Source organism: Bacillus sp. FSL M8-0166, assembly GCF_038008825.1.
GTDB lineage: Bacteria > Bacillota > Bacilli > Bacillales > Bacillaceae > Bacillus > Bacillus safensis.
Genome location: NZ_JBBOZZ010000001.1, coordinates 3,451,342 through 3,509,012, shown reverse-complemented (window position 1 = coordinate 3,509,012; position 57,671 = coordinate 3,451,342). Strand labels below are relative to the sequence as shown.

The 57,671-nt window shown below is 41.9% G+C and carries 58 protein-coding genes and 1 riboswitch (2 of these 59 only partly in view); of the genes, 19 read left to right on the top strand and 39 right to left on the bottom strand.

Features of this window, described 5'->3' with window-relative positions:
• Together NSS92_RS18035 and NSS92_RS18030 are read right to left on the bottom strand one after the other, a co-directional pair.
• Positions 1 to 840, bottom strand: the 5' portion of a protein-coding gene (locus NSS92_RS18035; protein ID WP_034280848.1) for an acetyl-CoA C-acetyltransferase. The gene continues 336 nt to the left of window position 1, outside the view; only the first 840 of its 1,176 coding nucleotides appear in the window; it begins with the start codon at positions 838 to 840; the stop codon falls past the left edge of the window.
• 12 nt (positions 841 to 852) lie between these two features.
• A complete protein-coding gene (locus NSS92_RS18030) occupies positions 853 to 3,240 on the bottom strand; it encodes a 3-hydroxyacyl-CoA dehydrogenase NAD-binding domain-containing protein (RefSeq protein WP_340869745.1) in 2,388 nt (795 codons plus the stop codon).
• A gap of 199 nt (positions 3,241 to 3,439) precedes the next feature.
• Between NSS92_RS18030 and NSS92_RS18025 the strand changes: the two genes are divergently transcribed.
• The 3 genes from NSS92_RS18025 to NSS92_RS18015 are packed head-to-tail and all read left to right on the top strand — an operon-like array spanning position 3,440 to position 4,214.
• The gene (locus NSS92_RS18025; protein WP_003212904.1) at positions 3,440 to 3,577 is read left to right on the top strand and encodes a YuzL family protein; all 138 of its coding nucleotides are present in this window, start codon (positions 3,440 to 3,442) and stop codon (positions 3,575 to 3,577) included.
• Positions 3,578 to 3,621: 44 nt separating this feature from the next.
• The gene (locus tag NSS92_RS18020) at positions 3,622 to 3,855 is read left to right on the top strand and encodes a hypothetical protein (protein ID WP_224426662.1); all 234 of its coding nucleotides are present in this window, start codon (positions 3,622 to 3,624) and stop codon (positions 3,853 to 3,855) included.
• 11 nt (positions 3,856 to 3,866) lie between these two features.
• Entirely contained in the window at positions 3,867 to 4,214 is a 348-nt protein-coding gene (locus NSS92_RS18015; RefSeq protein WP_041088340.1) for a spore coat protein, read from the top strand.
• A gap of 33 nt (positions 4,215 to 4,247) precedes the next feature.
• Here NSS92_RS18015 and NSS92_RS18010 read toward each other — a convergent pair whose 3' ends face one another.
• The 3 genes from NSS92_RS18010 to NSS92_RS18000 form a co-directional block, all read right to left on the bottom strand.
• Positions 4,248 to 4,499: a YusU family protein gene (locus NSS92_RS18010; RefSeq protein ID WP_267586607.1), complete on the bottom strand. Its 252-nt coding sequence runs from the start codon at positions 4,497 to 4,499 to the stop codon at positions 4,248 to 4,250.
• Positions 4,500 to 4,570: 71 nt separating this feature from the next.
• Complete coding sequence (locus NSS92_RS18005) at positions 4,571 to 5,401, bottom strand: ABC transporter ATP-binding protein (RefSeq protein WP_008347057.1); 831 nt, start codon at positions 5,399 to 5,401, stop codon at positions 4,571 to 4,573.
• 146 nt (positions 5,402 to 5,547) lie between these two features.
• Positions 5,548 to 5,994 carry a YusW family protein gene (locus NSS92_RS18000; protein WP_340870079.1) on the bottom strand — a complete coding sequence of 149 codons (447 nt, stop codon included), beginning with the start codon at positions 5,992 to 5,994 and terminating at the stop codon, positions 5,548 to 5,550.
• 113 nt (positions 5,995 to 6,107) lie between these two features.
• On the opposite strand from NSS92_RS18000, the gene NSS92_RS17995 reads away from it, so the two are divergent.
• On the top strand, positions 6,108 to 6,950 hold the full coding sequence (locus tag NSS92_RS17995) for an oxidoreductase (protein ID WP_340870077.1): 843 nt from the start codon (positions 6,108 to 6,110) through the stop codon (positions 6,948 to 6,950).
• A gap of 46 nt (positions 6,951 to 6,996) precedes the next feature.
• Here NSS92_RS17995 and NSS92_RS17990 read toward each other — a convergent pair whose 3' ends face one another.
• Complete coding sequence (locus NSS92_RS17990) at positions 6,997 to 8,403, bottom strand: S1C family serine protease (protein ID WP_340869740.1); 1,407 nt, start codon at positions 8,401 to 8,403, stop codon at positions 6,997 to 6,999.
• Positions 8,404 to 8,729: 326 nt separating this feature from the next.
• Between NSS92_RS17990 and NSS92_RS17985 the strand changes: the two genes are divergently transcribed.
• Both NSS92_RS17985 and NSS92_RS17980 read left to right on the top strand, forming a co-directional pair.
• Positions 8,730 to 9,407 carry a response regulator transcription factor gene (locus NSS92_RS17985; protein WP_267586610.1) on the top strand — a complete coding sequence of 226 codons (678 nt, stop codon included), beginning with the start codon at positions 8,730 to 8,732 and terminating at the stop codon, positions 9,405 to 9,407.
• Complete coding sequence (locus tag NSS92_RS17980; protein ID WP_340869737.1) at positions 9,404 to 10,735, top strand: HAMP domain-containing sensor histidine kinase; 1,332 nt, start codon at positions 9,404 to 9,406, stop codon at positions 10,733 to 10,735. The genes NSS92_RS17985 and NSS92_RS17980 overlap by 4 nt, the downstream gene beginning before the upstream one ends.
• 20 nt (positions 10,736 to 10,755) lie before the next feature.
• Here the strand turns inward: NSS92_RS17980 and spxO are convergent, their stop codons facing one another.
• Positions 10,756 to 10,920, bottom strand: coding sequence for an anti-adapter protein SpxO (gene spxO / locus NSS92_RS17975; RefSeq protein WP_003212782.1), 165 nt, complete (start codon positions 10,918 to 10,920; stop codon positions 10,756 to 10,758).
• A 192-nt stretch (positions 10,921 to 11,112) separates the two neighbouring features.
• Between spxO and NSS92_RS17970 the strand changes: the two genes are divergently transcribed.
• Positions 11,113 to 11,991 carry a TetR/AcrR family transcriptional regulator gene (locus tag NSS92_RS17970; protein ID WP_267586612.1) on the top strand — a complete coding sequence of 293 codons (879 nt, stop codon included), beginning with the start codon at positions 11,113 to 11,115 and terminating at the stop codon, positions 11,989 to 11,991.
• Between the two features lie 48 nt (positions 11,992 to 12,039).
• Here NSS92_RS17970 and fumC read toward each other — a convergent pair whose 3' ends face one another.
• Together fumC and NSS92_RS17960 are read right to left on the bottom strand one after the other, a co-directional pair.
• Positions 12,040 to 13,434, bottom strand: a complete 1,395-nt coding sequence (gene fumC / locus NSS92_RS17965) for a class II fumarate hydratase (protein WP_024423418.1) — start codon at positions 13,432 to 13,434, stop codon at positions 12,040 to 12,042.
• 89 nt (positions 13,435 to 13,523) lie between these two features.
• Positions 13,524 to 13,691 carry a YvzF family protein gene (locus tag NSS92_RS17960; protein WP_003213147.1) on the bottom strand — a complete coding sequence of 56 codons (168 nt, stop codon included), beginning with the start codon at positions 13,689 to 13,691 and terminating at the stop codon, positions 13,524 to 13,526.
• 112 nt (positions 13,692 to 13,803) lie between these two features.
• Here NSS92_RS17960 and NSS92_RS17955 point away from each other — a divergent pair, with 112 nt between their 5' ends.
• The 4 genes from NSS92_RS17955 to NSS92_RS17940 are packed head-to-tail and all read left to right on the top strand — an operon-like array spanning position 13,804 to position 17,833.
• Complete coding sequence (locus NSS92_RS17955) at positions 13,804 to 15,228, top strand: spore germination protein (protein ID WP_267586613.1); 1,425 nt, start codon at positions 13,804 to 13,806, stop codon at positions 15,226 to 15,228.
• Complete coding sequence (locus NSS92_RS17950) at positions 15,215 to 16,309, top strand: GerAB/ArcD/ProY family transporter (protein WP_267586614.1); 1,095 nt, start codon at positions 15,215 to 15,217, stop codon at positions 16,307 to 16,309. The genes NSS92_RS17955 and NSS92_RS17950 overlap by 14 nt, the downstream gene beginning before the upstream one ends.
• Positions 16,306 to 17,427, top strand: a complete 1,122-nt coding sequence (locus tag NSS92_RS17945; protein ID WP_340869731.1) for a Ger(x)C family spore germination protein — start codon at positions 16,306 to 16,308, stop codon at positions 17,425 to 17,427. Before NSS92_RS17950 ends, NSS92_RS17945 begins: the two co-directional genes overlap by 4 nt.
• Positions 17,428 to 17,464: 37 nt before the next feature.
• A complete protein-coding gene (locus NSS92_RS17940) occupies positions 17,465 to 17,833 on the top strand; it encodes a hypothetical protein (RefSeq protein ID WP_340869730.1) in 369 nt (122 codons plus the stop codon).
• A gap of 42 nt (positions 17,834 to 17,875) precedes the next feature.
• On the opposite strand, the gene NSS92_RS17935 is transcribed toward NSS92_RS17940, so the two are convergent.
• The 7 genes from NSS92_RS17935 to NSS92_RS17905 form a co-directional block, all read right to left on the bottom strand.
• Entirely contained in the window at positions 17,876 to 18,511 is a 636-nt protein-coding gene (locus NSS92_RS17935) for a response regulator (protein ID WP_024423423.1), read from the bottom strand.
• Positions 18,508 to 19,572 (bottom strand): two-component system sensor histidine kinase LiaS, encoded by a 1,065-nt coding sequence (liaS, locus tag NSS92_RS17930; RefSeq protein WP_048237405.1) that lies wholly within the window; start codon positions 19,570 to 19,572, stop codon positions 18,508 to 18,510. Before liaS ends, NSS92_RS17935 begins: the two co-directional genes overlap by 4 nt.
• Entirely contained in the window at positions 19,569 to 20,360 is a 792-nt protein-coding gene (liaF, locus tag NSS92_RS17925) for a cell wall-active antibiotics response protein LiaF (protein ID WP_267586616.1), read from the bottom strand. The genes liaS and liaF overlap by 4 nt, the downstream gene beginning before the upstream one ends.
• Positions 20,361 to 20,363: 3 nt before the next feature.
• The gene (gene liaG, locus NSS92_RS17920) at positions 20,364 to 21,233 is read right to left on the bottom strand and encodes a LiaG family protein (protein ID WP_267586617.1); all 870 of its coding nucleotides are present in this window, start codon (positions 21,231 to 21,233) and stop codon (positions 20,364 to 20,366) included.
• 104 nt (positions 21,234 to 21,337) lie between these two features.
• Complete coding sequence (gene liaH, locus NSS92_RS17915; protein ID WP_142945164.1) at positions 21,338 to 22,006, bottom strand: stress responsive protein LiaH; 669 nt, start codon at positions 22,004 to 22,006, stop codon at positions 21,338 to 21,340.
• Positions 22,007 to 22,021: 15 nt separating this feature from the next.
• On the bottom strand, positions 22,022 to 22,414 hold the full coding sequence (locus tag NSS92_RS17910; RefSeq protein ID WP_267586618.1) for a hypothetical protein: 393 nt from the start codon (positions 22,412 to 22,414) through the stop codon (positions 22,022 to 22,024).
• A 165-nt stretch (positions 22,415 to 22,579) separates the two neighbouring features.
• On the bottom strand, positions 22,580 to 23,149 hold the full coding sequence (locus tag NSS92_RS17905; RefSeq protein ID WP_340869723.1) for a cob(I)yrinic acid a,c-diamide adenosyltransferase: 570 nt from the start codon (positions 23,147 to 23,149) through the stop codon (positions 22,580 to 22,582).
• Between the two features lie 259 nt (positions 23,150 to 23,408).
• On the opposite strand from NSS92_RS17905, the gene NSS92_RS17900 reads away from it, so the two are divergent.
• Entirely contained in the window at positions 23,409 to 23,723 is a 315-nt protein-coding gene (locus NSS92_RS17900; protein WP_340869721.1) for a putative quinol monooxygenase, read from the top strand.
• Positions 23,724 to 23,890: 167 nt separating this feature from the next.
• Here NSS92_RS17900 and NSS92_RS17895 read toward each other — a convergent pair whose 3' ends face one another.
• The 13 genes from NSS92_RS17895 to NSS92_RS17835 all read right to left on the bottom strand — a co-directional run bounded on the left by NSS92_RS17895 (position 23,891) and on the right by NSS92_RS17835 (position 39,945).
• Positions 23,891 to 25,177: a heme ABC transporter ATP-binding protein gene (locus tag NSS92_RS17895; protein WP_340869719.1), complete on the bottom strand. Its 1,287-nt coding sequence runs from the start codon at positions 25,175 to 25,177 to the stop codon at positions 23,891 to 23,893.
• On the bottom strand, positions 25,174 to 26,232 hold the full coding sequence (locus NSS92_RS17890; RefSeq protein ID WP_340869717.1) for a FecCD family ABC transporter permease: 1,059 nt from the start codon (positions 26,230 to 26,232) through the stop codon (positions 25,174 to 25,176). Before NSS92_RS17890 ends, NSS92_RS17895 begins: the two co-directional genes overlap by 4 nt.
• Complete coding sequence (locus NSS92_RS17885; RefSeq protein WP_340869715.1) at positions 26,198 to 27,148, bottom strand: ABC transporter substrate-binding protein; 951 nt, start codon at positions 27,146 to 27,148, stop codon at positions 26,198 to 26,200. The genes NSS92_RS17890 and NSS92_RS17885 overlap by 35 nt, the downstream gene beginning before the upstream one ends.
• A 175-nt stretch (positions 27,149 to 27,323) precedes the next feature.
• The gene (locus NSS92_RS17880; protein ID WP_340869713.1) at positions 27,324 to 28,712 is read right to left on the bottom strand and encodes a glycoside hydrolase family 28 protein; all 1,389 of its coding nucleotides are present in this window, start codon (positions 28,710 to 28,712) and stop codon (positions 27,324 to 27,326) included.
• Between the two features lie 20 nt (positions 28,713 to 28,732).
• Positions 28,733 to 30,226, bottom strand: a complete 1,494-nt coding sequence (locus tag NSS92_RS17875) for a UxaA family hydrolase (protein WP_340869711.1) — start codon at positions 30,224 to 30,226, stop codon at positions 28,733 to 28,735.
• Positions 30,223 to 31,680: a tagaturonate reductase gene (locus NSS92_RS17870; RefSeq protein WP_340869708.1), complete on the bottom strand. Its 1,458-nt coding sequence runs from the start codon at positions 31,678 to 31,680 to the stop codon at positions 30,223 to 30,225. Before NSS92_RS17870 ends, NSS92_RS17875 begins: the two co-directional genes overlap by 4 nt.
• A 57-nt stretch (positions 31,681 to 31,737) precedes the next feature.
• Positions 31,738 to 32,748 (bottom strand): LacI family DNA-binding transcriptional regulator, encoded by a 1,011-nt coding sequence (locus NSS92_RS17865; protein WP_324290828.1) that lies wholly within the window; start codon positions 32,746 to 32,748, stop codon positions 31,738 to 31,740.
• 57 nt (positions 32,749 to 32,805) lie between these two features.
• Complete coding sequence (uxaC, locus tag NSS92_RS17860) at positions 32,806 to 34,242, bottom strand: glucuronate isomerase (protein ID WP_340869705.1); 1,437 nt, start codon at positions 34,240 to 34,242, stop codon at positions 32,806 to 32,808.
• A gap of 135 nt (positions 34,243 to 34,377) precedes the next feature.
• A complete protein-coding gene (locus NSS92_RS17855) occupies positions 34,378 to 36,132 on the bottom strand; it encodes a HAMP domain-containing sensor histidine kinase (protein ID WP_340869703.1) in 1,755 nt (584 codons plus the stop codon).
• Between the two features lie 3 nt (positions 36,133 to 36,135).
• Positions 36,136 to 36,858 carry a response regulator transcription factor gene (locus NSS92_RS17850; RefSeq protein WP_095409550.1) on the bottom strand — a complete coding sequence of 241 codons (723 nt, stop codon included), beginning with the start codon at positions 36,856 to 36,858 and terminating at the stop codon, positions 36,136 to 36,138.
• 175 nt (positions 36,859 to 37,033) lie between these two features.
• On the bottom strand, positions 37,034 to 37,849 hold the full coding sequence (locus tag NSS92_RS17845; protein ID WP_267586630.1) for an ABC transporter ATP-binding protein: 816 nt from the start codon (positions 37,847 to 37,849) through the stop codon (positions 37,034 to 37,036).
• A gap of 20 nt (positions 37,850 to 37,869) precedes the next feature.
• Positions 37,870 to 38,892, bottom strand: coding sequence for a FecCD family ABC transporter permease (locus NSS92_RS17840; protein ID WP_267586631.1), 1,023 nt, complete (start codon positions 38,890 to 38,892; stop codon positions 37,870 to 37,872).
• Positions 38,893 to 39,945 carry a FecCD family ABC transporter permease gene (locus NSS92_RS17835; RefSeq protein ID WP_065215170.1) on the bottom strand — a complete coding sequence of 351 codons (1,053 nt, stop codon included), beginning with the start codon at positions 39,943 to 39,945 and terminating at the stop codon, positions 38,893 to 38,895.
• A gap of 259 nt (positions 39,946 to 40,204) precedes the next feature.
• On the opposite strand from NSS92_RS17835, the gene NSS92_RS17830 reads away from it, so the two are divergent.
• Positions 40,205 to 41,143 carry an iron-hydroxamate ABC transporter substrate-binding protein gene (locus NSS92_RS17830; protein WP_267586632.1) on the top strand — a complete coding sequence of 313 codons (939 nt, stop codon included), beginning with the start codon at positions 40,205 to 40,207 and terminating at the stop codon, positions 41,141 to 41,143.
• 41 nt (positions 41,144 to 41,184) lie between these two features.
• On the opposite strand, the gene NSS92_RS17825 is transcribed toward NSS92_RS17830, so the two are convergent.
• From NSS92_RS17825 to NSS92_RS17815, 3 genes are all read right to left on the bottom strand, one after another.
• Positions 41,185 to 42,591 (bottom strand): amino acid permease, encoded by a 1,407-nt coding sequence (locus NSS92_RS17825; protein ID WP_041107769.1) that lies wholly within the window; start codon positions 42,589 to 42,591, stop codon positions 41,185 to 41,187.
• Positions 42,592 to 42,782: 191 nt separating this feature from the next.
• Positions 42,783 to 42,961, bottom strand: a riboswitch (Lysine riboswitch).
• 121 nt (positions 42,962 to 43,082) lie between these two features.
• Positions 43,083 to 43,226 carry a small acid-soluble spore protein SspJ gene (gene sspJ / locus NSS92_RS17820; RefSeq protein ID WP_142945189.1) on the bottom strand — a complete coding sequence of 48 codons (144 nt, stop codon included), beginning with the start codon at positions 43,224 to 43,226 and terminating at the stop codon, positions 43,083 to 43,085.
• An 81-nt stretch (positions 43,227 to 43,307) separates the two neighbouring features.
• Positions 43,308 to 43,736, bottom strand: coding sequence for a MarR family winged helix-turn-helix transcriptional regulator (locus NSS92_RS17815; protein ID WP_048237430.1), 429 nt, complete (start codon positions 43,734 to 43,736; stop codon positions 43,308 to 43,310).
• 171 nt (positions 43,737 to 43,907) lie between these two features.
• On the opposite strand from NSS92_RS17815, the gene NSS92_RS17810 reads away from it, so the two are divergent.
• The 4 genes from NSS92_RS17810 to modB all read left to right on the top strand — a co-directional run bounded on the left by NSS92_RS17810 (position 43,908) and on the right by modB (position 47,927).
• The gene (locus tag NSS92_RS17810) at positions 43,908 to 44,393 is read left to right on the top strand and encodes a metal-dependent hydrolase (protein ID WP_095409555.1); all 486 of its coding nucleotides are present in this window, start codon (positions 43,908 to 43,910) and stop codon (positions 44,391 to 44,393) included.
• A gap of 123 nt (positions 44,394 to 44,516) precedes the next feature.
• Positions 44,517 to 46,367, top strand: coding sequence for an LTA synthase family protein (locus NSS92_RS17805; RefSeq protein ID WP_340869691.1), 1,851 nt, complete (start codon positions 44,517 to 44,519; stop codon positions 46,365 to 46,367).
• Between the two features lie 115 nt (positions 46,368 to 46,482).
• A complete protein-coding gene (gene modA / locus NSS92_RS17800; RefSeq protein ID WP_340869689.1) occupies positions 46,483 to 47,262 on the top strand; it encodes a molybdate ABC transporter substrate-binding protein in 780 nt (259 codons plus the stop codon).
• A complete protein-coding gene (gene modB, locus NSS92_RS17795; protein WP_340869687.1) occupies positions 47,262 to 47,927 on the top strand; it encodes a molybdate ABC transporter permease subunit in 666 nt (221 codons plus the stop codon). Before modA ends, modB begins: the two co-directional genes overlap by 1 nt.
• Before the next feature lie 39 nt (positions 47,928 to 47,966).
• Here modB and NSS92_RS17790 read toward each other — a convergent pair whose 3' ends face one another.
• The 7 genes from NSS92_RS17790 to NSS92_RS17760 form a co-directional block, all read right to left on the bottom strand.
• Positions 47,967 to 48,812, bottom strand: a complete 846-nt coding sequence (locus tag NSS92_RS17790) for an aldo/keto reductase (protein WP_024423460.1) — start codon at positions 48,810 to 48,812, stop codon at positions 47,967 to 47,969.
• A 68-nt stretch (positions 48,813 to 48,880) separates the two neighbouring features.
• Positions 48,881 to 49,750, bottom strand: a complete 870-nt coding sequence (locus NSS92_RS17785; RefSeq protein ID WP_340870075.1) for an ROK family protein — start codon at positions 49,748 to 49,750, stop codon at positions 48,881 to 48,883.
• Between the two features lie 63 nt (positions 49,751 to 49,813).
• On the bottom strand, positions 49,814 to 51,829 hold the full coding sequence (locus tag NSS92_RS17780) for a Na+/H+ antiporter (protein WP_267586641.1): 2,016 nt from the start codon (positions 51,827 to 51,829) through the stop codon (positions 49,814 to 49,816).
• A gap of 314 nt (positions 51,830 to 52,143) precedes the next feature.
• Entirely contained in the window at positions 52,144 to 52,755 is a 612-nt protein-coding gene (locus tag NSS92_RS17775; RefSeq protein WP_267586642.1) for a trimeric intracellular cation channel family protein, read from the bottom strand.
• Positions 52,756 to 52,904: 149 nt separating this feature from the next.
• Entirely contained in the window at positions 52,905 to 53,318 is a 414-nt protein-coding gene (locus tag NSS92_RS17770) for a disulfide oxidoreductase (protein ID WP_041107782.1), read from the bottom strand.
• Positions 53,315 to 54,001: a DsbA family protein gene (locus NSS92_RS17765; RefSeq protein ID WP_025094107.1), complete on the bottom strand. Its 687-nt coding sequence runs from the start codon at positions 53,999 to 54,001 to the stop codon at positions 53,315 to 53,317. The genes NSS92_RS17770 and NSS92_RS17765 overlap by 4 nt, the downstream gene beginning before the upstream one ends.
• 142 nt (positions 54,002 to 54,143) lie before the next feature.
• Positions 54,144 to 56,243, bottom strand: a complete 2,100-nt coding sequence (locus NSS92_RS17760; RefSeq protein WP_324290829.1) for a heavy metal translocating P-type ATPase — start codon at positions 56,241 to 56,243, stop codon at positions 54,144 to 54,146.
• A gap of 412 nt (positions 56,244 to 56,655) precedes the next feature.
• Here NSS92_RS17760 and NSS92_RS17755 point away from each other — a divergent pair, with 412 nt between their 5' ends.
• A complete protein-coding gene (locus NSS92_RS17755; RefSeq protein WP_024423467.1) occupies positions 56,656 to 57,399 on the top strand; it encodes a metal ABC transporter ATP-binding protein in 744 nt (247 codons plus the stop codon).
• Positions 57,399 to 57,671, top strand: the beginning of a protein-coding gene (locus tag NSS92_RS17750; RefSeq protein WP_267586644.1) for a metal ABC transporter permease. The gene runs 600 nt beyond the window's last position; only the first 273 of its 873 coding nucleotides appear in the window; the start codon lies at positions 57,399 to 57,401; the stop codon falls past the right edge of the window. Before NSS92_RS17755 ends, NSS92_RS17750 begins: the two co-directional genes overlap by 1 nt.

Genomic DNA, 57,671 nt, shown 5'->3' with positions numbered 1-57,671 from the left:
GCCAACAGCAAATGCTCTGAATTTAGCAAGCGGCTGAAGAGAAAGTGAGGATGCTTTCTCGCGGTCCATCATCATCACACACGCAGCCCCGTCACTTGTTTGAGACGAGTTCCCTGCGGTCACCGTGCCTTTTGTTGAGAAAGCTGGACGCAAAGTAGACAGAATCTCCTCCGTTGTGCCTGCTCTCACACCTTCATCTTGTGAGAACGTGAATTGATGCTCTTCTAATTGATATTGCTCTCCTACCCGTCGTTCTGTTACATCGACGGGCACAATTTCATCTGAGAATTTCCCCTCTTGAAGTGCCCTTGCTGCCTTTTGATGACTCCTCACCGCAAAGGCGTCCTGATCTTGACGTGTGACCTGATACTTTTGCGCCACTTGCTCTGCCGTGTGACCCATGCTCATGTAGTATTCAGGCGCTTGCTCTGCCAAGAGAGCATTCGGACGAATGGAATGCCCCATCATCGGCACCTGCGACATCGATTCGACTCCTCCAGCTAAAATGGTGTCTGCCTGCCCAAGCATAATTCGTTCACCCGCATAAGCGATAGACTGAAGACCAGACGAGCAATAGCGGTTTATGGTGATGGCAGGTACCGTATAAGGCAGCCCCGCTAATGCCCCAATATTCCGCGCCACATTTAATCCCTGCTCTGCTTCTGGCGTTGCACAGCCAATGATCAAATCATCTATTTGACCGTCGTATTCACCGGCACGCTTTAACGTTTCTTTTACACATAATGCGCCCATATCATCAGGACGGACATGTTTTAACGATCCTTTTTTCGCCTTCCCTACTGGTGTTCTTGCGCCAGCGACAATGACTGCTTCTCTCATTTTGACTCCCCCTTAGTTACGTAAAGGTTTTCCTTTGACGAGCATGTGCTGCATACGTGCCTGTGATTTCACTTCTCCCACAAGACTTAAAAAGGCTTCTCTTTCAAGCTCTAATAAGTATTGCTCCTCTACCTCTGTTCCAAATGGCAGTTTCCCGCCGGAAATGACATGAGCTAATTTTTTTACAATGGTCATGTCATGCTCTGAAATGTATCCAGACAGTCTCATATTTTCAGCAGCCAAAATCATCGCTGCATAGCCTGTTTCTCCCATGACCGGCACCTTTTGCTTGAGCGGCGCACGATAACCGGCTTCATCAAGAGAGAGCACCAATTGTTTTGCATCATAGATCAGGTGATCCCCGTTCATACTGATCCGGTCGCTCACGCGGAGCATGTTCATATCCCGCGCTTCCTCAGCTGAAGTTGATACTTTTGCCATCGCAATTGTTTCAAATGTTTTCAGCGTGGCATCCTGTATAGCCGTCTGCGACGGCTTCGCTGACCCTTGCAGGTGACGAAGATATAACTCTTTGTTTCCGCCGCCTCCTGGAATCAGCCCAACTCCCGCTTCCACAAGTCCCATGTAAGTTTCGCTGGACGCCTGAATAGCTGCTGCCGGCAGACAAACCTCTGTTCCGCCTCCTAATGTCATCCCAAACGGTGCGGCTACGACTGGGCGCTCGCTATATTTCACCTTCATCATCGCCTGCTGGAAGCGTCTGATCACAAAGTCAATCTCAAAGAAATTATCGTCCTGTGCTTCCATTAAAATCAGGGCAAGGTTTGCGCCAACACAGAAGTTCTTCCCTTGGTTTCCGATAACAAGCCCTTTATAATTCTTTTCCGTCTCATCAACAGCACGATTGATCATATCAATGACATCTAGTCCAATGGCATTGCTTTTAGAGTGAAATTCGAGCAAGGCGACGTCATCACCAATATCGATCAGGCTCGCACCAGAATTTTTGAAGATAACGTCGTGTTTCTTTTTCAATCTTGCTAAAGAAATATGTTTGTCGTTCCCTTTTTCCTGTTCATATGCGCCATTCTGATAAAAAGCTCGCTCTCCTTCAGCATTCTCTTGATAGAATGTGTCGTGTCCTTTTGACAGCATGTCTTGCACCCACGCTGGGATGCTGTGACCTTCTGCTTCCATGCGCTCGGCGGCTTTTTTGACACCAATTGCATCCCACAGCTCAAATGGGCCATGCTGCCAGCCAAATCCCCATTTCATTGCGTTATCGATGGAAAGAATATCATCCGCAATTTCACCTTTTAGATGAGCTGAATAAAGAAGCACGGGCGCTGTCATATTCCAAAGCAATTGCCCTGCACGGCCATCCTGATAAATAAGCGCTTTCAACTTTGCTTTTGCACCCTTTTGCTGTTTCGCCATCTCAATGCCTGGATCTTTTAGCTTTGTGCGTTCTCCATATGTGAGCGTCACTGGGTCAAGCTCTAAAATGACCTTCCCATTTTTTTGATAAAAACCTTGCCCTGCCTTGCTGCCAATCCATCCTTTTTCGAGCATTCTTTCAATAAACTCAGGCAGCTGAAAAATCTCTTTTTCCTTTCCTTCTACCTGTTCATATACGTTTCGGGCCACATGAGAAAACGTGTCGAGCCCCACGACATCAAGTGTACGGAAGGTCGCACTTTTCGGTCTTCCAATGAGGGGTCCTGTGACAGAATCCACTTCTCCGATGGTGTATTTGTTTTCAAGCATTTCACGCACTGTGACAAGAAGTCCATAAGTGCCAATGCGGTTTGCAATAAAGTTCGGTGTGTCTTTTGCTTCAACCACACCTTTGCCGAGTACATCCTCGCCAAATGTTTTCATAAATGAAAGTACTTCTGGATCTGTTTCTTGAATAGGAATGATTTCTAAGAGCTTTAAATAACGAGCTGGGTTAAAAAAATGTGTGCCTAAAAAGTGGCGTTTAAAATCATCTGATCGGCCTTCTGCCATTTTTTCAACTGAAATACCGGATGTATTGCTTGATACAATGCTTCCTTCTTTGCGGTGTTCGTCGATGAGAGAGAATACGTGTTGTTTGATGCTGAGCTTTTCAGTGACGACTTCAATGATCCAGTCAGCATCGTGTAATAAGGAAAGGTGGTCTGTGAGATTTCCCGGTGTGATGTATGATAGGTTTTTTGCTGAAGTAAGAGGTGCTGGCTTTTGCTTTAACAATTTTTTCATCGCTTCTTGACTTAATCGATTCCGAACACTAGGGTGATCAAGCGTCCGCTTTTTCGCCGTTTCTTCCTTTGTCAGTTCATTTGGCACAATATCTAGCAGTGTAACTGGTATCCCAATATTGGCTAAATGTGCAGCAATGCCTGAGCCCATGACACCTGAACCAATGACAGCCGCCTTGCGAATATGTTTGCCCATAAATATCCCCCTAAACATTTTGAATGAACAGTCATTCATTTTTTGTCCAAAAAAAAGCAATGCCTCTTTCTTTATCTTAAAAGATTTTCCGAAACAGTTCAATAGCAGATTTCAAAAATTTACACATTCTCGTGTGCCTTATTTTGTGGCGTATGAATTAAAGATGAGAGGGAATTGTAAGAATGGAGGTGATGTCCACATGTCTCGTTTGAAGAAAAACCCATCGAAAGCAGGCGTTAGTGCTGCAAGTGTAAAAGGAAACGCAGGTCCATCACAGGAAGCAGACCTAGGCGGGAAAAAAACCAGTCAAAATCAGCAATATAAAAAGAATCAGTAAGGAAACAAATTCGTAAGGAGGAACACAAGTTGAACAATCAGCAAATGAATATGCCCCCAGAAGTCATTTCAGTGAAGGATTCCTTGTACTTAGAGGATATGCTCAACTGGAACTTGATCGCCATGAAAAAGGCTCATTTTATGGCCGAGCATTGCCAGGACCAAACATTGAAACAAGAATTAAATCAAGTTGGGCAAATGCATCATCAGCATTACACACAAATTCTTCAGCATTTAGGCAGTTCAGGGCAAGGCCAGTCTACTGGCTTTATGCAATAGGAGGAAAAAACATGGAACAGCAAAACCAACAAAAAATCGGGAATCCACAAACTCCGGTTCCCACAACAACAAATATGAACGATCGTGATTTCGTCACAGATCTCTTATCGACTGAAAAATATATGACAAACGGATATAACACAGCGCTCAATGAATTCAGTCATGAATCTCTTTATCAGGATATTCAGCGAATTGCACTGGAAACACAGAAAACACAAAGACATTTATATGATGTCATGTTCCGATATGGCTGGTATTCTGTTGAAGCCGCTGATCAGCAAAAGCTCCAGCAGGCACATCAGAAATTCCAGCAAACACTGACAGATCAATCCCCGTACGGATCATCACAAATGTCATAAGAAAAAAACTGCCAGTCTGGAGCTGGCAGTTTTTTAACGGTCTTTATTGGCGCGATGAGCTTCGTTCAACTGTTTGATCCGTTGAATCGTGTTTTTGATTTCTTCTTTTGCTTCTGGATACGTTTCATTGAAATGCTTTGCTAGCGGCGGCATGCTTTTCGCAATATGAGAATAGATCACCCACTGTTTCACATCTTGTTTCAGCTCGTCTGTTGATTCACCGAGCAGCAGCTCTGTATATTTATCAAGCAAGCCTTCCAGCTTTTCATCTAATTCATTTCCCATTGATATTCCGCTCCTTTTTCAGAAAAAAGCCTGACTCTGTGAGATACAGATGTCAGGCTTTTGACATACGATTATCTTGCAGCAAGAAACGTTTCAGCTTGCGCTTGCTGCACAATACAGCGTCCTCTACCGTGCGGAATACATAATGGTGTTCCAAATAAAGGATCTGTTGTCACTTGGCAATTCATATCAAAGACATTTTTCACGAGATCACAATTAATCACTGTTTCTGGTCTGCCTTCTGCATAAATCGACTTGTCTTTAATCGCCACAAGATGATGAGCATACCTGCATGCGAGATTGAGATCATGAAGAACCATCACAATCGTGCGCTGCTCTTTCTCATTTAAATCAAACAGAAGGTCCAAAATTTCGATTTGATGCGTCATGTCTAAATATGTCGTCGGTTCATCTAACAAAATAATATCGGTCTCTTGGGCCAGCGTCATCGCAATCCATGCACGCTGCCTTTGTCCACCTGATAATGAATCAACGGTTCGATCAGCAAGGTCTTCCATCTTTGTTGACTTCAATGCGCGGTTCACTGCTTCTTCATCTTGCTTCGACCACTGCTTCAGCCAATTTTGATAAGGATATCTGCCTTGCTTCACTAACTGATGCACGGTTAATCCTTCTGGCGCTTCTGGTCCTTGTGGAAGAATAGCTAGCTGTTTCGCTACTTCCTTTGTAGGTAATTTTGCAATGGAATGACCTTCAAGCAGGACAGAACCACCCATTGGCTTCATGAGACGGGCCAAAGAGCGAAGTAGCGTGGATTTACCGCATCCATTACTGCCAATAAATACTGTGATTTCACCCTTAGGGATTGATACATTTAGTTCGTCTATGATCATTGTTTCTCCGTAGCCTAAGCTTAAACCTTCAGTAGAAATGGCACTCATTCCGCTCAAACGCTCCTTTTCTCATCCAAATTTTTATATGAAATATCGTCTATGTACAGACGTAAAAGATCACTTATCTCAATTTAGTGTATCAGATTTAAGTGATCTTGAAAATCATTTTCAATTAAAAAATGAGAAAGTCTCGTTTATTTCTTCCTTTGGAATGTACGTTTGGTCCCATCTTCTAGCTTCAGATCGATCTGAATGTGCTGATAGTCATCATCTAAATTAAAAGCAGTTAATAGTTCATTTACATACGCTTCATTGATCTTTGCACTAGGAATCGACATATCATTCAGCTTCATCTTCATCTCGCGCAAGGCTTCTTCCCCTTCATAGCGGACACCATTCATATGATCACGAATGAGTGCTTCCTCTTTGCCTCTTGCCTGACGGTAAGTCGCCTCGTATAATTCGTTTTTCTGTCCATATTGTACATGCAGATGCACATGCTGAAATGGCAGTTCCTTCATTTGAACAGCTGACAGACTTTCTGCTTCTGCTTCATGTGTTTGTTGTAACGGTTCAATTGATTGACAGCCGGACAGCATAAAGAGCAGCACTCCTATACGTCCCGCCTTCTTCCAACACATCATGTGTTTCCTCCTATTTCACAGCATCGCTTTTTATTCTTCTCCAAGCCCCTTTTCGTTATTCAATAAAACATCGCACTATGATAAATTTAAACAAAAAGGAGAACCGGATGATGAAAAGAACAGCCATTGTAACTGGTGCCAATAGCGGCTTTGGCAAGCTCATCACGATGCGTCTCGCCAAGCGGGGCTATACAGTGATTGCCGGCGTCAGACAGGAAACCAATGCAAAAAAGCTCGCTGAAGAAATCGAGCAAGCCTCTTTATCCAGCATGATACATATTGAAGCGTTAGATGTGACCGATACGCAGTCAATTCAAGCATTTCAGAAGAAACTTCATGCCTATACACCCATTACCCTGCTTGTGAACAATGCGGGAACAGCCTTTGCTGGTTTTGCGGAGGAGGTTCCTGTCGACACATACCGCCAGCAATTTGAAGTGAATGTCTTCGGTGTGATGGAAATGACCCAAGCAGTGCTGCCGTTTATGACGAGTGGTGCAAAGATTTTCAATATGAGCAGCATCAGCGGATTAATGGGGATGCCTGCACTTTCTCCATATGTATCGTCTAAGTTTGCGTTGGAAGGCTATACAGAAAGCTTGCGGATTGAACTGGCTTCGTTCGGTATACAGGCGGCCTTGATCGAGCCAGGCTCTTTCCAGACGAATATTTGGAACACTTCCATGAACGAGCAAATGATTCAGCCAGCAGAAGGATCGAAATACACAAAACTCTATCAAAAGATGATGGCCCATATTGATGCCCAGAAATCCAACTATGGAGATCCTCGTGAAGTGGCGGAGCTTGTTGTACGATTAGCAGAAAAGAAGCGGCTGAAACGGCTGAGATATCTTGTTGGAAAAGGCGTACGACTTTCATTCACAGCAAAGCAGCTTCTTCCTTGGAACATGTGGGAACACATCATACTACGTACACTCTCTTCAAAAAAATAAGCACAAAAAAACAGGTGGATATGTTGACATCCACCTGTTTTTTTATTTATTCGCTATCTGACTGTCCAAGGGTAATATCTAGATTTTTGTTCTTTCCTTCACGGATGACAGTCATTGTGGTTTTATCGCCGACTTTTGTTTCTTTGTAAAGAATTTCTTTCAGCTGAGAGCTGTTCACTACGTCTTTCCCTTTGAACTTGATGATGACATCTCCAGATTTCAAGCCTGCTTTTTGTGCAGGTGAACCTTTTGAAACATCTTTTACGTAAATACCTTTGCCGATTTGTTTATCAAATAAGCCGAGCGTATTTTCCTGATACGTCTCAGGCACTTGCTCAAGGTCAATCATTTGTACGCCAAGGTATGGACGTTCAACTTTTCCATTTTTCAACAGCTCATCTACAATCGGTTTGACATCGTTACTTGGGATCGCAAATCCGAGTGATTCCACACCGCTTTCGCTGATTTTCAAGCTGTTGATGCCAATGACTTGACCATCAGTATTAATAAGCGGCCCCCCGCTGTTTCCTGGGTTAATCGCTGCATCTGTTTGCAGCACATTCATCTCCACCGTACCAGATGACGTATTTGCTTCTACGGTACGATCAAGACCACTAATGATTCCTTCTGTCACAGTACCTGAGAACTGTGCACCGAGCGGATTCCCAATGGCAATGACTTTATCTCCAGCACGAAGCTTAGAAGAATCACCAAAGCTCGCCACTTTATCAATGCCGTCTGCGTTCATTTCAACAACGGCTAAATCTGTCATGACATCACTGCCGACAAGCTTTGCGTCTTTTGTTTTTCCATCATAAAGGGTGACCTTGATTTTATTGGCACCTTCGACAACATGGTTATTTGTAATAATGTACGCTTTTTTGCCATCTTTTTTGAAGATGACACCAGAGCCTGTTCCAGCTTCAGCTTCTGTTTGATCACCGCTTAAGCCAAACGAATTTTGTGTAGATTGATAGTTTGAGACCCCAACAATAGTGGGCTCTAAATCTTCTACCATATCAGCAACATTTGTGGCATTGGTGATTTGTTTTGTCGAGAAATTATCTGAGGCTGCCGGCTCGCTTGATGCTGTCTGCGTTTGCGTGTTGGCAGCTGTATCCTGTGACTGCGGCAAAAGCGGTGTAATGCCAAGTACAAGACCCCCGCCAATAATTCCTCCAAGAATCGGGCTCAGCCATGCCGCTTTGCGCTTTTTCTCTTTTTTCGACGCACGGTCATCCACCATTTGAGGAGAATGATTTGTCACACTCTCCTGAGTGGCAGATGCTTCGTTTTCATGCTGGTGAAAAACAAGTTCCTTCTCTTTTTCTGGTGCGTCTATTTGTTTCTCATTCTCTTGATCGGTATCTTTTTGCTGATTCATTTCATTGTCTTGATTCGCATTTTCATGATGAATCATCTTATTCTCTTCATCTTCTCTTCGGAAATCCATCGCTTGCACTCCTTTACATCATGTTTCATTCATATGTCTAGATAGGACTCAAGTCCTCTTAATGGAAAGATCATTGAAAATTACTTTATGGCAATATGTCAAATTATATAATACTTATTCATAGAAAAAAAGCAAGGTGCGCACATTGATGAAAAGCACCTATTCATCCGCCTTTTGTCTATGCCCTTTTTTCCCTTGACCTTATCATAATCAAACATTATGGGATAATGATGAGAAGAATATGTGAAATTGTGAAAAAAGCGTGTGATTGTTGACATGCCGCCTTCGTATCCCGTTATAATGACGTTGAGAGGATGTGGAAGACTTTGTCGTACACCATTTATTTAGTTGAAGATGAACAAAACTTAAATGAACTGTTAACCAAATATTTAGAGAGTGAAGATTGGAATGTCTCCTCTTTTTTAACTGGAGAAGCGGCACGCGAGGCAATGAACAAGCCGCCGCATCTATGGATTTTAGATATCATGCTGCCTGATACAGACGGCTACACCCTCATTAAAGAAATCAAAGCCGCATCACCTGACGTACCGGTCATTTTTATTTCAGCACGTGATGCAGATATCGACCGTGTCCTCGGTTTAGAGCTGGGAAGCAGTGATTATATTGCGAAGCCATTTCTTCCGCGTGAGCTGATCATTCGGGTACAAAAGCTGCTGGAGCTTGTGTATAAAAACAGCGATACCCCGCAGCCGCAAAGCGTCACACCAGTGTCTTCTTATGTCATTCATGAGGATGTAAGAGAGGTCTATGAAGAGGGTCAGCTCATTAACTTAACTTCTAAGGAATTTGACTTACTGCTTTTATTTACACATCACCAGGGACATGCTTTTTCTCGTGAAGATATCCTCGTCAAGATTTGGGGACACGATTACTTCGGGACTGATCGTGTGGTTGATGACCTTGTCAGACGGCTGCGTAAAAAAATGCCCGACTTAAAGGTCGAGACCATCTATGGATTTGGCTATAGGATGCTTAAAGGATGAAGAACAAACCGCTCGCTTTTCAAATTTGGGCTGTGATCTCTGGCATTTTGCTCACCATTTCAATTGTCCTGATTATTCTATTTTCCAATACATTACGTGACTTCTTCACAAATGAAATTTATAAAAATATCGAAAATGAACAGCAAGTGCTGACAGAATATCCATTGAACCGAGACGGCTCGCCAAAATCGACACCGGAAAACCGCTCCGTGCAGCACATTTTGATCCCGTCAGATGAATTAGATCAAATGGCGCAGTTTTTCCCGCATGCCTTTATTGAGAAAATCCAATCGTTTGTGAGAAAACAAAAAAGCGCAACAAAACGGTATTCTGAAGAGGTGAACGGCCAGCATATCTTTTTTGTCATCAAAAAGGTATCATCAGGCAATACACAATATATTCTTCTGTCCTATGCACCAGATTCTTATCGAGACGACCTGTCCTTTACGCTGTTTAAACAGCTGATCTTCATCTTAGGCACCGTTATTTTACTAAGCTGGATTCCATCGATTTGGCTTGCCCGCTATTTATCCCGACCAATCGTTGCGTTTGAAAAGCACGTCAAACGGATTGCACAAGAGGACTGGGACGATCCTGTCATCGTTGACCGTCAAGATGAAATCGGCAAGCTCGGTCATACCATTGAAGAAATGAGACAAAAACTCATCCAGAAAGATGAAACGGAACGGACACTTTTGCAGAATATTTCACATGATTTAAAAACACCTGTCATGGTCATCCGCGGCTATACGCAGTCCATTAAAGATGGTATTTTTCCTAAGGGAGATCTTGAACAAACGGTGGAAGTCATTGAAGGTGAAGCGGAAAAGCTTGAGAAGAAAATCAAGGATCTGCTGTACTTAACAAAGCTTGATTATTTATCTAAACAACATCCCGCACATTCTTCCTTCCTAATCAGTAATACGATGCTGGAAGTGGTCGACCGAATACGCTGGTCGAAAAATGAATTGCAGTGGAACGTGGACTTAGATGATGAGGCTGCTCTTGAAGGCGATCCAGAACAATGGAGCAAATTATTTGAGAATGTACTAGAAAATCAACTTCGCTACGCAAAAAGTAAGATTGATATTCAGATGAAACAGGAAGAGGATCAAATCCGCATTGTCATTCGTAATGACGGTCCTCCAATTGAAGAACATATGCTATCCAACCTATACGAGCCTTTTAGTAAGGGAAAAAAGGGCGAATTCGGTATTGGATTAAGCATTGTCAAAAGAATCCTTTCAATGCATCAAGCGTCCATATTTATTGAAAATGATGATCTAGGCGTACGTTATACAATCATAGTTCCAAAGAAGAGACTGTAGGTTTTTGACCGCAGTCTTTTTTAGATGAATGAATACCCATTGAAATCACGGTATGTGGCTTTGATCTTTTTGCCAGCTTGATACATCCATTTCTTTTCAATGGTTGTCTCTTTCGGCATTTTGACTTTTTCTACTTGAATCCCTTTTGTTCGCAAGCGTCTAATCATATCATCGATTTCTCTCATGGAACATCATCCTTTCACATATTTTGACCAGTTGGTCACCTTACTTTATAATATAAAGAATTACACTGTAAAAAACAAGTTACAATCTGATTAATTTTTGAAAACTTTCGTCGTTTATGACCGATAAGTCACATCTCTTTGCGCACGTTTCCTAAGACATTTGTCTCTCGGTAAGAAAGGATGACATTCATTTTGAAAAAGAAAGAAAAAATGATCATTGAGGCTGGCATGAAATTATTTGCCAGCAAAGGCTATAACACAACGTCTGTTCAGGAAATTGCAGATGAATGCCACATGTCAAAGGGTGCTTTTTATCTTTATTTTAAATCAAAGGAAGCACTGCTCATTTCGATCCTTCATTACTATTACGATAAGGTATTTACCCGGATTCATGAGGTTCAAACAGAGGGCGGCACACCAAAAGAAGCCTACCGCAAACAGCTCACTGTCTATTACGATAATATTTTGCAGCAAAAGGATTTTATTAAAATGCAGCTGAGCGACAGGGCGCTTCCATTGAATGAAGAAACGCAGCAGCTCGCAAAACAAATTAGGCTTGCAACCGTCCAGCTTCACATCGATAACATTAAACAAGTGTATGGAGACGCTGCTATTCCTTATATGGCTGATTTATGTTTGACGATTGAGGGCATGAGCCACGTTTATTTCGAGCTTGCAATTTTATATGACTTTCAGCTGGAAGCAGAAGAGCTTGCCACAACCATGATCCATCGTATCGATGATTTGATGGGCGGTATGATGAAGCGAAATGATCTTCCTCTCATTTCTGTAGATCAAGCGAGCGATTGGTTTGGTCCGATTTATGAACGGTCCTTCGATCCGCTCACAGAATCTCTTTTAAAGGAATTAAGAGAGAGTGCTGAAGCACACTATGAAGTGAAAAACGAGCCTGAGTTATTTGAAGCGCTTGGCATCCTAGAAAATGAATTAAACAAACAAAAACCAAGACAAGTCATTGTGAAAGGCATGCTGTACCAATTGAAATTATACGCACCGCTTCAAACCAACTCTGAGTCACTTTTGCGCATTTTGAAAGAGGATCATTTGTAAACACATCACTTTCAATGAAAAAAACCAGGGGCAGCTGCCCCTGGTTTCTTATTTTGCTTTCGGTGTCACCATTTCCTCTGGTTTCACAAATTGCTCGAACTGCTCTTCTGTTAACAGCTCTAATTGAAGTGCTGCTTCTTTTAGTGTTAATCCTTCTTTGTGCGCAAGCTTTGCAATTTTTGCTGCATTTTCATATCCGATGTGCGGGTTAAGTGCCGTCACAAGCATCAATGAATTGTTCAAGTTTTTCTCAATCGTTTCAAGGTTTGGTTCGATTCCAACTGCACACTTGTCATGGAATGAGTTCATGCCGTCAGCAAGTAGTTCAACTGATTGCAAGAAGTTATAAATAATCACTGGCTTAAATACGTTCAGCTCAAAGTTTCCTTGGCTTGCCGCAAAACCGATTGTGGCATCATTCCCCATGATTTGCGCTGCAATCATGGTTAAAGCTTCACTTTGGGTTGGGTTGACTTTTCCTGGCATAATTGAGCTTCCCGGCTCATTTTCAGGAATGATCAATTCGCCAATTCCGCAGCGAGGACCACTTGCAAGCCATCTTACATCATTGGCAATTTTCATTAAATCAGCTGCAAGTGCTTTTAAGGCACCGTGTGCATACGTAATTTCATCATGGCTTGTCAGCGCATGGAATTTGTTTGGTGAAGAATTGAATGTTTGACCTGTCAGCTGGCTGATTTCCTCAGCAACATATTGACCGAACTCAGGATGTGCGTTAATTCCTGTACCAACAGCAGTTCCGCCAATTGCTAATTCTCTCATTTTTTCAGTTGATTCTAGAATCATTTCTTTTGAACGATCCAGCATGTATACCCAGCCGCTAATCTCTTGACCAACTGTCAGCGGTGTTGCATCCTGCAAGTGCGTACGGCCGATTTTCACAATCTCTTGATACGCTTTTGCTTTCTCATCAAGAGTTGTTCTTAACTGGTCAATAGCAGGCAGCAATTTTTTGTACACAGCTAAAACAGCTGCCACGTGCATAGCAGTTGGGAATGTATCATTTGAGCTTTGGCTGCGGTTAACGTCATCATTCGGGTGAATGCTGAACTCGCTATTTTTATCTTTCAAGTAAGCAGTTGCTCTGTTTGCAACGACTTCGTTCATGTTCATGTTACTTTGTGTTCCACTGCCTGTCTGCCAAACAACAAGCGGGAAATGCTCGTCATACTTTCCGCTGATGATGTCATCACATACAGCAGCAATTGCTTCTGCTTTTTCGCTTTCAAGGTTGCCAAGACGTTCGTTGGCAATCGCTGTGCTACGTTTCAAAATTGCAAACGCATTCACAACTTCCTTTGGCATTTTCTCAGAACCGATTTTGAAATTTTCTTTGCTTCGTTGTGTTTGTGCACCCCAGAACTTGTCCTTCGGCACTTTGATTTCGCCCATTGTATCTTTTTCGATTCTAAATTCCGTCATTATGTATCCCTCCATAGCTTCTCATCACTCAACTCTATTCTATACAAAAAACAAAAATCCTTTAAGCGTTTTCAATTAAAATTTTATCTTTATTTTAATTTTAGTTCAATATAAACGCGAACATCCTTCGAATATTTGTATTTTGGGTTCGTTTTTCCGTAATCCTTTGATGTATATGTCACCTCATAATGCTTGTCAAACGACTGTAGAATACGGTCGATCTCCTCTTTTGTTCCTGCTAAACGAATTTGTGCCATCTTGTTTCCTCCAAAACCCTCATTCTTTCTTTTACCACAAAATAATGTAACACAGAATATTGTTTTTTCAAGCAGGTAATGCTAAGAAAAAGATTTGAGGCGGGTGATCCGAATGAAACATACTCCATTAAAAGAACACTTATACGATAATCTCTCCGTCATTCTTCCACAATTAAAGGAAATGGACGATTTGGTCCATGAGAAAAAAACGCTGCCTCACGGACAGATTGTTTACTATTTATACATAAAAGAAATGAACGAAAAGATGGAGATTCAAACCTTTTTAAAGCTGCTTCTCCAAGATCATACGTCTCTCACAAAAGAGAAGCTGGAATCCAATTTATCAATGATGACCACCCGTTCGGTGAAAACCTCTGAGGAATTGGTCGATGCGATTTTTGATGGGCATTGCGTGGTACTGATTAACGGATTTCAGCATGCGTATATTTTAGAAACGCATGGAACGAAGAAACGCAGTATAGGTGATGCTACCTCTGAAACAGTTGTAAGAGGACCGAAAATTGGTTTTATTGAAGATTTAGATACGAACTTAGCTCTTGTGAGACAGCGTTTGAAAAACCCCGACCTCAAAACGGTCGACATGAAGATTGGACAAAAGAAATACACCCAAGTGACCATCATGTACATTGACGGTATGGCTCAATCGTCCGTTTTAAAAGAAGTCAAAAAACGGCTCAAGCAAGTCACCATTGATGATATACAAGACTCTGGTGTCCTTGAGGAACTGATTGAAGACAATGTGTACTCTCCTTTCCCGCAAATTCAAAACACAGAACGCCCCGATAAAGTGGCGTCTGCTTTAAATAATGGACGTGTCGCCATTTTTGTCGATCATTCACCTTTTGTGTTAATAGTGCCTGCTTCTCTCGCGACGATTATGCAATCACCTGATGATTATTATGAAAGGTGGATCGCTGCTTCTCTCATTCGTATGCTGCGGTTTACCTCTATTTTTCTGACATTATTTTTATCAGCCATTTATATTGCGCTTGTGTCCTTCCATCAAGGACTTTTACCAACACCTCTGGCTATTTCAATCTCAAGTACTAGAGAAAATGTCCCTTTTCCGCCTATTGTGGAGGCACTCATCATGGAAATAACCATTGAGCTGCTGCGGGAAGCCGGCTTAAGGCTGCCAAATCCGCTCGGACAAACGATTGGACTTGTGGGTGGAGTCGTCATTGGGCAGGCCGCCGTTCAGGCTCATATTGTAAGCTCAATCATGGTGATTATCGTCAGTGTGATGGCCCTTGCATCATTCACTGTCCCGCAATATGGGATGGGCATGTCGTTCCGCGTGCTCCGCTTTGTGTCCATGTTTACGGCAGCTACTTTGGGTTTATATGGGATTGTGCTGTTCATGCTCGTTCTCCTTACCCATTTAACACGGCAAAAAAGTTTTGGTACGCCTTATTTCTCACCAGATTTTGTGTTCAGCTATAAAAATGAAGACAATTCCATCATTCGATTGCCTTTGAAAAATCAAAAGAAAGGAGAACGATATGGTCAATCATAAAGAGTCGATTACCAGCTATCAGGCAAGTGCCATTATTGCCAATACAACATTAGGTGCAAGTATGATGGTTCTGCCAAGAGCAATGGCACAGGCTGCAGCTACACCTGACGGCTGGATTGCGCTCTTACTTATGAGTGCCATTTACATTGTGTTTATTTTTGTGAATGTCCTTATGATGAAAAAAGTTCCCTTCTCCTCTTACTATGACTATACAAATGAGGGGCTTGGAAAGTGGATTGGTGCTCTTGCTAACCTGCTCATTATTATTTATTTTCTTGGCGTTGCCAGCTATGAAGTACGGGCTATGTCAGAAATGGTGAAGTTCTTTCTGCTTCAAAACACACCTGTAGCGGTGACAATGATCAGCTTTATTTTGGTTGGTCTTTATCTCGTAGTTGGCGGGATTGGTGATTTTGCCAGACTGTGCCCCTTTTTCCTCATTGTCACCTTGATTATCTTATTTGTTGCATACGGACTCAGTGTTCAAGAATTTAAGTTAGATAACCTCCGGCCTGTTTTAGGAGAGGGATTCTCCCCTGTTTTCAAATCCCTTAACGCATCAGCCATTTCGTTTGTCGGCATTGAAATGATGCTGTTTATGCCCGCCTATATGAACACGCAAAAACACACCTTTGCTTATAGCGCAGTCGGCTTTTTGATTCCTGCGATCATCTATATTTTCACCTATATTCTTGTCGTTGGTGCATTCACCGTGAAAGAAACTGCGACTTTGACTTGGCCGACGATTGCTTTATTTCAATCATTTGATATACAAGGGATTTTTATTGAGCGAATTGAATCCTTTTTGCTCATCGTTTGGCTTGTTCAGCTTTATACGAGCTTTGTAGGATATACGTTTTTTGCTGCAATGGGGGTATCCAAACTAACAAAATTACCAAAAAAGGTCGTGCTCGCGTTGATGGGAATTGTCATCTACTTTGCCGCCGTTTTCCCAAAGGATGGTGATACAGTACGTGATTATTTAACCTATGTGAACCATTTATTTTTCCTTTTATTCGGCATCCTCCCGTTTCTCTTATTTATCATCGTGTTTTTTAAAAGGAGGCGGAAAGCAGCATGAAAAAGAAGGCGGTCTTTGCATACCTGGCCCTTGTTCTATTAAGTGGATGCTGGGATAGTACCAATATTGAGGAGCTCAACATGGCGATTGGTTATGGCTTAGATAAAGGAGATGACGGTCATAAGCTTAAAATATCTATGCAAGTCCTTGTTCCTCAAAAAATTGAGCAAGAATCCAGCGTAAAAGATCCAACAAAGATTATTGAAACTAGTGGTGATTCCGTACATCAAATATTCCGAACAACGACGCTCAAAAGTCACCGTATTTTCGCCCAGCAGCTGAGGGTGTATTTATTTTCTGAGGAGCTCATCAATGAGAATAATTTCGACCTCGTCATTAATCAATTCATTCGCGACAATGAAACGAGGAGAGGAAGCCTCGTCTTTATGACCTCTGAGAAGCCTGGGGACTTGCTGAAAATCAATGACGATGGGCAGCCAGCTTCTTCTACATTATATGATATTTCTGAGAATACAAAATCGACCATAAGTATGCTCAAGCCTGTTTCATTAGGAGATATTTCTTCTGCTATGCAAAACAACGTATCTTTCGCTGTTCCGAAAGTCGGTGTGGATCAAGGGAAATTAATGCTGGACGGAGCCTCTATTATAAAGAACAGACGATTTCTCACCAACATCTCTCCGTTAGCCGTGCAGTCCTATAACCTGTTGACCGGAGACGGAGAAGGCGGAGTCATTGAATTTGAATATGATCACAGCATCTATTCGTTTGAAATTTTTAAACTGAAACACAGCATTGAAACGAATAAAACAGCCAGCGGAAGATATCAATTTAATGTGTCAGTGAAGCTTGATGGAAGATTGTCTGAGGATTGGAATGAGCGGGAGAACGCATTCAATGAAAAGTATCTTCAAGAAATTGAAGGTGTTGTGGAGCGTCGATTAGAGAAAAGCGTAAAAAATTTCATTGAAGAATTACAACATGAGATCAAAGCAGATATTTGCGGGTTTTATCAAAAAGCGAGTATTGCATATCCGAAGGACTTTCGAAAAGAAGCGAAGCATTGGGATGAAATTTTTAGTGAATCGGACATTCGTTACAAGGCAAATGTGAAAATCCGTGACTTCGGGACTAAGGGCGCAACACAATCTTTATAGAGTATGTTAAAATGGTAAGAAAAAAAGGGTGTCAATCATGAAACGAGCTTTACTTTCGGCCGGCATTCTATTTTTGATTCTAGGGATACTTCTGTTAATCGTTGTATTCATGCAATCAAAAGAAGATTTCTTCATTGAAGCCGACAGCTTTTCTAGCACATTTTTGATCGTGGTTTATTATGGACAAACCCCTGCGCTCCTTCTGATGGGAGGCGGATTATTCGTCGGACTTTCACAGATCATTGATTTGCAGGAAAAAAAAGCGGCAGCAGCAAAGGAGAGCGTAAAGCTTTTATCCGAAATGAAGAAAACCCTGGAAGAAAAATCGGCCAAGGAGCAGGAGGCTTTTCCAGTTCCTGAGCTCCATCAACTATCCGAACGTCCGATCACAGGACAGAAGGACTAATTTTACGCATGTTCTAGCAGCTTTCACTTGAAAGCTGTTTTTTTATTGAATCAGCTTATGACGGTGCGCATACACAGCCGCCTGCGTTCGATCTTCCACATCAAGTTTGGAAAGAATGTTGGTAATATGGGTCTTCACCGTTTTAATTGTAATAAATAATTCCTCGGCAATGACCTTATTCGATTTCCCATCCGCAATCAGCTTCAAGATCTCCATTTCTCTTGCTGTTAATGAATCGTGAAGGATGGACCCATTTGATGAATGACGGAGTTTATTCATGACCTTTCCAGCCACTTTCGATTCAAGTCTTGGTTCACCGATACTTGCAGATCTGATGGCATCCGCAATTTCTCCTGCCTTGGATGTTTTTAATAAATAGCTTAAAGCACCCGCCTCAATCACTGGATAGACTTTATCATCGTCAATAAAGCTTGTCAGAACGATGATCTTGGCATCTTCAATTTCCTGACAAATTCTTTTCGTTGCTTCGATGCCATCCATCCCTTCCATGACAAGATCCATTAAAATCACATCTGGCTTTAATTCAACGGCTAGCTCTACACCTTTTTGTCCATCTGACGCTTCACCAATGACTTCAATATCAGCCTGCGCCTCTAAAAAGGCGGCAAGCCCCATTCTCACCATTTCGTGATCGTCGATTAAAAGCACTCGAATCATCGAACGTTCTCTCCTTTTCCTTCATCAAAAATGGGAACCTTCACATCAATTTGTGTGCCTTTTCCCTCGAATGACATAATCTCTGCGACACCGCCTACCTCACTTGTTCTCTCTCGAATCGATTCAAGTCCGTAGGAGGCTGTCTTCACATGGTCTGTTTGAAAGCCGATACCATTGTCAATAATCTTTAGCTGCACTTGCCGGTTTCTTATGAGCAGGCGCACAGTTACCTTTGTCGCCTTTGCATGCCTAAATACATTTGACAGGGCTTCTTGCACAATTCGGAAGAGGTGGTCCTCTACTCCTTTAGATAACGGAACATCATCTTCAATTTCCCAATCAATATCAATCGGCTGCTTTGCTTGGAATTCATTTAGCAGCTCAATTAAGCCTTTTTTCAGGTCTTTTCCTTCTAGAGTGATCGGTCTTAGATGAAGCAGAAGTGCACGCATCTCATTTTGCGCATCACCAGCCATTCGTTCGACAAGCTGCATTTGCTTTAATATCTTTTCGTCCTTTTCCTTCATGCCTTCAAGAATAGCTGAGGTCATCATCGAAATCGCAAATAACTGCTGGCTGACCGCATCATGGAGCTCCCGTGCTAGCCGCTGCCGCTCTTCTGAGACGACCGATTTCTTCATTTGAACTTGCCATTCAGCCCGTTCATTTGAAAGCTTTTGCAAAGAGGCTACTTGGCCTTCCACACGCTTCGCCATTTCATTTAATTGATCGGCAGCTAAGCCAATTTCATCGTCGCCAAGAGACGGCAGTCTGTATGCAAAGTTTCCATTTTCAAACTTCAAAATCGACTCTACAAGCTGATCGAGGCGCTTCTTATGCTGATAGCCAAATACACTCCCGGCAGAAATCCCAATCGCAAGACTAACGATGAGTAAAATACAAAAAAACGGTATGCCAAACCAGCGGGTAGAAAGCAGGATCATCGGATCAAGCTGATAATAAAAAAACATCGGCAGTGTCGTCATCGTCACAACACCGAGCGAGATACCAACGCCAAGACGAACAGATTGCCACTGGATACCTAAATGCAATTTCCTCATAAGTATCTCACATCCACATCTCCGATCAGTAGAGAGATGGAGATTTTCACTTTTCGTTTGCTCTCATCGTAATCGTTGGTCATCACATACACTTTACTGCCGAATCCGCTTCTTTTTTCATCTATGATTTTCATATCACCAATCGCGGCGGAAGCACTCACACATACTTCAATATCCTGCGGTACGTAAATATCCACATCTCCGATCAGCCCGCTAATCACGATCGTGCTCTCTTCTTCTGCGATGATCGCCTTTGATAAATCAATTTTAACATCGCCAATAAAACCTGAAATCGTCAAATCACTTAATTGAAACGGCTTTTTCATCAGCCTGACTTCACCGATAAAAAAGTCATGCTCTTTACGCGGCTTTGTCTGGCTTTTTGTTTTCTTCTGATCGCCCTCTTTTTCAAGATTGACTTTCAGTGAAGGCTTCCCATCGTCTGTTGTTTCCTTTTTGTCGACATCAAAAACAGGTTTATTCTTCAATAGGCGGTAGCCGGCATAAATCAAAAAGGCCGCAAATAAGTAACCTGTTAAACTAAATGTAATATTGAGCAGAAATTTTAAGAAGAGAAAGCCGGCAAAAATATAGGAAACTGAACCGAGCCAACGTTTGGATCGTGAGTGCAGCCAATAACCCGCCAGCGCAAAAAACACAGGCCAAAACAAATCTGCTCCGATCCCAATAATTTTGAGAAATAAATTAATACCAAAAATCACGACAATGATGCCTAAAATTTGATTCCTTGTAAAACGCAGTTGACTCGCCTCCTTCCTTTCTTTCATTCATTACCGCAGCTTGAGGTTACCACTTGTCATTTCAATATCGACTAAATGTGTACCTTTTCCCCGCGTACCTGTAAAGCCTCGACCTTCACTATCCACTTGATCAAAGTCATACGAGTGATCGACGCTTCCACTTGTTTTTTTCACCTGAACCTTGAAATCTCCTTCATCTGGTAAATTAAATTTCGCGCTCCCTGATGTCATATGAAAGGAGACAGGTGACTCAATTGTATCAAAACTTGCCGTCAATCGACCGCTTGTCATGTCCAATTGCAGCTCGCCTTTGACATCATTAATATCGGCACGCCCTGAAGTTGCCCCAATATCACTATCCTTCGCATCGATGTGCGACACTGCCAGCCTGCCAGAGGTTGCTTTGATTTCTACATTATTTGCTGAGAAATTCTCAGCTGTAAGATTTCCGCTCGTTGATTTGAGTATCACATCTTGAAGGGACAACTTTCCTTCTCCGTCAATGTCACTGACACCGCTTCCACCCGTAATCTTCACATTTTTATGATAATCTGTTGGAATTTTAACTAAAAGCTCTCCTTTTTCAAATTGAGTGAAAAACAAGAAGCTTTTATTTTCAGCACGAATTTTAAAGGTACCGCCTGTTTGCTCCGCATACATTTTCCCTTTTCCATTGACAGCAGTCACGGAAATATCGGAACGATTTTCAGGTTTTACCTTCACGCGAAACCCAGAAAGAGAAATATCTAATTGATCAATCTCCTCTTTTTTCGCTGAAGCTGTTGTCACTGGTTTTTCACGGGAAAAACTTAAATGAAAGAGATTTTCATTTTTGAAAAGCATGCCAATCATTAAAAAGATACCTACAAGTATACAAATTAGACCGATTAATCGCTTCATTCATACCATCCCTTTATCTTCTGACCTTTTCATTATAAGGAAAAGCGAAACAGAAAGAAATCAAATATCGGAAGAAAAAGCCTGCTTTTCTTCCGATGTGATCTCTATACGTTTGCTTGCTGCTGTTCAGGCTTTTTCTCGAGCTTGAGCTTCTGCCATTCTTTTTCAACTTCATCGGCATAATCTAAATGAGCATATGCCCCTTGATCCGCAAATTGTGCATAGCTGCCTGCTTTTGTTTCCATTTCTTCAATACGGTTCTCCATTCGAAGAAACTCTTTATATGCACTTTCACTGTCTACTTTATTGATAGAATCATTCATATGCTGCTTTGCCTGTGCGGCATTGGCTCTTGCAATCAGCGCCTGCTTCTTGTCCTTTATATCACGCAGCTTCGTTTCTAAGTGCTGTAATTGCTCTTTCAGCTCTTTCAATTGTTTCACAGATTGCTGGTACGCTTCCTGATATTCGTTGTGCTTTTCTTCAAAATACTTCATTTCTGTGAGCGCTTTTCGTGCAAGTTCTTCTTCTCCCGCATGATATGCCAGCTCGGCCTGCTTCTTTCGCTTTTCAGCAAATGCTTCCGTCTCTTCTGCTTTGCGCAGGAAGCCTTGCTGAATCGTTTGCTGTTTGATGATGGCATGTTTCGCTTTCGCAACATCATCCTCCATATCACGAACGTATTGATTCAGCATGACACGCGGATTCTCCAATTTATCTAAACCTTCATTGACAGATGCAACAAACATATCTCTTACTCTTCTTAATACCATTTGATGTTCCTCCTTTTATTTTTTCTTTAAAAAGTCTTCCCATTCTTGATCAAAAGACGTGTGAATCGGTTCTTCCATATTAGGTGCCGTGTTTGGCTCCATATAGGTTCTGCTTGATGATTCTTTTGTAGATCCACCATTGATCATCGACCAGCCAAAATAAAGAAGTACCCCTGCAAATGCGATGCCAAGTATAAACGGCAAAAATTGCACGACGATCAGTACACCAATGACTGCTAGAATGACACCTAAGGGTTTACTGCCTTTTTCATATTTCTTTACACCTACATAGATGAGCCATGCCCCAATCAGTGTCGGGATCAGCCCACCTAAAGAACCACCAAAGAAGATGGATAAACCGACAAACAATAAAATTGAACCGATAATGGTTTTACTTGTTATTTTCATCTTCATGCCTCCTTTCTTGCTCCTTGCTTTTAACTATAGTCAAAAAAGAAAGCCGGCAAAACGTGTCACAGATTGATCTTTGATTGCGACTAGAGTCGTAACAATGCTCAGACTAAGCGGCAGAACCTAATAAAAAAGCACTCTTCTATTGGAAGAGTGCTTTCCTTATTTAGAACGAAACACGTCGGCACTTCGTTCATATTCAACATCAGATTCACCAAGCCGATGATTCACGATTCGGGCGGCTGCAAATAAATAGTCGGAGAGACGGTTTACGAATGTGAGTGCAACGGCTGGAATCTCCTCCTGTTTCGCAAGCGTCACAATATGCCGCTCTGCTCTTCTGACGACTGTCCTCGCTACATGTAAGAGAGCAGCGCCTTCCTGACCGCCCGGTAAAATAAACTTGGTGAGCGGCGCGGCCTCTTCAACATAGACATCCATTCTTTGCTCAAGAATTGTCACAGAGGCTTCTGTTAATTTGCCTTCCTTACGTGGTGTCACTGCTGCCAAATCACCGCCGCAGTCAAACAGCTCATGCTGAATAACGATCAGCTCTGACAAAAGATCCTGAAACAATTCGCCATGCTGCCGTAACTTTGCATGTGCAAGTCCAATGAAGCTATTCGCCTCATCTAACGTACCATATGCCTCTACTCTCACATCATCTTTATCGGCTCTTCCGCCGATCAAGCCTGTTTGGCCCTGATCCCCGGTTTTCGTATAAAGTTTCAACGGTTTTCCTCCTTTTCTACTGCTTTGTCTTTTTAGTATAACCCGAACTGAATAAGATGCAGTTGTTTTACTAAAACATGATGAATGAATGTCATCAATGAAACAGAAAAGTGAACCATTTGTTAAATTAAGATATTAAATAATAGGATAGATAGTCCATTATGAAGGCAAACCATCCTTTTTATTTCATTATAAAATAGTGATTGAAGATATAGTTTATAATGCAAAATATGATTAAGACAAAATGAAGGAGGATGGTATGAGTAAATTTAGTTTATTTAACAAGTTTTTGGTACAAGAAGGCGAAAAAGAAAAAATGGTTGATATTCTGTTAGAAGCAGCAGAATCAATGAAGAATTTGGATGAATGTGAAATATATCTTGTGAATATTTCCGAGAATGAACCAAGTTCTGTTTATGTTTATGAAGTGTGGGCAAATGAAGATGCCCATCAAGCGTCTCTAGGTCTCGAAGCTACCCAAACATTAATAAGTCGTGCGAAACCAATTATTACTGGTATGGAAAGAATCAATACTTTAATAACAAAAGGCGGAAAGGGCATTTCATCTAATTAGAATTAAACCGCCTTAGATATAAAATTAGAACTGGCTGTCATTGTTACAGCTTTTTTTCTTATTTAAAGCAAAGATTAAGAACTATTGTAAAGACTACACATTTTAGATATGTGTAGTCCTTTTAATATCAACTGTTTTACTCAACTAACCTAAATATAATTGTACATTCACTTTTGAATGACTTTCAACGTATGAAGAAGTCCTTGCACCTTTTGTCCTAATCTTTCGTGTAAAAGGTCAGCATCTTCCGTTTCTTGCGTATTGAATGCAGCAATACAAAGGTGATGGATTGGAATGTTTGTTTCTTGCTTCATGATGTGCATAAGCTGCCCCATGAGCTGAACAGCTGCTCCGTCTGATAAAGATCGTTTCAGGATAAGCCAAATGGTCAACTCTTCTTGCTGAAGCATGCCGTAAAGGATCATATCGTCTTCGGCGTCTTCTGTGGCATATTGCGCTAATCCGTTAGCTTGCTCGAAAAACAGCATATCTTCAGTTGACTCTAGCTGTTCATGAAGCATCTTCGTTCCCGTTCCAATAGACCTTTTCCAAAAGAATCCGCCGTTTTTCTTATGTGAGGAAAGGATGCGAAGAGGCTGATTCACGGAAAACGTCATTCCTTCTGAGCCATATGTCCTCCAGCCATCCATTATGTTTACAATAGATGCTTTAGAAGAAGCCGCAGGCTCAACCATCAGCTGAGGGTTTGCCCTAAATGGATGCTGGAGCGGTGTCACATTTGTTTCATACACACGGTTGATTCGTTCAGTGGTCAAGACATGATGCGGCAGTCCTAACATGTCAGTCTTTCCTTCATGAAGTAGCAGCAGCCGATCACAATATAAACTGGCGATGTTCACATCATGAAATACACCAATGACCGTTAATCTAGAGGAAGTCGTTTCTTCTTTAATTAAATCAAGCAAATCTTTTTGATAGGCTAAATCAAGGAAGCTGGTTGGTTCATCCAGCAATAAATATTCAGGCTCCTGCGCTAATGCCTGTGCCAAATACACACGCTGCTGTTCTCCTCCGCTTAACTCATGGATGGGTTGATTCTTAAACTGTGCAACACCCGTTTGTTCCATGACTTTGCTGACGACCTGCACATCTTCTTGCGTGACAGATTGCAGCCATCCTTTTTGATATGGATAACGACCGAATTGAACGGTTTCTTCCACCGTAAATGAAAAAGCTTGGTCTGATTTCTGCGGCAGAACTGCCATTTTTTGCGCAAGCGCCTTTGGCTGATAGGATTGAACAAGGTGACCGCCGAGGCGCACTTCACCGTTCTTAGGTGCTAAAATTCCTGCCATCATTTTAAGCAGGGTCGTCTTACCGCTCCCGTTTGGGCCGAGTATACCGAGAAATTCTCCTTGGTTTACTTCAAAACTAATGCCACGAATGATCTCTTTCTCTCCATATCCACCTCTGATTTCCTTCACTTGAATCATACCTGCGTCCCCCCTCTATGTTTACGAATGAGGATGATACCAAATACAGGTGCACCAATTAACGCAGTAATGATGCCAATCGGTAATTCAGTCGGCTCAATGATGGTACGGGATAACACATCTGCTAATACAAGAAAGGAAGCACCGTTCAGCATAGACAAAGGCAGCAGATGCCGATGATCCGTAATGGTTAAGAGGCGGATAAAATGCGGAATCACAAGTCCTACAAAACCGATCGTCCCCGATACTGCTACTGCACTTCCGGTCAGAATCGAGCCCGCCAGCAGCACAATATATTTGCTCCTTTTCACATGTACACCTAATAGCTTTGCCTTCTCCTCGCCATACGTCATGACATTCAAATCTCGCCCCATTAGCATTAAAGCAATGGTCCCAATAAGAAAGAAAGGAAGAAAAAGCACAATATAACGCCAGCCCCTCATGGACACACTGCCAAGCAGCCAATGAATGATCTCTTTTAGATCATCACCTGTTAAAGCAATCATCAATGAAATGAGCGCACCCAAAAAAGAGCTGAAAATCACTCCTGTCAAAATTAAAGAAGAGATGCTCATCCCCCGGTGAACAAGACGAGCAAAAAAGAGAACGAGACAGAGGGTCACAAGCGCTGTTGTCATACTGAATAATGGCAGTGTGAAACTGCCAAAAAGCGGGAACTGCAAGCTAAAAAACAGGGTCGCTACGGCTCCAACTGATGCCCCTTGAGATACCCCCAGCGTATAAGGGTCAGCGAGAGGATTTTTTAATAAACCTTGAAAAGCTGCACCAGATAACGCCAATGCTGCTCCGACTAATGCCGCTAATATGACTCTTGGCAGCCGAATGTTCATCATAATATTGCGATCGATGGAATCAATGGTTCCAAACTGCACTCCGAATAGTTCATGAACAAATATACGAAGAATAGAAGGAATGAGAATCCCTAAGCTTCCAAAGGAGATTCCCATTCCAATGCTCATCACAAGAAGTAAAGCACTTAATGTATATGCGATGATCAATTTATTTGAACGTGTCAGGATAGACGCTTTTCGCAAGAGCCTCGACTCCTTCAACCAATCGCGGTCCCGGTCTTGATGCGAGATCCGTATTCAATTGAAAGACTTGTTTTTCTTTCACTGCTTTCATTGCATTCCAGCCGTCTCTTTTTTTCAGATCAGCTAAGCTGGAACCATCAATTGTCACGATGACATCAGGATTTCGTTTGATAATCGATTCTTCTGTCATTTGCACCCAGCCAGTTTGATCGCCAGCAGCATTTTTGGCATGGATAACAGAAAGCATTTCATCCATAAATGTATTTTTACCAGTTGTATAGATTTCAGGAGCACCTGACACTTCGACAAAGACAGTTTTTTGTTTGTCTTTCGAAATCCCATCTGCTTGTTTCTTCATGTCATTCAGTTTTGTTTTCATCTCGTCTACAAGCTTTGTTGATGCTTCTTTCACGCCAGCTGCTTCACCGATCATATTGATTGATTTGTACACATCCTTAAAGGAGGTCGCATCATTTACAGTCAGCACTTGGATTCCTGCATCTTCAAGCTGTTTAAATCCATCTTTTGATCCCATCTGAGATGCATGTGCTAATACAAGATCTGGCTTTAAGGAAATAACTTTTTCGACATTGAATTCCAGTCCGCCAATCTTCTCTACCTTTTCGACTTCCTTTGGATAATTGTCAAAGTCTGATCGTCCAACCATTTTATCTCCAAGACCGAGTGCATAGGCAACCTCCGTATTACTTGGAATTAATGAAACAATTCGTTTAGGCTGTTCTTTAATTTCGACTGTTTTGCCAGCTGCATCTTTAATCGATACTGGAAATGCCGCAGTGGCCGCTTCTTTATTTTGTGACCCATTTGCTTTGTGATCTGTCTCAGCGCCTGCACATCCTGCTAAAACACCCATCACAAGCAATAACGATAGCCAAATAGCTGTTAACTTTTTCATGAGTGAACCCCCTGGTTTATGTACTGCTTGACGAAATCTCTTTCGTCAATTCTTTTCTAATTTCGGGAATATTATACTACAGTGCAGATAGGTTGTATATGTGATTTCTAAAAGCGCTTTTTCTGTTCACAAAACAAAAAAACAGCCTCTAAAAAGACTGTTTTTCACTCTACTACTAATTGATTTGTTCTCCATTGATAACGACTTTCTGAAAAGCAGGCGAAACAGCATGCTCTAATGATAAGGGATACGAAACATCATCTATGACACAATCTTTCATTTTAAAATGAGTAACAGGAGAATGTGCGTATGCGGCTATTTTCACACCATATCGTCCGCCGCTGCTTTTGAGCCCTTCTACTTCAATATGACGCACAACAGGACGATGCGGACCAGCATCTCCTTCCTCATACATCATGTCGATACAGACCACTTCATGCTTTAGACTTTTGACTGTATTGTTTTTAAAATAAATATGTTCAATGGTACCGCCTCTGACAGAGTTGGTTTTGATACGCAGTGCCCGGTCAAGGTTCGGACTGTCCATTACATTATTTTCTGCATAAACATACCTTACGCCGCCAGAGATTTCGCTTCCGATCGTCACACCGCCGTGTCCATCCCGCATCTCATTTCTACGAATGACGATGTTTTCAGATGGAATCCCTATTCTTCGTCCATCCTCGTTTCTGCCCGATTTGATGGCTATACAATCATCTCCGTTATCAAAATAACAATCTTCAATGAGTACATTCCGGCAAGACTCCGGATTGACACCATCTGTGTTTGGTCCATGCCCAATGATTTTAACGCCGCGGACGATGACGTTATCACTTAACACAGGATGAATTTGCCACATCGGTGAATCCTTCACTGTCACACCTTCGATTAGAATATGCTGACATTGGTATGGCTGAATAAAGCTCGATCTTAAATAATGGCCTTCTCCAAATACCCTTTCTTCTACCGGTATTCTCTTTTCCGCCATTTCAAACAAGAGCTGACGATCCCGATCCTGAGAGGGCTGGCCATTTGTTCCATATTTCCAAGGCCACCAATGATGTTCATCACCTCTGCCATCAAGCGTTCCTGCTCCCGTAATAGCGATGTTTTCTGCATGGTGTGCATAAATGAGAGGTGAATAATTATAAAGCTCAACCCCTTCATATCTTGTCAGTACAAGAGGCAGATAATCCTTTGGGTCTTGGCTGAATGTCACATAGGCTTTCTCATGCAGATGAAGTTCTACATTGCTTTTCAATTCTAAAGCACCTGTCACAAACGTCCCTGCTGGGATCAGCACCCGTCCCCCTTTCAACCGATGCGCATCATCGATGGCAGACTGAATGGCGTTAGTAGAAAGCTCTGCCCCTTCCGCATCTGCTCCATAATGCACTACATTCAATTCACGATCTGGGAACAGCGGCGCTTTTATCTGCTTAAGCACTTGATCGATTCCATTTGCTTTTTTATTTTTCTTCCCTTGCTTTGCTAAACGAGCAATTCCGACTCCAGTTAGTACCGTTCCTGCTGTGATATACATCAAATCCCGTTTTTTAGACACTTACTCATCCCCCAGTCGACTTAAAGTGTGACACCTGTTTTGAAAATAGCCAGCTCTCTAAAATTGTTTTTTTCATGATTTAACAGCTTCCCGCTCGCCACATCAATGACAGTTGAAATGAATTTTTCTAACACAACATCTTCCGGTACATCTTCAAGCAGTTCTCCAGCATTAAAGTCAATCCAGTGCTTTTTTGTTTCATATAAAGCTGTATTGGTCGAGATCTTCATCGTTGGCACAAACGTACCAAATGGTGTCCCTCTGCCTGTTGTAAACAGGACCATTTGACAACCGGAAGCAGCCAGTGCAGATGAAGCAACCAAATCATTACCAGGTGCACTTAATAGGTTCAATCCCTTTTGTTTCAGCAGCTCTCCATATTTCAATACATCTTTAATATCAGAAGTACCTGCTTTTTGTGTACAGCCAAGAGATTTATCCTCTAATGTCGAAATTCCACCGGCTTTATTTCCCGGGGAAGGATTTTCATATACCGGCTGTCGATGATCCAAGAAGTATTGTTTAAAGTCATTGATCATTTGCACAATATTGTCGAAAGTCGTTTCTGATGCTGCTCTCTCCATTAAAATCGTTTCAGCACCAAACATTTCGGGCACTTCTGTCAGCACAGTTGTTCCGCCTTGCGCGACAAGAAAATCCGACAGTCTGCCTAAAAGCGGGTTTGCGGTAATACCAGAGAATCCATCTGATCCTCCGCACTTCAAACCGATTTTCAGCTCAGATAACGGAATATCTTCACGATGATCTTCTTTCGCCGCATCATAAATTTCCTTGAGTAAAGCGACTCCCGTCTCAATCTCATCTCCTACTTCTTGGCTTCTTAAAAATTTCACTCTCGTACGGTCATATTCACCTAATGTGGCCTGAAAATCCTCAATGTCATTGTTTTCACACCCAAGCCCAAGAACGAGTACTCCTCCAGCGTTAGGATGCTTCACCGCATTTTGTAAAATGGTTTTGGTATTTTCATGATCGTCCCCAAGCTGTGAGCAGCCATAATTGTGTTTTAATACGAGGGCTGTTTCAAAAGGATGGATGTTTCCACCCATTTCAGCAGTGAATATTTTGATCATTTGATCTGCGATGCCATTCACGCATCCAACAGTAGGAACAATCCAAAGCTCATTACGAATTCCGCTTTCGCCATTTTTTCGTTTATATCCTTTAAATGTAAGATTCATTTTTTCATAGGGATTTTCTGATAATGAAGGCTGGTATTCGTATTCGAGCTTGCCAGATAGATTGGTTTTGATATTATGCGTATGCACCCATTCTCCAGCAGAAATTACAGTCACTGCATGACCAATGGGATAGCCATATTTGATGATATTCTCTCTTTGCTTGATATCAGCCAATGCAAACTTATGACCTTTGGCAACGGTCTCTTTTAAGATAATCGTATGTCCTTGATGCTGTAGCTCCTCCCCTTGCTCCAGTTCTTTTATAGCAATACCGACATTATCTGAAGGGTGGATGACAATAAAGTCTTTCATGCCTTCTCCCCCTGACTTTCATATTGATGAAGCATCATTCGATGAACAGCCGCTCTCATCCCATGCGTCTTTATGAGGGTAAGCTGATCAGCTACAGCTTGACTCAATCCATTTACATCCGTTAAATCTCTGCCCCATAATGACTCGCATGAAAGAATTTTCGCTGCAACCCCTTCATTGGAATGGTTAGCCTCTTCCCATGCTTCCTTCATGAGTGTGAGCACAGTCTCATCATCCTTTACCCTTTCTGCATGTGCTCTGTAAAAATAGATGAGACTGCTAAGTGAAAACACAAGTTTCATTGGCAGCTGTTTCTTTTGCTCGACATAATCAAGCAACGACGGAAGATTACGGGTTCGGAATTTGGATACCCCATTCAGCGCAATATCCAGCAATTGATGCTTTACAAATGGATTGCAAAAACGATCCCAAACGGATTGTGTATAAAGAAGAAGCTCATCTGCGGGGAGTTCAAGCCCTGGAAGTACTTCCTCCTCCAGCATACGCCGGACGAACGGACCAACATGCTCATCATCCACAGCTTCTTTTACAGTTTCTATGCCGCATGAGTAGGCAATCGGCACCATCGCCGTATGTGCACCATTTAAAATTCGTACCTTGCTCATTCGATAAGGCGCAATATCCTCTACAAAAAGTACATTTAATCCTGCTTCTTGAAAAGGGAGCTCTTTTTGCACGAAGGCAGGCGCTTCAATGACAAAAAGATGGTAATATTCTGCCGTGACAAGCAATTCGTCGATATACCCTTCTTCCTTTTGTACGATGTCAGCCGCTTCCTTAGAGAATCCAGGAACAATCCGGTCCACAAGCGTATTACAAAACGTGCTGGCTTCCTTAATCCATGTAATAAACGCAGGCGGCAGTTCCCACTCAGCTGCCATACCGATCACATATTCCTTCAATCGATCACCATTTTGTTCAACTAATTCACAAGGCAGAATGATCAGACCTTTCTGCTCATCTCCAGCAAATGCTTTAAACCGGTGATACAAAAACGCTGTCAGCTTTCCTGGAAAACTGGCTTGCGGCCGATCCTCCAAACGGTCCTCCTTTCTGAGCACAAGTCCTGCCTCCGTCGTGTTTGAGAAGACGAAGCGGAGATCCGGGTTTTCCGCTACGTGTAAAAATTCCTCGTAATCCGTATACGTACTAATTCCTCTGCTAATCGATTGGATGATCATACGTTCATTCATTTCTTGCTGGTCATGATATCCTTGAATACATAATGTGTACAATCCGTCTTGTTCATTTAAGGCTGCTACCGATCCTTTTCGAGGAGGAACAACAACCGCTCTTCCTTTAAAATCTGTGCAGTCGTTCAGCTTCTGGATGTGCCAATTGATAAATCCTCGCATAAAATTTCCTTCGCCAATCTGCAAAATTGTTTCGGGATACTCAGGTGCCGGGTATATGGCTTTTGATAATCGGTTCAAAATGGATTCCCCTCTCCGCTTTATGCACACGTGAACATTTTTCTAAACAGGTGCTGATTACTGCACCTGTTTGACTGAATCTCTAATCATCAGCTCTGTGTGGACATACACTTTTTCCATATGATCTTCTTCTTGCTCTTCACCGTTTATCACTGAAAGGATAGCTTCTGCTCCAAGTGCACACATTTTTTCAATCGGTTTTTTCACCGTTGTCAATGCAGGTGTGGTATAGGATGAAAAGGCAATATCATCAAAACCAATAATAGAAATATCACCTGGACACGTTTTGCCTTTTGCAAATAAAGCATTCATTGCACCAATCGCCATGTCATCGTTTGAGCAAAAGAGCGCTGTTGGCGGATCATCAAGGGCCAGCAGCGATTCCATTGATTCATAGCCGCTTTTCATGTGATAGTCGCCTTTCATCATATATTCTTTCTTCATAGGTATTTGGTGATCAATTAACGCTTGCAGGAAACCAGCTTTTCTTTCTTGAGTTGATTTAAAGCCTTCTTTTCCTTCAATGATGGCGATTTGTTCATGACCTTGCTGAATGAAATGATGTGCAGCCTGATAAGCTCCTTGACTATCATCTGCTAATATATTCATGACCTCATGACTTTCTACACGGCGATTCAACACAATAATGGGAATGCCCTGTTTCTTCACATGATGGATAAACGCTTCATCGTGCTCGCTTTGACTCATGAGCAAAATGCCATCGTAGCGTTGTTTATGAATGGTTGTGTAATCGTGAAAGTCGTCAATTCCTCTTACAAAGAGATTATAATACTCTGTCATGACGCTATTGACACCTTTTAACGCATCCACAAAGAAGCTTGAAGATGTGCCTTCTGTTAAACTCGTAAAAAACAGACCGATTGTAAATGATTTTTGTGATACAAGGCCTCTCGCATGGACATTCGGTGAATAATTCAGCTGTTTTGCAATCGACAAAATCTTTTGTTTTGTCTTCTCCTTAATAAAAGGACTGTTATTCAAAGCCCTTGATACCGTGGTATGAGAGACGTTTGCCAATTTTGCTATGTCTTTAATTGTGACTGTCATGCTATTCCGCCTTTTATGATTTTTTACCATCTTATCATAAAACCGCTTTCATTTTCTTCATGTCATTCTGTTTGGATGCGGGAGCTGCTTTGCCCGGTCAAATTGGAAATACTGCCTGGCATTTTCATAGCTGATTCCTTTCACGATTCCCCCTAACAGCTCAAGATCATAAGGGGCTTCTCCTTTTTCTACCCAATCTCCGATGATATCGCAAAGCAGTCTTCGAAAATATTCATGCCTTGTATACGAAAGAAAGCTTCGAGAATCTGTCAGCATCCCAATGAAACGGCTGATCAGTCCAATACTGGATAGAGCCATCATCTGCTCTGTCATTCCTTGTTTCGTATCATTAAACCACCAAGCTGTGCCGTGCTGGATCTTCCCAGGTGTCATCCCGTCTTGAAAGCTTCCAGCCAATGTTGAAATCACAACATTATCCCTAGGATTCAAGGAATAGAGAATGGTTTTTGGCAGTGCCTGTTCTTGTTCTAAACGATCCAATATTCGGCAAAGCGGCTTGGCAATGTCTTCATCATTCATCGCATCATACCCAGTATCTGGTCCAAGCCGCTCAAACATTTTCGTATTGTTGTTCCTAAGCGCATTGATATGAAGCTGCATCGCCCAGCCCCGCTCATAGTAAGCCTGACCTAGCTGAATGAATGTTTGTGTTTTAAATTTGATCTTCTCTTTTTCCGTCAAAGAATGCCCAGACATTCTTTTATGAAAGATGGCTTCCACTTCTTCTTTCGTCGTTTCTTCAAACGTCATTTCGTTAATAGCATGATCTGAGATCAGGCAGCCCTGTTCATGGAAAAAATCAATTCTTGCGAGGAGTGCTGTCAAAAAGTCTTGATAGGATTGTATTGAAGTAGATGAAGCCTCTGCCAGTTCGTGAACATACGCTGCAAATAGATGATTCGTTATATCGAGTGCCTTATCAGGCCGAAAGCCAGGCAGCACTTGCACAGTGAATCCTTCTTCCCGCAGTTTTTGATGATAGTAAAGCGAATCGACTGGATCATCTGTTGTCACGACTGTTTCAACGTTCGATTTCACAATAAAGTCTCTTGCACCAAAACCCTCTCCTTGCAGCTTTTCATTTACTTTCTGCCAGATGATGTGTGCGGTTTTTTCGTTTAAAAGTTCTTCAACTCCAAAATATCGTCTCAGCTCTAAATGAGTCCAGTGATAGAGCGGATTTCCAATGGTCATGGGAACGGTCTTCGCCCACGCCAGAAATTTCTCATAGTCTGAGGCATCCCCTGTGACGTGTGATTCGGGTATACCGTTTGCTCTCATGGCACGCCATTTGTAATGATCTCCGTAAAGCCATGCTTCGGTGATATTATGGAAGGTTTTATTTTCATAGATTTCTTTGGGGCTTAAATGACAATGGTAATCTATAATTGGAAGGTCCTTAGCAAACTCATGGTATAGCTTTTCCGCCGTTTGACTGTTGAGTAAAAACTGATCATCTAAAAAGGCTTTCATCAAACTCCCCCATCTCTCTTATAGATAAAAATAATTTGTTCACGTTAACAATTTTATTGTAATCGTTTACAAAGTTGATTTCAATCCTAAAACAGGAAAAAACGATCTCCTTTAGAAAAGAAAATCGTTTTTTGGCTATTTTACAGGTGATGATTTTTTTAGGATAATCGCAATAGTTGTTCCAGTGCCTAGTTCACTTTCAACTTGAATATCACCGTCATGCAGCAAGACAAGCTCTTTTGCTATCGCAAGCCCGAGTCCTGTTCCGTTCGTTGGATCATTTGTATTTGTCCCTCTGTAATAGCGGTTAAATAGGTGATCCACCGTTTCCTGTGCCATTCCGCGGCCATTGTCTTTCATTTCGATCCGAACTTCTTCATTTGTTTCAGATAAAACAGCTGTAATATGAGTGCCTTTTTCGTTATGCTTCACTGCATTCGCCAGCAGGTTCTCAATCACGCGTCTGAACCATGCTTTATCGATCTCAAATATGACACCATCTGTTTGATCTTCAAAGGAGCATGGATAATCCTCAGATGAGGAGCTTCTTGAAAACTCGTCCATAATGGAAGCTAAAAATTCACTGAGTTCAACCGGTTTCCGATTAATAGGCAAAGCACCATTCTTCAATCGGTACGTGAGGTTTAAATCCTCAATCAATGTCGACATGTATTCTGATTTCTCACGAATCACCTGTCCCATTTCTATGACTTCTTCCTTGGACCATTGATATTGATTAGATTCAAGCATGAGTCCATAGCCGTAAATCGTACTTAGAGGCGTTTTCAAATCATGAGACAATCCTGCAATCCATTCTTCCCTTGTGGTTTGAATTTTTCTTCGGTTTGCTTCATTCTCTTTTAATGTAAGTGTAAGCTGATCCATTGTTTTTAGGATATCCTCAAATAATCGGTATTCCCGTTTAATACGGCCTTTTTTATTTTTACTGACTGGAACTCCCTTTCTATTTGTTGGTTCCTGCAATTTATTTCTTGATAAGAAAATCAGCCAGCGAATAATGTGATAAATTGGCAGTCCATAGCGGTACGAATACCATGATGTCATGACAATAATAATAGTGAGTGCAAGACCTGCATTTAAGATAGTTGTATATTGATTTAAAGCGTCTGTCTCTTTATCGTAAAGTTCGTCCGGGCTGTATACTTTATTTGGTACCGAAACAATAATATACAGGTTTTTATTCACTTTCATATAAGTCAGATCACTTCTAAACTCCCAAGGTTTCGATTGATACTTGAGCAGTTCAACATCTGTTACGTTATGTTTCAAATCAGTGTTGGCTCGAATACCTTTCAAATATTTACCTTCGTCATTGAACAAATGCACCGATCCATTCATTCTCTTCAAGAATTCTTTTGTTTCAACCGAATATTGAGATAGTGCAGCCAAATTTTTCTCGTGCTGCTTCAGATAATTGGCTACCTTTGTACTGTTCGTTTTGAACCCATATAACACAATAAAGCTTTCTTGATCAATCTCAATTGGCCAGAAGTACATCTTGTAATCTTTAAATTGTCTCTTTTCAAAGATCTTGATCATTTCATCCTTTTGATAGGATGTTGGAATGGTTTTAGGGCGATGATAACTATAAACGTTTTTCTTTTTCGAATCAATTACTTGCAGCCAGCCGTCTCGTTTTTTTACGGCTTGCTTGAGCTGATCGTCGGCTTCCATTTTTCCATCCTCGTTAAAATAAAGCCAGCTCATGAGTGTATCTCCATCAGCTTTTGTTAAACCAGTTTCGGTCATGTTCTTGTAGTATTTATTTAAATATAAGTTCTCAGAAAACGTATTCCCAATCATCAAAATGGCAATCACAATAAACATTTGTCCGACAAAGTGAAAGAAAAGTTTTGCTCGTAAATTCATAAATTATTGAAGGACCTTTGCAGGGTGCGGTATAAATTTATATCCCATACCACGGATCGTCACAATATATTCTGGCTGACTCGGATCTAATTCGATCTTTTCTCTCAGCTTTCGAATATGAACCATGACGGTGTTGTTATCACCATATGATGGGACGCCCCATACTTTCTCATAGATTTGATCTTTTGAGAGAACTACATTCGGATGGTCACAAAAGTACTTCAGCAAAGAAAGAAGCTGAGCAGAACATGCCGTCACCTCTCCTCTTACTTTCAATTCGGCTGCATGAGGATGATAGGAGAAATGGGCATAATGATATTGGCTTTGAGTATCTTCTTGCTCCTCCTGTAAGGAGATATATGTTCGGTTTAGGTGAGCCTTAATTCTAGCCACTAGCTCAAGCGGGTTAAATGGCTTGGTGATGTAATCGTCTGCCCCCTGCGCAAAGCCCGTCAGTTTATCGACATCAGACGTTCTTGCAGTTAAATAGAAAATGGGCGCTTTCGTTAATTTTCTGATTTCAGGCAGAACGTCAAAGCCAGACTTACCGGGCATCATCACATCTAGAAGTAAAAGGTGGATATCCTCGTTTTTGACAACATCTAATGCTTCATCTGCATGGTAGGCTTTATAAATATGCTTGAATCCTTCTTTTTTTAATACGCGTTCAACCATTTTTACAATTGCTTCTTCGTCATCTGCAATCAATATTTTTGCTGTTTCCACGCATCTCTTTCCTTTCTAGCTATGATCTCTAACCGTATATTACCATTGTCTAAAGTAAAAAAGTACCTCTTTTCTACATAAAAGCGAAAAAATATCAACTGGAGAAAATGGCAGCACCAGGAATTTTCAAACACGCAAAAAAACCCGGCAGCTGCACCGGGTTCCTTTACATCTATTATCCATTCACAGCTTCTAGCTTTCGTTCATGATTCATTAGGTCATATGTTAAACAAATCGGTTTATTCGTTCTAGGATCAAGCACAATTTCTGCATCAATATGGAATACCCGACTGAGTACCTCTTTGGTCATGACCTCATGCGGCGTACCGTCTTTTATGACTTTCCCTTGATTGAGGGCAATCATGTAATGTGAAAAACGCGCCGCATGATTCAAATCATGAATGACCATCAACACCGTTCGGCCCTGCTCTCTATTTAAGCGTTCTAACAGTTGAAGAATCTCGAGCTGATGTGCAAGATCCAAATACGTCGTAGGTTCATCTAATAGGAGCAGCTCTGTTTCCTGGGCAAGTGCCATCGCAATCCATACACGCTGACGCTGTCCACCGGAAAGTGCTTCAATTGGCCGATCATGAAAAGCAATCATTCCCGTTTCCTCAAGTGCCCACCTAATGATTCGTTTATCTTCATTTGATAAACGGCCAAACCCATTTTGATGCGGGAAACGTCCATATGACACGAGCTCATACACTGTCAATCCACTTGGTGCTTCGGGCGTTTGCGGTAAGATCGCCATTTGTTTTGAAATTTCTTTTGTCGGCGTCTCATGGATAGCCTTGCCATTTAAGTAAACAGCTCCTCGATTGGCCTTCATAATACGAGACATCGTTTTTAAAATGGTTGATTTCCCGCAGCCATTCGGTCCAATCAGTGTTGTCACCTTGCCTTTTGGGATACTGACATTCAAATCTTCTACAATCAAACGGTCTTGATAACCGATACAAAGCTTTTCTGTTTCGAGTGATTTCATATGTTGTCTCTCCTTCCTCATTAGTTCGATTTCATCAATAAGTAAATGAAGTAAGGTGCGCCTAAAGCAGAAACGACAAGGCCAACTGGCACTTCTGATGGTGCAAGGATGACGCGGCCAAGTGTATCTGCCAGTAATAATAACAGCGCGCCAATTAACGCGGAGGCCGGTATCATTCCTTGGTGCTTTGGCCCAACAAGCTTTCTCGCCAAATGCGGTGCGGCTAATCCTAGGAAAGAGATACTACCTGCAACAGCAACACTCGCACCTGCTAATGCAACGGCAATCAGCATGAGAAGGCTTCTTTCTTTATGAACAGAAATGCCCAATCCATAGGACAGCTGATCACCCAAATTCATGATATTTAAGTAGCGTGATCTGACAAGCGCTAATATAAGGAAAATCAGCATCCATGGCAGAACAGACAGGACATACGTCCAGCTCGAGCCATAAATGCTTCCAGATAACCACACGATGGCTTGGTTAAAATCATTTGGGCTCATCTTCAATTGAATGACCACAATCGCTGCTGAAAACGCAGCATTAACACCAATACCAGTTAAAATCAACCGCACAGGTGTGATGCCCTTTTTCCACGCTAACACATAGATGAGAAATGCAGCAAAGCCTGCGCCTACGAACGCGAAAAGCGGCAGTACAAAAATCGTAAAATCACCTAAATTCGTCATCGTGCCTTGAAATGCAAAGATAAATAGCACAACGGCAAAGCCAGCACCGGCATTGACACCGAGAATACCTGGGTCAGCTAAACCATTTTGCGAAACACCTTGCCAAATCGCTCCTGATACAGCGATAGAAGCGCCGACAAGTAAAGCGATGACCATTCTTGGAAGCCTGAACTCGAATAATACGAGCTCATCCATTTCACTTCCGAATCCAAAAAGTGTTTTCAATGTATCCATCGGAGAGATACGAATTTCTCCGGTATTTAAACTAATGAGGAACACAGCTACGATCATGAAAAAGATCATGAGCATCGTTCGTTGATATTTCTTTTTCTTTGCTTGCTGCACCAATTCCATTTAAATTCCGCTCCTTTCACGTCTAGCTAAATATAAGAAGAAAGGAACGCCTATAATCGCCGTAATGGCACCGACTGGCGTTTCAAACGGAGCGTTGACCAGCCGTGCAGCAATGTCTGCATAAATTAACAAAGTGGCCCCTAAAATAGCGGAGCATGGGATAATCCATCGATAGTCCACTCCGACCAAGAATCGAGTCACATGAGGGATCACAAGCCCGATAAAACCAATAGAGCCTGCTACTGACACGGCAGCACCCGTTAAAAGGATAACAACCACGATACCAAGCACCTTGACCGTTTTTGTATACTGTCCAAGCCCTTTCGCCAGTTCTTCACCTAAGCTCAAAACCGTGATCGAACGGGCAAGGATCATTGCAATGATTAGTCCTGCAATGGCAACTGGAATGATGATATGAATGTTGCTCCAATTCACACCTGCCACTCCGCCAGCATACCAAAAGCTCATATCTTGAGCGACGTCAAAACGAATGGCAATGGCTGAGGAGATGGAGCTCAAAAGTGCTCCAACCGCCGTACCAGCTAGTGCGAGCTTTACCGGGGTCAGTCCCCCTTTTGACATAGTACCGACACCAAATACAATAGAGGCACCGAGTGCGGCTCCAACAAATGACCAAAGAATTAATGTGAAAGAAGATTGGCCAGGGAAAAATGCTAATGCAATGGCAATTGCAAATGCGGAGCCATTTGTCACACCCATAATTTCAGGTGACGCAAGCGCATTTCTTGTCATTCCTTGCATAATGGCACCTGATACGGCTAAAAAGGCACCAACGAGGGCAGCTCCAACTGTACGCGGCAGCCTCAATTCCCGAATGATTTGATGTGAAGTTTGATGTGGATCAAAATGAAAAACGGCTTCCCATACAGTCTGTAGATGAATGTTTGCCGCTCCTAATGATACTGATAAAAAAAGACCAAATGCTAAAGCGATCATTCCTATGATGATAACAGCTGCTGTTCCAAAGGGCTTCGTGACAATATCGATCGTATCATCTCTGGCTGGCAGCTGTTTATTCGATTGTGAGCCCAAAACCAGTCTCTTCCTTTCCGTTCATGTCTATTCTCTATTAGTGATAATGATTATCAATCTCGAAGTCTAGTATATCACTTTCTTTTCTTTTTGAAATCACTGTTCTGATAAATTTCTTTATTTTCCGCAAAAAACTGTGAGAATTTCATCATTTTTCTTTTGGTTCTAAATTAGCCGATGCATTTTTATTCCTATCATGTTACGATAAAATTGAAAATGAGAATCATTATCAAGGAAAAGTGAATAGGAGAGAATTTTTGTGAAAAAACGAACTGGATTTCTTTTGATTTCTTTATCCATCCTTATGATCTTTACAGCCGCTTGCGGCAGCACTTCAAATAAACAATCTGCAGCGAAAAAGAATGACATGATCACATATCAGGATGCCAAAGGTGAAGTGAAGCTTCCGAAAAATCCGAAACGAATAGTGCTTCTTGCAGAAAGCTATTACGGGGACCTCGTCACACTCGGCAAGACGCCGGTTGCTACAACATCACCCATCTTTAAAAACCCTTTTTATAAAGGGAAAACAGATGGAGTGGAAAATCTCGGAAGGACCCCATCAGTCGAAAAGGTAGCCGCTTTGAAGCCAGATATGATTATTGCTTGGGGAGAAGATGAGAAGTTTGATCAATACAAAAAAATCGCTCCAACTGTAGCGGTTAAATACAACCAATATTCCTTCAAAGACCAGCTAAAAGAATTCGGTAAAATGACAGGTACACCAAAAAAAGCAACAGAATGGATCACGAAATGGGATACCAAAATTGCTGAGGTGAAACCAAAGGTAACAAAAGCTGTCGGTAGCAAAACGGTTTCGATCGTATCGCCATTTGATAAAGGTATTTATATCTTCGGAAACACCTTTGGCCGCGGGGGAGAAATCATTTATGACGAGCTGAAATTAAAAGCACCGAAGGCCGTCAAAAAAGAAGCGATCGACAGCGGTGTCGGCTATGCAAATATTTCTCTTGAGAAGCTGCCAGAATTCGCAGGCGACTATATTTTCACAGGTCCATGGAGCGGTTCAAAAAGTAATGGAGACCAAGTGTATCAAAGCAGCATTTGGACATCACTTCCTGCCGTCAAAAATAAACATGTATTTGAAATAGATCCAGTCGGTTACTTCTTTAATGACCCAGTGTCACTAGAAGGTCAGCTAGAGTTCATTGTGGACCGATTGACATCTGCATCATAAAAAAAACGTTTCTCCATCTCTGGAGAAACGTCTTCCTTATCTTATACCGTTTCTTTGGCAAATCCTTTTGACATGAGTGGATAAAGCAAAATACCCACTAAGAATAGACCGATTCCAAGACCAAAAGTTTTCAAGTCGGCTGTTCCTGAAATAATGACCCAAGCTGAATATCCCATCGCAACAAGTGCAATGATACCGTCTCTTGTTCGGTTTCCTTTTTGAAGCTCATATGTGTCACCTTGCATGATGACCTTAAAGCTGTAGATGGAAGACACAATATACGGAATAAGATACGCAAGTGTCGCTGATGTGGTTAAAAAGGTAAAAGCTTCATTAATCGTACGTGACATCACAGAGAAGATAAACAGCTGTGACATTATATTTGTAACAGTCAAAGCGAAAGCAGGGCTTCCTTTTTTGTTTGTTTTTGCAAATACTGCTGGAAAATCACCAGCCTTTGCTGCTTGATACGGTACTTCTGAACCAAGTAAAATCCAGCCAAGCATCGAACCAAACAAGCAAATAATCGCAAGCAGTGCCATGACAATTCCGCCAGCTGGCCCAATAATAAGCTGAAGCACATCCACGAATGGTTTGTCAGAGCCTTGCAATTGATCATGCGGCAGAACGCCCATTGTAATCAATGTGATAATCATGTAGATCGAAAGTGCGATTAAAAGACCTGTAATCGTCGCACGTTTCACATCACGCTGTGAGGATGCTCTTCCTGATAAAATGACAGCTGATTCAATCCCAATAAATGCCCATAGTGTGGAAATAGCCGCATGATGAATTTGGCCACCAAGTCCGAGCACTCCTTCTCCGCCTGTTTCAACTGGGAAGTAATAATGTTCAAATAATGCCGTTTGAAATGCAAATAATCCCGCAACAATAAAAAGGACAAATCCAAGCACCTTCGAAAAGGTCGTAATAAAATTCAATTTACTTGCAGCACTTAAGCTAGTGATTAAAATGGTATGTGTTCCCCATAGAAGAAGGGTACATACGATAAACGTCATGAGCTGGCCAAGTGTGACCGCTTCTTTTCCAAAGGTAAAAACCTCAGTCTTCACGGTGAGGATAGGGAAAAAAGTCGTTAAATAACCAGCAAGGCTTGTAATAATCGCGACATTACTAATCCAGCTCGCCACCCAATATCCCCAAACCATTGTAAAACCGGCCGCTTTCCCTTTTTTCGGATCTTTAAAAAGCGCCCTTGCATAACTTTGTGGTCCAGCCGTCAGTTGCGGCTTATGAATGGACAAATGCCCAAATACAAGCGCAATCATCAGCACACCGCCGCCTGTGACAAGCCATGCCATCGTCACACCTAAAGGACTGGCGTGCTGGGCAAGCGTACTTGGCAGCATAAAGATGCCTGAACCTACCATATTTCCGACGACAAAAGCCGTCAATAACCAAAAACCCCATTTTTTTGTCTGTTCCATTTCCGTACCTCCGTTTTATTCACTTTGGACCAGACCCGGCAGTATCTTCATTGATATATTTGTGAAGCAATGACTTGCATTCTTTATGTTCATCATGGATTACTTTTTAACAGCATATCCTTATTTTTGTTACTCAGAACATAAAAAAAAGCCTGAACAAAAGTCCATGCTTTTCAAAACATACACCTTGATCTCCGGATAGCCCTCCACGCTTCAAAGACGTGGCAGTCCTGCATTTATTCAATGCAGACCCAGCATAAAGAAAGTTGGAGCTCTCTCTACACTTCGGCGCTGATGCCTTTTTTCTCATGATCTACGATTCCATCTCTCCTATGAGTGACTCATCATCCGCGCAACCTCTACCTCACTGAGACATAGCGTGAGGATTTCTATTCATTTTTACTACACGAAGGTTATCAAACATTCTCACATCTGTCAAAGGGAAAAACATAGAAAAAAGGCAGAGAACTGTTTCTCTGCCCTTTACTTGATTAATGTTGGTTGTTTTTCTTCTTTTGTACAGCTTCCTGAAGCGGATCGCCTGCTAGTTCTTTACTTGCTTCCTCTAACAGCTGATCTACCTGCTGATGGTCTTTCTCACTTTTCGCCTTTTTATCCTTTTGGAAAAATGACATCGCTGTTTCCTCCCTTTTCATATAATACGGTTGCCTGTTTAATTTGCGCTACAGCGCTCAGCATTATACAAAGGAAGAGGCTCAATCATCATGAAAGGTCTGTCTCATTTTTTGCAAGTACGTCAGAAAGGTTTTTAAATCATCCTTTGTGAAGTCTGACATCATATGCTGAATCACCTTTCCGAAAAGACGTGTATGCTTTTCATAAATGGCCAGCCCTTTTTCCGTGACTTCTAAACGGACAAGTGACGAATCGTCCTTGTCCCGTTCTCTTTGAATATAACCCTGCTCACATAATTTATTGAGTGCAATAGAGGCTGCACCAGGGTTTAAAGAGAGTCTTTGCTTCAGCTCTTCGGCATGTGATACTTTGCCTTGTATCAAAATAGAAAGAGCATATATCTGCGGTGGCGTGATGTCTTTCTCTAACTCAAGTAACTTGCGGTTTAATTTACGGCTGACTTCATAATGTACAAGAACAATTTCTTTTAAAATGTCTGCATTACCCATCCGAATCGCATCCTTATCGTTAGTATCAACATGACTTCCCCCTTATTATAGAATGTTTTTCCATTCAGCCAACCCTTTTGGCCTCTTTTTCTTTAGAAATAAGCCTTGCTGAATGAATCCACCCTTGATATAGTGAGTACTTGAACTAAAGATAGAACAGGAGTACGCATCATGACAGGAAAAACACACATCATGGGCGGAATTGCCGCCTCCACAGCCGTTGCCTACTATTATGGATTCGACCCAGTGACGATGGCTGCTGCTGGATCAGCAGGTGCCCTGATCCCTGACCTTTGCCATACAAAAAGTAAAATCGGCAGAAAATTCCCGCTGCTCTCGACACTGATCAGCAGTGTGTTTGGTCATCGCACGTTTACACACAGTTTATTATTTTTGCTGATCATTTATTTTCTAGCGACAACATACATTCCAAATGACAGCCTAAGTATCGGTTTACTAGTCGGGATGGCAAGCCATCTCATCCTGGATGCAGGAACAGTGAACGGGATTAAATTTTTATTTCCTGCTTCCATTAAAGTGCGTCTTCCCTTCTATGTCAAAACAGGCAGCGCAGGAGAACAAGTCGTACTGGCTGCTCTCACCGTCGTTACCTGCTATTACATCGCTGTCATCTGCGGCATATCCATCCCATTCTAATGAATCAAAAAGAGTTTTCCGAAAAACACAGGATATGAATTGATCATTCCTCATTTTTTTAGTAGGTTTAAGATAAGTGTTTTTGCCTTGCAGCTGAATACAGAATGGTGAGGAGCTACATAAATGAAAGCGTTCTTCAAAAATCACTGGTTTTTAGTGTACTCCATCCTCTTCATGTGGATGAAAACATACATTATTTATCAATTCGGATTTCACATACGAACGGCCAATCTGTTTCATGAATGGCTGCTTTTAATCAATCCACTTAGCTTTTTGCTCCCTTTGTTTGGGATTGCTCTTTTTTTAAATGAAACGAAGCAAAAGGTTTTTTTATTGACCGCAAATTTTATTTTGACGGCGATTCTCATAGCGAATACGATCTTTTATGGATTTTATATTGATTTCATTACGATCCCTGTATTATTCCAAGCGAAAAACATGGGAGATATGGGCAGCAGTATGACAGAATTGTTCCACCCGCTGTTTTTGCTGATGCTCATTGATTTCGTGGTGCTGGCGTGGCTGTTAAAGCGCAAACCTTTAGCACCAAAAGCATCCTTCAAGTCGATCAAAACATACTATGCCGTGTGCTGCAGCTTTCTATTGTTTCATGTCAGTTCAGCCATGATGGATCACCCTCGCTTTCTGACAAGCTCTTATGATCGAGAAGTGATTGTACGAAACCTTGGGCTGTTCCAGTTCCACCTGTATGACGGTGCTGCCCAAACAGCGCGAATTGGACAAAAAGCCTTTGCAGATGAAGATACACTTTCAACCGTAGCAAACTACACAAAAGCTGATTACAGTGCACCAAACGAAGAGTATTTTGGACTTGCTAAAGGCAAGAACGTTGTGTTCATTTCACTTGAATCAACACAGCAATTTGTCGTCGATCAAAAGGTGAATGGACAATACATCACTCCCTTTTTAAATCAACTCACTAAAAAGAGTTTTTATTTTGATGAATTTTATCAGCAGACTGAGCAAGGAAAGACATCGGATTCAGAGTTTATTGTCGCAAATTCCCTCTACCCATCTAGCAGCGGCGCTGTCTTTTTTACAGCGAGTGACAACGAATATGACACGTTATACAAGCAGCTGAAAAAAGAGAACTATCAATCCGTCCAATTTCATGCGAATAATAAAACGTTTTGGAATCGTGATGTGATGTATGAATCGTTTGGGATTGACCGCTTTTATGATGTCGATTCGTATCAGGTCAATGAACAGAATTCAACTGGCTGGGGCTTAAAGGATATCGACTTCTTTGACCAATCCATTGATTATTTAAAAAAGTTGAAGGCGCCTTATTACAGCACGTTCATTACCTTGACCAATCACTTTCCATTTGAAATCGATCCAAAAGATCAATTGATTGATGAATATGATTCGTCCAGCGCCATTTTAAACCGTTATGTGACGACTGTCCGCTATCAAGATGAAGCCATTAAGACCTTTTTTGAACGTATGAAAGAAGAAGGACTGTATGACAATACAATGTTTGTTCTCATGGGGGATCACTATGGCATCTCCGAGGCACATCATCAGGCAATGGCAGAGCTGCTCAAAAAAGATGAGATCACACCGTATGACGCTGTTAAATTGCAGCGGGTTCCTTTTTTGATTTACATTCCTGGTGTCACAGATCAAGCACCGCAGACAATTTCTGAAACAGCTGGGCAAATAGACGTGAAGCCGACACTCCTGCACTTACTCGGTATTGAAACGAAGGATGCCATTCAATTTGGCAATGACTTATTTTCAAACGAACGGACGCCTTTTGCTGTTTTGAGAAACGGGAACTTTATTACAGATGATTATCTCTATACAAAGAACACCTGCTATGATCAAAAAACAAAAGAACCTGTTGAACAGGATGAAGTGTGTCAGCCTTATATCGAAAAAGCCAATAAAGAGCTTTCCTTATCAGACAAAGTGATCAATGGGAATTTGCTCCGTTTTTATCAGCAATAAAAGTCGCCTTCTGGCGGCTTTTTCTTTTCTCTTTTTACTGAAAGCCTATGAATGGTCAAATAAGTTTGCTTATAATAAAGGATACAGATGATATTGAATAATAAGAGGTGTGAACATGAAGTATGCGTTCTTCGCCTTCATCGCCATCTGTTTGCTCCTGAGCGGGTGTCAAACAGAGATGAAGTCATCGGGTACAACAACCAAAAAAACAGAGCTTGTCATTTCAGCTGCGGCAAGTCTTCAGGATGCACTAAAGGAAATTGAATCCACCTATAATGATGAGCATCCGAATGTGACATTAACAAATAATTTCGGGTCATCCGGCGCATTGAAGCAGCAAATTGCGCAAGGGGCAAAGGCGGATCTCTTTTTCTCAGCAGCTGAAGCGCCCTTTGATGAGCTTGTGCAATCTGGAGACATCGATCAACATTTTATCAAGGATGCCATCCAAAATGAGCTTGTACTCATTGTGCCAAAAGATCACTCTCCCTCTATTAAAAGCTTTCAAGACGTTCAGCACATAAAAGGAAAGGTTGCTCTCGGCACACCTGAATCCGTTCCTGCTGGTACATACGGCAAAGAGATTTTCACAAAGCTGAACATCTGGGATCAAGTGAAAAAGAACGCTGTGTACGGCAAGGATGTGCGGCAAGTTTTAAGCTACGTAGAAACAGGAAATGTGGAAGCAGGTGTTGTGTATAAGACAGACGCCCTCGTTTCCAATAAAGTAAATATTGCAGCTGAAGCCAATCAGGACACGCACTCCCCGATTATTTACCCAGTAGGAATCGTAAAAGGGACAGAACATTTAGAGGAAGCCAAGTCCTTTTTTCAATTCCTTCAATCAAAAACAGCCAAATCCATTTTTAAAAAGTACGGCTTTCAAGTGACATAATGCCCATGCTGACTGAAGAATTCCTTTCTCCCATTTGGCTGTCCGTGCAAATTGCCGTTGTGAGCGGGCTGCTGGCAACTGTTTTTGGTACAATGATTGGCTATTGGATGGCGCGAACATCATTTAAAGGGAAAATGATCGTAGAAACGCTCTTGATGATGCCGCTTGTCCTCCCGCCAACGGTTGTAGGGTTTTTATTGCTCGTCATATTCGGAAGGCATAGCATGATCGGGGGCGCGATTGAATGGATCTTCCACCAGCCGGTCATTTTCACATGGTGGGCGGCAGTTATTGCATCGACGGTAGTGGCATTCCCGCTTATGTATCAATCTGCAAAAGCTGGATTTTCTACGATTGAGTCAGACATTGAAGGGGCTGCAAAAGTAGATGGTGCTCATTCATTCCAAGTCTTTGCTTATATTACTGTACCACTTGCCCTGCCTTCCCTCTTGTCAGGCAGCATCCTCAGTTTTGCCAGAGCCCTTGGAGAATTCGGGGCGACCTTAATGTTTGCCGGCAACATTCCAGGAAAAACTCAAACACTCCCAACTGCTATCTATGTGGCGATTGATTCTGGACGAATGGAGCTCGCTTGGGCCTGGACGATTTGTATTGTAATCTTATCTTTTATCATGCTCTTGGCTGTGCGCCGAAGCAGTACGTAAAAAATCCCCTTTCTCACATGAGAAAGAGGATTTTTTTATTTATTCAAACCCAACCGTCATCGTCTCTGGATTCGAGCCGACGCGTTCGTTATTGTTTAATGCATCGATTTTTTCCATGTCTTCTTTGGAAAGCTCGAAGTCAAAGATGTCTGCATTTTGTTTAATGCGTTCTTCATTGATTGATTTAGGAATTGTCACGACACCGCTTTGCAGATCCCAGCGCAAGATGACTTGAGCAACAGATTTGTTGTAGCGTGCAGCAATGTCCTTCAATACGTCATGGTCTAATAGCTTCCCTTGCATCAGCGGAGACCATGCCTCAATTTGAATGCCTTTTTCCTTTGCATATTGACGCAGTTCAACAAGTGTCAATTTCGGATGAAACTCAACTTGGTTCACAGCTGGAACGACCTCAGCATCTTTTAACAGCTCTTCTAAATGCTGAATGTAGAAGTTGCTGACTCCAATGGCTCTGACTTTCCCGTCTTTATAAAGCTTCTCAAGTGCGCGCCATGTGTCTTTAAATGTATCTGCATTTGGTCCAGGCCAATGAATCAAATAGAGGTCTAAGTAATCAAGACCTAATCGGTTTAAGCTTGCGTCAAACGCCTCAAGCGCTTTTTCATAGCCTTGATCTGTGTTCCATACTTTAGACGTAATAAATAAGTCTTCTCGTTTCACGCCAGATTCTTTAATCGCTTTTCCTACGCCTGTCTCATTTTTATAAACGGCTGCCGTATCAATGCTGCGATATCCGTTTCGTATGGCTGCTTTTACGGCATCTACCACTTGATTGCCGTCCTCCACTTTGAATACACCTAAACCAAACCAAGGCATTTCCACTCCGTTATTCAGTGTTACGGTATCATTCAAGCTTTTGACCATTTTAACAACCACCTTTTTATAGATTCCATCTCTTTCATTATCTCATGTTGTGCTTCAAAACTCTATTATCAGGCGTTTCTCTTCGCTTCGATGGCTAAGAGCAGCGCACCTGTCATGCCAGCTTTGTCCTCAAGTCCAGGGGAGACAATGTATGTATCAAGCGGCGGCAGGTCCACATAATCATTGACATAAGCAGCTAGCTTCTCTCGAATTAGTGGGAATAGCTGCTTTTGCTTCATGACGCCTCCGCCCATCATGATGCGCTCTGGGCTTAAAATAAGCGAGTACTGCATAAGCGCCTGCGCTAAATAATCTGCTTCAAGTGCCCAAACCGCTTCTTCCTGCGTAAGCTCTTTGGCAGGTTTCCCCCACCTTTTCTCAATCGCTGGTCCAGCTGCCAGCCCTTCTAAGCAATTTCCATGTGCCGGACAGACACCTGCAAACGGGTCTGATTCATCCTGTCTGATAAGGATATGTCCCATCTCAGGATGTGAATGGCCGTGTAGAAGCTCATTTTTCACAACAGCTCCCGCACCAATGCCTGTACCGACCGTGATATACAAACAGCTGCTTAGCCCTTTGGCTGCCCCTTTTGTTAATTCACCTAGTGCTGCGGCATTGACATCTGTTGTAAAAGATACTGGGACACCTAATTGCTTCTCAAGCTCTGGAATGAACGGGTAATGCTTCCACTCCACTTTCGGTGTGTTCATGATATAACCGTATGAAGGATCGTCCTTTTGAACACAAATGGGTCCAAAGGAGCCGACTCCTAATGCTGCGATTTCATGCTGCTCGAAAAATGGAATGAGCTTTTGTATTGTTTTATCCGGGTGCTCTGTCGGAATCGTCATTTCCTCTAAGATGTCTCCATGCTCATTGCCGATTGCACAACAAAATTTTGTACCCCCAGCTTCAATTGCTCCATAATACGCCATCATTGATCTCCCCCTGCTCGTTCTCTTTCTTCATCATAAAACATGGGGGAGAAGATGACAACATCACGTATTGGTGAGCAGAACAGCCTCCATATCATTGATATACTCCCTTAAATGATGGGCAATATCACGATTGATCTCACCATCTTCATATAAGGTTTGAATTTCATTTCGAATTGTCTGTACAGCTTGGAAGTTAAGCTCTTTTTTCTTCCGGTCAAATGAACGGTCTTTTTGCTGGAAGAAGCTTGGTCCGTGTTCACAGCGGTAAATCACTTGGTTGTAAAAACCAATGACTTGGTGGCACGTTTGCTGGTTTTCATCTGTCATATGATGTTTGATCGAATTTACTGCAGCTTCAGCGGTTTTCTTACGGATTTGTTTGTACGATTCCTCGTTTTCTAAAATGCCGCTTGAAATGTGCTGATTCGGCCGCCATAATTGCAGCCATTGAAGCAAGCGCAGAAACTTCACTTTTGAAAAACGAATTTTGAAAGAGTTTGAGTACAGCATTTCCAGCTCATGGAATCTCTCTTGCAGCTCATAGGCTTCTTCCTTGTCAATTTTCTCTTCATCAATTAATTGTTGAAGTTTCATCTGTTCTGCTTTGATACCGTGCAGTCTGATTTTTCGCTCTTGTCTTCTCATCCCGAATTGGTATGGTTCACGCTGAATATTTCTTAGCTTCATTCGGAAATCATTGATGAGTGCAAGGGATACTTCCCTGTTGTCCTCATTCATACCTTCTTTTAACGTTTTAATGGCACTTCTCAGCAGCTTCCGTTTCGCATGCTGAATCTTAGTATCCAAGTCCACGTCGATTTGCTTGTCTTTTTTCTCAGATAAAAGAGGCAGTAACACACTGGCTAAAATGAGTGTACATAAGATGACGCCTGCTGCGAGGAAAATAATCAAGTGCCGCTCAGGAAATGGTGATCCATCCGCAAGCGTAAATGGAATGGAGAAGGCACCGGCCAATGTCACAGCCCCGCGGACACCAGAGAATGTCATGAGCATCGAAGCCCGCAGCTTCGGTTTTTTCACATTCTGTTTTTTCGTTACACTCCAGTTACCTGCCCAGAACAGCCATACCCATAAAAATCTCAGTACCATGAGACATAGCGTAATGATTAAGATGTAGCCAATCACCTGCATGTTGTTAAAGGCTTCATCCTGGAAAATGACTGTAGAAACATCCGGAATCTGTAATCCAAGTAAGACGAAAACGAGTCCGTTTAAAATAAATAAAATAATATTCCATGTGTTTGATGAAGCAATTTGCAGTTTGGCTAAATTTGCTTCCATTCGATCTTGCTCAATGGCATGTGTGACACCACCTGCAACAACGGCTAAAATGCCGGATACACCGATTTCTTCCGCTGCTAAATAAATCACAAATGGTGTAAGGATTTGCAGGATAATGTGCATCGTGACATCGTCCATTCCTAAACGACGGAGGAAATAGCGAAAACGAATGATAAAAAAGGATAGAATAAATCCAGTCAATAAACCACCTGCGGCAATCAGCACAAAGCTAAAGGATGCCTGAGCAATTGAAAAGGCTCCCGTCACCGTTGCGGCAATGGCAAATTTAAAGGCGACAAGTCCTGACGCATCGTTCATCAGCCCTTCGCCCTCCAGCAATCTCATGATGCCCTTTGGCATATTCACACGGCTGGATAAAGCACTTACTGCCACCACATCTGTCGGTGATAAAATCGCTGCAAGTGCAAATGCGGCTGGAAGCGGTATGCTTGGAATCATCCAATGAATGGTATATCCCGCTACAATCACGGTAGCAAACACTAAACCAAGCGCTAAAAGAAGAATCGGTGCTCTTAATTTCCATAGCTCGTCCCTTGGGGTACGCTTCCCGTCATTAAATAACAGCGGCGCAATAAATAGAACGAAGAAGAGTTCAGGATTTAAAGAAATATGTAAACCTGAAGGAAAAGCTGCCACCAATATTCCTAAGCCCACTTGAATTAACGGAACGGGAATAAAGGGGACAAAACGATTGATAATATTAGATGCTGCAATAAGTGCCAGTAGTACGAGCACTGCCAAAAAAATCTCCACTAGTACATGTCCCTCCTATGTATATTTTTCGTCAAGTTTTGCTTACATGCAAAGATGTGTTCATTTCATCCATCCGTCCGATCAGAAGTGCTTCTTTAGTATTCCGCAAAATGTGAAACCAACACATAACAATCCATCTAGGCAAAAAAAGGCTGAATCCAGATATTCAGCCAGCTGACAAAATTTTCATCATATGTATTGTTCAAATGATGAACAAAAGACCCTGCTTTTATTTTACACGAAAACTCCATCATCTGCTGATATTCAGCTCTTATTAAACACAAAAAAAAGAGCGGAATCGCCCTTTTTTCGTTTTACCCTTTATTTAAAAAATAAGACCTGGCGGGAAGACGCCATTTGAATAAGTAGGAACAAACCCTGCATCCGACGAGGATGACAAACAGCAGATATAAAGCAAGCTCTCCTTGCGCTAAGCCGAGTCCGACGAATAAGCCGCCAAGGGCTGCCCATACGGCGTAAATCTCTGCTTTTAGCACAAGCGGCTTTCGCCCTGCTAATAAATCACGCACAATACCGCCGCCGCTTCCAGTCAAAATGGCTGCCACAATGACCGCACTGAGCGGGAGTTCTCTTTGCACAGCAAATAATGCGCCTTGAATCGCAAACGCTGCTAAACCGATCGCATCCGAGAAATTTCCCCATGTGCTCCAGTGCTTGAGCAAAAGCTTTGGAAAAAGAAACACAATCGTAATGGATACAAGGGCAATGGTAAACATTTTGCCCTGTGACCATAAAGCAGACACCGGAAGACCAATTAATAGATTCCGAATCGCTCCACCGCCAAATGCTGTCACAATCCCTAAAATGTACACACCAAGAATATCGTACTCTTCCTCCATTGCCACAATCGCACCACTAATGGCGAATGCGACAATGCCAATGATACTTAAGACTTCCCATGCCATTTTCCGCTTATCTCCTTACCATTATCTGATCATCTAACACTACTCCCTTAATGTATATCTGACACAGGCGAAAAGCAATACAAATTTTCTTTAAATTTTATCTTTTTGCAAAAATAAAAAATAGCCCGCTTATGAGCAGGCTATCTCTTTCAATCTTCTTTTGCATTTAACAGCAGCATACTAATGATGATGAGAATAAATGCAATAAGGGCTAGTAGTGGAATGGTGATAAAACCAAACCAGTTTAAATAATCAACGGAACAAGGAATACCGCTCAGGCAAGGGCGAATCGATGCAAAGCCTGGTATCTTTTGTTCCATATAATGATAGATAGAAAAACAAGCGCCAATCACAGCCAAAGGCAGAACGTAATATTTCACTTTCACATCGCCTCTGAATGTCGCAATTCCAAGTAAAAGCACGAGCGGGTACATGAAAATGCGCTGAAACCAGCACATATCGCATGGGATAAACTTCTTTACTTCACTTAAATACAAGCTGCTCATCGTCGCAACGATAGAGACGATCCAAGCACTGTATAAGTAAACAAGCTTATTCCTCATGATTTTTTCCCTTTGAGCTCTTGATCAATTAATTCTTTGATTTCATCATAGTCATAAAAGTTTTGGACTTGTTTGTTGTTAATGAAAAGTGTTGGTGTTGCATTCACTTTATATTGGTTCACAAGCTGATCGTCTGTGTTCAGCTGCGGCTGATATGTTTTCTTTGATAGGTTATCTTTTAGCTTGTCCGTATCTATTTTTGTTGTCTTTTTCGCTAGTTCCGTCAGCTTAGCAGGCGTGACCCATTCGGCTTCACTATCTGGCTGTGCCTGATAGACAGCTTCATGAAATGCCCAAAAGTTTTTCGGATCTTCTTTCCACACTTCTTCAGAAGCTAGTGCTGCCAGCACTGCGCCATCTCCATGAACAGGAAGTGGCAAGTTAATAAACGAAAATGATACATCGCCTTTATCTATGTAGTCCGCTTTCAGTTTTGGGAAAATGTCTGTTTCAAATGATTTACATGACGGACATTTATAATCCCCAAACTCGACGATTTGCACCGCTGCGTTTTTATCCCCCATAACAGGCTGTCCTTTAATAGAAGGCTTACTGTCTACTGTTTGCGCTTCTTTGCTGTTGTTATTTCCAATGACGACGAATAGTCCGATGAGAAGAGCTGCAATAATAGTTAAAATGACAGCAAATTTAATGGATGAAGATTGATTATTTTTTTTACTCACATAAGCACCTACCTTATCTTTTTCATTCCTTCAAAAAGAAAAAGGATAACAGCTTAGAAAAATGCCATTATCCAACTTCTTCTATTTTAACAAGAGGGGGGTCATTATGAAAGATGGTATTCATGAATTTTTCCTTACAATTTTATTTCATCACCCTCATGGCATTTAAAACAGCGAGTACGGTCACACCGACATCCGAGAAGACGGCTTCCCACATAGTCGCAATACCAAATGCACCGAGTAATAGGAAAACACCTTTAACCCCAAGCGCAAATGCAATATTCTGCCATACAATTCTTCTTGTTCGTTTAGCGACAGCGATGGCTTCTGCAACTTTTGACGGCTGGTCTGTCATAATGACGATATCAGCCGCTTCTACCGCTGCATCTGAACCAAGTCCACCCATTGCAATTCCTATGTCTGCTCTTGCTAATACCGGTGTATCATTGATCCCGTCCCCAACAAATAATAATTTTTCTTGAGGCGCTTTTTTCTGATCAATTTCTTCTAATTTCGTTACCTTATCCTGCGGCAATAATTCTGCATGTACTTCATCAATGCCAATTTGCTGTGCGACCGCTGTTCCGACTTGCTTGGCATCTCCCGTCAGCATGACTGTTTGAATGCCAGATGCTTTTAGAGCAGAGACAGCTTCAATTGCATCATCCTTCAATTCATCTGCAATCAAGATTGATCCGGCAAACTCACCGTTAATGGCCATGTACACAACTGTTCCGCTTCGTTTTTCTTTTTCATACGAAATGCCTTCTCGTTCCATCAGGCGATGATTTCCTGCCAAGACTTGGGAACCACTGATGGTCGCTTTAATTCCATGTCCCGCAATATCCTCATAGGCTTCGATCTGGCTTTCATCAAGCGGTGAACCATATGCCGCTTTAATTGATTCAGCAATCGGATGTGAGGAATGGGCTTCTGCTAAAGCTGCAAAAGAAAGCAGCTCTTCTTCTGACCACTTGCCGCTCGTTGTCACGATATTTGTCACCGTAAAGTTTCCTTTTGTGAGTGTGCCCGTCTTATCAAATACAGCATAGCTCACAGAGTTTAGTGCTTCTAGATAGTTACTGCCTTTTACAAGGATGCCTCGTTTAGATGCTGCCCCAATTCCCCCAAAGAATCCTAATGGGATGGACACGACAAGCGCACAAGGACAAGAAATAACAAGGAAAACGAGTGCCCGGTAAACCCAGTCAGACAATTGAGCTGATGGAATGAGAAGCGGCGGCACAAAGGCAAGCAGCAATGCTAATACAACGACAGCTGGTGTGTAGTATTTTGCAAACTTTGTGATAAAGTTTTCTGTCTGTGCTTTTCGGCTGCTCGCATTTTCAACCAAATCTAAAATTTTCGTCACTGCCGATTCGCTTAGCCCTTTTTGCACTTCAATTTCAAGAATACCGTTTTGATTCACAAATCCTGCAAGAACTTCTTTTCCTGCTTCTACATCCCGCGGCACAGACTCACCTGTTAATGCAGAGGTATCCACGAGTGAAAAGCCTTCAATGACAAGACCATCGAGGGGAATTTTTTCGCCCGGTTTCACGACGATACGATCGCCTACTTTTACTTCTTCCGGCTTCACTTTTTTCGTTTCATTTCCTACTTTGAGATTCGCATATTCAGGACGAATATTCATTAATTCACTAATGGATCGTCTTGAACGGTTCACTGCTGCCCCTTGGAACAGCTCTCCAATTTGGTAAAACAGCATCACTGCCAGTGCCTCTGGATATTGCTGAATCACAAAAGCGCCAGCTGTTGCAATGGTCATTAAGAAGTTCTCATCAAATACTTGGCCGCGCACGATATTTTTCAGCGCTTTAAAAACCACATCACCGCCGACTAGTAAATAAGCTGCGAAAAACGTGATAAATTTCAGTAAGCCATCTTCTGGTATAAAATAAGCTGCTGTTCCAATGATTGCACCGCCAATTAATTTCAGCACAATCGCCTTTAAATTTTTTGTCCCATGATCATGATCGTGGTGATGTCCTTCTTCTTTTGGTGATACACTCACATGAGGTTCGATGGACTGAACCGTTTTTTCAATACGTTTTGACATCGTTTCTTGCTTATCTGCATGTGTGACAGTCAATGTCCCTGTCGCAAAATTAACGGAACAAGCTTCAACGCCATCCATTTTGCTGACACCTGTTTCAATTTTACGTGCACAGTTTCCACAATCAAGACCGCTTAATACGTATTCATCCTTCATTTTTTTCATGTTCTCACCTTTTTTCTATATGATAAGTAACGTTCCCTGGATCGATTAAACCTATTAAAAAACAAAAACTTTATATATGAGCATATATTCATATATTGGATTACCTTTATTATATGAGGAGTTCTTGTCTTCTGTCAATCATTTCTGAAGAAATAATTGGTTTTTTGTGTCCAATCCTGTCACCCGGATTTTCAATAAACCAAGCTCATGTCCCCCGCTCCCCGCATAACATAAAAACGATCATTTGCAGTTTTTCTCTTTACAAAAGAAGGACAGACGCTTAGAATAAAATAAAAGTTTCCCTAAGGAAACAAATTAGCGTTAGAGAATCATTTCATCCTTTAGTCAAAATTATTTAATTTATGCATATATCTTTAGGAAGTGCAATGATGATCGAAAGGGGCCGCAAGAGATGTCAAATGCTTTAACAATCGACCGTCTTCATGTCTCATATCACGGACAGGATGCATTAGAGAACGTCTCTCTTTCCATACAGGAAGGGACAATGACAGGAATCATCGGTCCAAATGGTGCTGGTAAATCGACGTTACTCAAGGCATGTTTGGATTTAATTGAAAAAGACCAAGGGGATATTCGTTTTTTTGAACAGCCCTTTAAACAAGTCAGAAAACAGATCGCCTATGTACCGCAGAGAAATGATTTAGATTGGACGTTTCCTATTCATGTGCTGGATACCGTACTACTTGGAACATATCCGAAGCTTGGACTCATAAAACGTCCCAAAAAAGAAGACCGGGCATATGCGTACCACTGTTTAGAAAAAGTCGGGATGCAGGACTTTGCCAAAAGACAAATCGGTGAGTTATCCGGAGGTCAGCAGCAGCGTGTCTTCCTTGCAAGGGCACTTGCGCAAAACGCACAGCTCTTCTGTTTGGATGAACCGTTTGTCGGGATTGATATGGCAAGTGAAGAAACGATGGTTCGCATTTTGAAGGAATTAAGAGATGAAGGGAAAACCATTTTGGTTGTCCATCATGATTTGAGTAAAGCAGATGATTATTTCAGCCATCTTGTTCTGTTAAATAAAAAACTCATCAAAGCAGGGCCTGTACACGACATCCTTCGCCCAGAGATCATGCTGGAAGCATATGAAACACAGCTGCCATTCTTAAAATCAGCAGGAGGAGACGTGTAATGGAATTTTTAACCGGGCTCTTTGAATATGCTTTTTTACAAAAAGCGCTATTTACATCTGTCATGGTAGGCATCATTTGCGGCGTTATTGGCTGCTTTATCATTTTACGCGGCATGGCCCTGATGGGAGACGCCATTTCACACGCCGTACTGCCAGGTGTCGCCATCTCTTATATGCTGGGAATTAATTTTTTCTTCGGGGCCGTTTTAACTGGGGTGTTAACAGCGATTGGAATCGGTTACGTGAGTCAAAACAGCCGAATAAAAAATGAT

Coding starts and splice junctions, on each gene's coding strand:
- liaF (WP_267586616.1), bottom strand. CDS start 20,360: ATGAAAGAAAGGAAGGAGGCGAGTCAACTGCGTTTTACAAGGAATCAA.
- sspJ (WP_142945189.1), bottom strand. CDS start 43,226: ATGTCATTTTTCCAAAAGGATAAAAAGGCGAAAAGTGAGAAAGACCAT.
- NSS92_RS17760 (WP_324290829.1), bottom strand. CDS start 56,243: ATGAAAAAAATGAAGGATGAATACGTATTAAGCGGTCTTGATTGTGGA.
- NSS92_RS17895 (WP_340869719.1), bottom strand. CDS start 25,177: ATGATTCAAGTGAAGGAAATCAGAGGTGGATATGGAGAGAAAGAGATC.
- modB (WP_340869687.1), top strand. CDS start 47,262: ATGCCCATGCTGACTGAAGAATTCCTTTCTCCCATTTGGCTGTCCGTG.
- NSS92_RS17875 (WP_340869711.1), bottom strand. CDS start 30,226: ATGAAAGACTTTATTGTCATCCACCCTTCAGATAATGTCGGTATTGCT.
- NSS92_RS17910 (WP_267586618.1), bottom strand. CDS start 22,414: ATGAAAATAACAAGTAAAACCATTATCGGTTCAATTTTATTGTTTGTC.
- NSS92_RS17940 (WP_340869730.1), top strand. CDS start 17,465: ATGAAACGAGCTTTACTTTCGGCCGGCATTCTATTTTTGATTCTAGGG.
- NSS92_RS18015 (WP_041088340.1), top strand. CDS start 3,867: ATGGAACAGCAAAACCAACAAAAAATCGGGAATCCACAAACTCCGGTT.
- NSS92_RS17945 (WP_340869731.1), top strand. CDS start 16,306: ATGAAAAAGAAGGCGGTCTTTGCATACCTGGCCCTTGTTCTATTAAGT.
- NSS92_RS17770 (WP_041107782.1), bottom strand. CDS start 53,318: ATGAGGAATAAGCTTGTTTACTTATACAGTGCTTGGATCGTCTCTATC.
- NSS92_RS17935 (WP_024423423.1), bottom strand. CDS start 18,511: ATGATTCGAGTGCTTTTAATCGACGATCACGAAATGGTGAGAATGGGG.
- NSS92_RS17845 (WP_267586630.1), bottom strand. CDS start 37,849: ATGAAATCACTCGAAACAGAAAAGCTTTGTATCGGTTATCAAGACCGT.
- liaG (WP_267586617.1), bottom strand. CDS start 21,233: ATGAAGCGATTAATCGGTCTAATTTGTATACTTGTAGGTATCTTTTTA.
- NSS92_RS17825 (WP_041107769.1), bottom strand. CDS start 42,591: ATGGAACAGACAAAAAAATGGGGTTTTTGGTTATTGACGGCTTTTGTC.
- NSS92_RS17960 (WP_003213147.1), bottom strand. CDS start 13,691: ATGGCACAAATTCGTTTAGCAGGAACAAAAGAGGAGATCGACCGTATT.
- NSS92_RS17865 (WP_324290828.1), bottom strand. CDS start 32,748: ATGACAGTCACAATTAAAGACATAGCAAAATTGGCAAACGTCTCTCAT.
- NSS92_RS17755 (WP_024423467.1), top strand. CDS start 56,656: ATGTCAAATGCTTTAACAATCGACCGTCTTCATGTCTCATATCACGGA.
- NSS92_RS17775 (WP_267586642.1), bottom strand. CDS start 52,755: ATGGCATGGGAAGTCTTAAGTATCATTGGCATTGTCGCATTCGCCATT.
- NSS92_RS17785 (WP_340870075.1), bottom strand. CDS start 49,750: ATGGCGTATTATGGAGCAATTGAAGCTGGGGGTACAAAATTTTGTTGT.
- NSS92_RS18000 (WP_340870079.1), bottom strand. CDS start 5,994: ATGTGTTGGAAGAAGGCGGGACGTATAGGAGTGCTGCTCTTTATGCTG.
- liaS (WP_048237405.1), bottom strand. CDS start 19,572: ATGAGGAAATTGCATTTAGGTATCCAGTGGCAATCTGTTCGTCTTGGC.
- liaH (WP_142945164.1), bottom strand. CDS start 22,006: ATGGTATTAAGAAGAGTAAGAGATATGTTTGTTGCATCTGTCAATGAA.
- NSS92_RS17855 (WP_340869703.1), bottom strand. CDS start 36,132: ATGAATTTACGAGCAAAACTTTTCTTTCACTTTGTCGGACAAATGTTT.
- NSS92_RS17995 (WP_340870077.1), top strand. CDS start 6,108: ATGAAAAGAACAGCCATTGTAACTGGTGCCAATAGCGGCTTTGGCAAG.
- NSS92_RS18010 (WP_267586607.1), bottom strand. CDS start 4,499: ATGGGAAATGAATTAGATGAAAAGCTGGAAGGCTTGCTTGATAAATAT.
- NSS92_RS17810 (WP_095409555.1), top strand. CDS start 43,908: ATGACAGGAAAAACACACATCATGGGCGGAATTGCCGCCTCCACAGCC.
- spxO (WP_003212782.1), bottom strand. CDS start 10,920: ATGAGAGAAATCGATGATATGATTAGACGCTTGCGAACAAAAGGGATT.
- NSS92_RS18030 (WP_340869745.1), bottom strand. CDS start 3,240: ATGGGCAAACATATTCGCAAGGCGGCTGTCATTGGTTCAGGTGTCATG.
- NSS92_RS17885 (WP_340869715.1), bottom strand. CDS start 27,148: ATGAAAAAGTTAACAGCTATTTGGCTATCGTTATTGCTTGTGATGGGT.
- NSS92_RS17815 (WP_048237430.1), bottom strand. CDS start 43,736: ATGGGTAATGCAGACATTTTAAAAGAAATTGTTCTTGTACATTATGAA.
- uxaC (WP_340869705.1), bottom strand. CDS start 34,242: ATGAAAGCCTTTTTAGATGATCAGTTTTTACTCAACAGTCAAACGGCG.
- modA (WP_340869689.1), top strand. CDS start 46,483: ATGAAGTATGCGTTCTTCGCCTTCATCGCCATCTGTTTGCTCCTGAGC.
- fumC (WP_024423418.1), bottom strand. CDS start 13,434: ATGACGGAATTTAGAATCGAAAAAGATACAATGGGCGAAATCAAAGTG.
- NSS92_RS17900 (WP_340869721.1), top strand. CDS start 23,409: ATGAGTAAATTTAGTTTATTTAACAAGTTTTTGGTACAAGAAGGCGAA.
- NSS92_RS17955 (WP_267586613.1), top strand. CDS start 13,804: ATGAAACATACTCCATTAAAAGAACACTTATACGATAATCTCTCCGTC.
- NSS92_RS17980 (WP_340869737.1), top strand. CDS start 9,404: ATGAAGAACAAACCGCTCGCTTTTCAAATTTGGGCTGTGATCTCTGGC.
- NSS92_RS18020 (WP_224426662.1), top strand. CDS start 3,622: ATGAATATGCCCCCAGAAGTCATTTCAGTGAAGGATTCCTTGTACTTA.
- NSS92_RS17950 (WP_267586614.1), top strand. CDS start 15,215: ATGGTCAATCATAAAGAGTCGATTACCAGCTATCAGGCAAGTGCCATT.
- NSS92_RS17840 (WP_267586631.1), bottom strand. CDS start 38,892: ATGGAATTGGTGCAGCAAGCAAAGAAAAAGAAATATCAACGAACGATG.
- NSS92_RS17805 (WP_340869691.1), top strand. CDS start 44,517: ATGAAAGCGTTCTTCAAAAATCACTGGTTTTTAGTGTACTCCATCCTC.
- NSS92_RS17990 (WP_340869740.1), bottom strand. CDS start 8,403: ATGGATTTCCGAAGAGAAGATGAAGAGAATAAGATGATTCATCATGAA.
- NSS92_RS18005 (WP_008347057.1), bottom strand. CDS start 5,401: ATGAGTGCCATTTCTACTGAAGGTTTAAGCTTAGGCTACGGAGAAACA.
- NSS92_RS17790 (WP_024423460.1), bottom strand. CDS start 48,812: ATGGTCAAAAGCTTGAATGATACCGTAACACTGAATAACGGAGTGGAA.
- NSS92_RS18025 (WP_003212904.1), top strand. CDS start 3,440: ATGTCTCGTTTGAAGAAAAACCCATCGAAAGCAGGCGTTAGTGCTGCA.